This is a genomic window from Galbibacter mesophilus, from assembly GCF_023721415.1.
Classification (GTDB): domain Bacteria; phylum Bacteroidota; class Bacteroidia; order Flavobacteriales; family Flavobacteriaceae; genus Galbibacter; species Galbibacter mesophilus.
The window spans coordinates 519044-576714 of sequence record NZ_JAMQVC010000001.1 but is presented as its reverse complement, the minus strand read 5'-3'; the positions used below and the strand labels follow the sequence as shown (position 1 = coordinate 576714).

Here is a 57671-nt window from a genome sequence, read left to right as displayed (position 1 = left end):
TCTTGTAGTAATCGGCTTTGCTTCCTGTAAAGAGTCCACGAATTATGATAGCGCTGCTGAAGTTCCTAGCAAAACCGATTCATTACCATCCGTAAAGGAAATCAAAGCGAAACTTGACTTGGAAGGTTTCAAGACATTTGATTATGTTGATGAAAAATCGGGAGACACAATTTTAATGCAACAATATTTTATCGCTTTCCTTAAACGAGGGGAAAGTCGATCCCAAAACAAAGTAGAAGCCGATAGTCTTCAAAAATTGCATTTAGCGCACCTAACAAAAATGTATGAAATGGGCTATGCAGATATTTCAGGTCCTTTTGGGGATAATGGCGACATACGCGGAATTACCATTTACAACGTCCCAACAATGGAAATGGCGGATAGTTTGGCAAATGCCGATCCTATGGTAAAGGCTGGCCGACTTGCTATTGAGATACATCCTTGGTGGGCGGCAAAGGGATATCCGTTGCGGTAATCCCTTTACATCCCGATGTTTAATAGTTTGTGTAAGATAAGCGAAACAGGTTAAGCCCTCTGAATGAGGGTTTAGAAATCATCACACTGTTTATAGGCCTCAATAACCGCCCATTCACCTTCTTCTCCAGATTGGGAATTGCCGTGCTCCATGCCCAAGACGCCTTTAAATCCTTTTTCGTGAATATATTTAAAAATGTTTTTGTAATTGATTTCCCCGGTGGTCGGTTCTTTTCTTCCTGGATTGTCTCCCATTTGAAAATAACCAATCTCATCCCAACAGGCTTCGATATTCGGGATTAGGTTACCTTCCGTAATTTGTTGATGATAAACATCAAAAAGAATTTTGCAAGAAGGTGAGTTCACAGCTTTGCAAATTTCATAAGCTTGTGCAGAGCCTTTTAAGAATTGTCCTGGATGGTCCCTGAAGTTTAAGGGTTCCAAAACCATAGTAATTTCGTGCGGTTCCAAAATTGCGGCCGCTTGTCTTAAGGTTTCCACAACATTTGCAGTTTGGTATCCGGCATCCAAACCTAAATCAACATGACCAGGTACTACGGTAATCCATTTGGCGTTAACCCGTTTAGCTACAGTTACTGCCTCTTTAATAGAAGAAAGGAATTCTTCTCTCAGTGTTGCATCGCCATTGGTTAAGTTTGGTTTCCCCCAATAAATTTTATGAGCAACAAAAACACCCATGGTAATGCCTCGTTCTTTCATGACTTTTGCCATCGCTTCCTGTTCTTCTACAGGGCGCTTCATCATGTTGTTGTCTTCAAAAGCAGTGAAACCTTGATCAGCCATAAAATTGAGTTGATCCACGGGGTCTTTCCCTGCAAGGTTTTCAAACATTCCTAGGTGCGGCGCATATTTAAGATTGAAAGTATGTTTTTTACCTTTTTTGGAATTTTTAGGAAAAGCAAAAGCTCCAGCAGATACTACTGAAGCTCCTATGGTGGTTGCTATAGTGTTATGAAGAAATTTTCTTCTTTGCATATTGATTGGTTTTAAATATTTAATTGTTTAGAGTAACACCTTTAGAAAAGCCTAAAATCCCAAAAATAGAACTAGCTGTAGAAGTAAAGGCGTTAAATCAAAGACCCCGACGCTTATGGTCGGGGTTAGTTCAACTTAGAATTTCGAAAACCAATATTATTGGGTTCTCGAAATTGAGTTTCACTAATAAAGGTTAAATATACTAAAAAAACCAAAATGCAATAAAGAGGCTTAATCTCTTGTGATTTCTAGGATTTCAAACTTTAAAACTCCGTTTGGTACTTTTACTTCTGCAATCTCCCCAACTGATTTTCCAAGAAGTCCTTTTCCAATGGGTGAGTTCACCGAAATTTTACCTGATTTTAAATCGGCTTCGCTTTCGGCTACCAATTTATATTTCATTTCCATTCCGTTGTTTTGGTTTTTAATTTTCACGTTGGAAAGTGCCAGAACTTTAGAGGTATCCAACTGCGACTCGTCTATAACTCTTGCGTTTGCTAAGGTTTCTTCCATTTTAGAAATTCGCATTTCCAGTAAACCTTGTGCCTCTTTTGCGGCATCATATTCTGCGTTTTCAGATAAATCCCCTTTATCCCTAGCTTCTGCTATGGCTTGTGAAGCTTTTGGGCGCTCCACGCTTTTTAAATGTTCTAATTCTGCTCTTAATTTTTTTATGCCCTCTTCTGTGTAATAAGATACTTTACTCATAACTTCATCGTTTATAAATACAAAAAATCCCCTTTGTCCAAAGAGGATTCAAACAAATATACAAAATTTTAATTAACGTTTAACCAGTATATTGACGGCTAAAAAAGTAAATTTTTTAAAAACTATTGTACCTTGCGCCATATATCTTTTGAAAATGAAAAACTTATTTTTCCTCCCTTTATTGTTGATTATTGTTACAGCTTGTAGCAGTGACGACTCCTTTGATAATAATCCGTTTTTGCCGGAACCAAGTTTCAGTTTCAATATTAATTTAAACTTGCCAAAGTATGCGAGTTTGGCCAACCCTGGAACTGCTGTGTATGTGGATGAACCCAATGTTGGAATTAAAGGAGTTTTTGTTTATCACTACGGAACCGGAACTTATTTAGCTTGGGAAGCTAGTTGCCCTAACCAAGTGCCCAGCGATTGTTCTAGAATGGAGCTTAGCACTCCGTTGGTGATATGTAATTGCGATGATTACAAATATGAATTGCTTACGGGAAGTATTACTGATTATGAAGGAGAGGAGAAAGTGTATCCTTTACAGGCTTACAGAGTTTCTGTAAATGGTAAGAATATCCGGATTTATAATTAGCTGCTTTTTAGTTGAAAGAACTTTATGGGAGATATCGAAATGAATAAATTTTTACTTCGTAAAGGTTTTTTAAAAGTAGATCACCATCATGAACTTTACTATGAGGTTTGTGGTAACCCTTTAGGGATTCCGATATTATTTGTTCATGGTGGACCTGGTGCAGGTTTTACAGAAGCAGACAAGCGGTTTTTTGATTATGAAGTTTTTAAAGTTATTTTTTATGATCAAAGAGGTGCATCTAAAAGTAAACCATTTGGAAGTACTGAAACAAATACCACCCAGGAACTTGTAAATGATATCCTAAAAGTTTTAAACTTTCTGAATATAGAATCATGTTATGTATTTGGAGGTTCATGGGGAACTACCCTTTCTCTTTGTTTTGCCATTGAAAATCCTGATAAAGTTAAAGGGCTAATTCTACGGGGAGTGTTCCTGGCGGACAGAAACGCTATTAATCATTATTTGGGAGGAGGGGTAAAGACTTTTTATCCAGAAGCTTGGATGAGGTTTATAGATAAGGTTCCTGAAAATGAAATAGGAAATGTGCCTTCATTTTATCTTGAACAAATGAAAAATGGATCTTCAGAAACGCGTAGCTTTTTTGCTTACGAATGGGCTTATTATGAAATTTCAATTTTTCAAAAGTGTATTTCGTCAAAACAAATTGAAGGAATACTTGAAAGAATACCATATGAGTCTCTTGCAACTTTAGAAGCACATTATTTAAGCAATAATTGTTTTCTTCAAGAAGGGTTTATTATGAATAATGTTGAAAAAATAGAAAACATTCGTACATATATTATTCATGGGAGGTTTGATATGATTTGCCCTCCAATTCAGGCGTATAATCTTAACCAAAAATTGAAAAACTCTACAATGAAAGTTGTCGATGCAGGTCATTCCGACTTTGAGTCAGAGATAGAAAGCGCAATTAAAAACGCTTTAGAAGAAATAAAAAGGATAGAGTATAACTAAAAACAAACCCCGAAAGTTTTACGTTTCGGGGCTTCAAAATTATTTGTCTTTTACCTGATGCGCTGGTTTTAGTAAGTCTACCACAGTTTTAACAGGGTTAAAGGTGGTAAGCGGAACTTCAACAAAAATAGTATTCCAAAAAGCCATACCGCCATTCCAAAGTCCGGGTAACTCAAGAGCTTTTAATTCTTTTCCTTCTTTTGTTTTGGTAGTGATAAATGCCTGTTGTGGATCTACATAATCCAGTAGATTGTATTTTTCACCTTTGTAGTTTTTAATACTGCAAACAATGTCCACGGGATTAAAATGTGTAGCACCTTTCAAAATATCCAACTGGAATTTGTTGTTAGTGTCTATTTGAGGTGTTTCTACGATTTGTAAGGAGATATTCCCGTCTTCATCCTTTATCCAAAACGGACCTCCACCAGGTTCTCCTTCATTTTTCACCATACCACAGATACGGATAGGCGCATTTAATTTTTCTTTTAAAAACTCTATTTGATACACTTCCTTATATTTATCCACATCGGGTTTTACATGAACGTTTAGTTCATTTTTAAGGAACGTTTTAATTTCTTCTATCTTCTTTTCATCGGGTGTGGTTTCATCAAGAAGTTTCGCGTATTCGAAAGCTTTGTTCTGTACTTCCAGTAATTTTCCGGCAAGAATTTTCTTAAATTGTGCTACTTCGTGCTTGTATTTGTACACCACTACATTATCGATATTTTTAATGAAAATAATATCGGCATCTTGATCGTTTAGATTTTCTATCAAAGCCCCGTGTCCACCAGGACGGAACAAAATTTCCCCAGACTCGAGTCGGAAGGGTTCGTTTTTCATGGTTACAGCCAAAGTATCGGTAGATTCCTTTTGAAAGGAAAAAGTAGTGTCAAAAGTAACACCTGTTTTTTCTTTCACGCGATTGCTGATTTTTTCCATTTCATCATCAAAATCGGTGTTGTGCTCTTTGGAAATGGTAAAATGTAGTTTAGCAACCCCATTTGATTCGTCGTAGAGGGCAGCCTCGTACATGTGCTCTTCAAAAGCGGTTGCAGGGTGTGTTTTGTATTTGTGGAAAGGCAATAATCCTTTCGGACTGGAACCATAATCAAACTCATCTTTGTCCAGAAGAATTTTTATAAAGTAATACTTCTGAAAATGGTCTGGTAAGTTTAAAAAATCGGGGTGCTTTTCAACAAACCGTCTAATAACTGCTTCGTAGAACGGAAATTTCTCTACCCCAATAAAAAAGGTTCTAATAATATCTGCCTTTTCCCTATTAACATAGGCATTGATGGTTTCGTTGGCCGGATTATAATTATTTAGAAACTGAAAAAGCGCTTTAAACATTCTAGTAGCCGCCCCAGAGGCCGGCACAAATTTCAATAAGTTTAAGTTGTCTTTGTTCTCTTCAAAAAGGGAAACATATTTTTTCTTCTCTTCGTCGGAAAATTTATGGATACCATGCCCGATAGTTGCGGCAGCCAATAGATTAACAAACGGAATTCCTTTTTTAAAAATCTCTATTTGTTCATTTATCTGTTTTTCTCCTATTCCTTTTTGTTTAAGTTGTTTTTTATCGGCTTCGGTGAGTGTCATCATACTTATTAATAAGTTTTTCTATATGGTTACTAGCTGTCTGCAGGCGGGTTTTAAAATCTCCTTTCAGCAGAACATATTGTATGTTATTGGTTTCCAAAGTGTTTTTAAAACGAAGAAACATGTTTTCACGGTCGTTAGGTTTGTCCCGTAAATCATCTTCTTCCCAAGGCACATCAATATACGTTAAAAAATACAAATTATATTCGTTTTTAAGGGCATATTTTTCAATGGGCTCGGGGCAGTAGCCATTGTAATACGCTTCCGAATATACTTTAAGTTCTAGCAAGTTGGTATCGCAAAAAAGTATTTTATTAGCCTTATCAGAGAGATTGTTCTCCCAAAGCATTTGTCCTTCAGCAATAGGAAGCAAATCTTTTGGTTCGCAAATTTTCTTTTCTTTATCCCACTTTTCTTGTAGGTATTCACGCATGTATTCCGGCACCCATTTGGTGTTGTATTGGTTTGCCAGCGTTTCTGCGAGTGTAGTTTTTCCCGTAGATTCTGGTCCAAATAGCACTACTTTAATAAGGTCTGCGGATTTTTGTTTAAGTTTTTCTTCCATGCTTTATAACCGTAAATGGCTATTACTGTAAATAATAAATATTGTAAACTGGTAAATGCCAATCCTTTGTAAAGATACAAAGGAACTGAAATAAGGTCTCCAACAATCCAATACACCCAATTTTCAAGCTTCTTTTTTGCCATTAGCCACATGCCTACAAAGAATATAGCCGTGGTAAGAATATCTACATAAGATACCCAAGACTCCCATTTATTAAAAAACTCGTAAACAGCATATACAAAAACGGCAGTAGCTAAAAATAGGAATATAGAAACTATCTTTTCCTTTTTATTGGTTTTGGTGATGGCAATAAAGTGGGTTTCATCTACTTTTCTTGTCCAAACATACCACCCGTAAATACTCATTGAAAAGTAATACGCGTTAATCATCATGTCGCCTAGCAATCCGTATTGAAACAATATATACACAAAAATGGCTGTACTGATGATACCTGTAGGATACACCAGAATGTTCTCCCTTTTTGAATACCAAACGCTTAAAAAACCAAAGATTACCCCAATAATTTCAAGGACAATAAAATGTGTGGGAACACCTTGATACTGACTGAAAAGCCAATCAAAAATGAGGTTCATAGTCGCTGCGGTCGGATTTTACAATTTTCATGTACAACAAGCCTTTGTCCATCATTTCAAACACCTCTTTTATTTCGGTCGTTAGCACCTTCATGACTTGATCGTAATCACCATAAACTTGCGTGCTCAATGGATTTTCCAAAACAGTAAGTCCGCTCTCGCGCATTTGTTTTATAAAATGAATAATAGACGGTTCGTAATCGTCTTGTATGGGAGTTAAGGTTAATTCTACTGATATTTTCACAAATTTGAATTTTATTAAATTAATTACAAAGCTAAAAGGTTCGAGATTGATTTATATTGCGTTTTTTCATTTCTTTTGCTCGCCCAAAAGAAACGAAACAAAGAAAACGGCGCCTTATCAAATGAATTTTTTCGACCGTTAAGTCGAAAAACCGTAATCAAAACTCCGCGTCGCGAAATGCTTTCGCTCCTGTTCTCGGAGCTTTTGATTACTATTCAGCAGATAAGGTTTTTTAAATTTAGTTTCTTCTTCTATTTCTTTGTGCCAAGTTTATTTCAGTGTAAAGCACAGAAATATGTTACCATTCAAAACAAAGATACAAAGGCATAGGGCTTTAGAAGATTAAAGTACTAGGAATTTTCGCAAATGGCTTGGGCGGCAATAAATGCCCCGGTCCATGCATTTTGAAAATTAAATCCGCCAGTAACTGCATCGATGTTAAGAACTTCCCCTGCGAAAAATAGATTTTTAAAGAGCTTACTCTCGTAAGATTTAAAATTAATTTCCTTTAGGGCGACACCACCAGCAGTTACAAACTCTTCTTTAAAAGTGCTTTTACCATTAACTTCAAATATGGCGGCAGTAAGTTGCGTAGCTAGTTTTTGAAGTTGCTTTTTGGAAATATCCGCCCAATTGGACTGTTCTTGAATGCCACTTGCTTCAATAATTTTAAACCAAAGGCGTTTTGGAAGGTCGAACGGACGTGTATTTGTTATCGTTTTTTTTGCTTCTGAATTTTTTACATCCAGCAATTCAGTAAAAATTTCTTCCGTAGCATATTTAGGAAGCCAGTTTACTTGTATTTTAAAATGATACTTCAACTGAAAAAGCTCGCGTGCTCCCCAAGCGGATAACTTTAGGATGGCAGGGCCGCTCATTCCCCAATGGGTTATCAGTAAAGGTCCGGAAGCTTTGGCTTTTTGTCCGTTTTCCAGCTTTATAGGTAATTTGTTAGGATGAAGCAATTTTACTTCCGCAGGAGAAGAAACCCCCATAAGGTCATTTATTCGGTTGTCTTTAATATTAAAAGTAAACAAAGAGGAGACAGGAGGAACAATGGTATGCCCTAAAGTTTCTAATAGCTTCCATATTTTAGGATTGCTTCCTGTTGCAACAAGCAGTTTGTGGGCTTTCAATTCCCCTTGTGAGGTTTCCAGCTGCCAAGTTTGTATTTCTTCCGTAGGGGGTAGTATACTTTTAACGGAGCAATTGGTGTTTACTTTTATGCCTAGTTTATCCACTTCCGAAGTAAAACAATCTATAATAGTTTGAGAGGAGTCGGTTTCTGGAAACATGCGACCGTCTTCTTCAATTTTCAGGGGAACGCCACGTTCTTCAAAAAAAGCAACGGTATCGCCACTACAGAAGGTATGAAACGGACCTTTAAGTTCTCTTTGCCCTCTAGGGTAAGCTTTTACAAGTTCGTTGGGTACAAATTCGGCATGGGTGACATTGCAACGGCCACCTCCAGAAACTTTTACTTTAGTGAGCACTTCTTTTCCTCTTTCCAGGATTACTACGGAAAGATTGGGTTTTTGCTGTGCCACTTGTATGGCTGCAAAAAAACCGGCCGCGCCGCCACCTACTATTGCTACATCGAAAATCATTGGACAAAGGTAGTTTTTTATGGTACTATATGGAAACTATTTTGTTTGCGTGCAATGACCTCTGTAAGTCGTGCAAGGCCTTCTGCAAGTTCTGCAAAGCTTTCTGTAAGTCGTGCAAGGCCTTCTGCAAGTCGTGCAAAGACATCTGTAAGTCATGCAAGGCCTTCTGTAAGTTCTGCAAAGCCTTCTGCAAGTCGTGCAAAGGCATCTGTAAGTTCTGCAAAGGTATCTCCAAGTCATGCAAAGGCATCTTCAAGTCGTGCAATGACATCTCCAAGTCATGCAAAGGCATCTCCGAGTCGTGCAATGACATCTCCGAGTCGTGCAATGACATCTCCAAGTCATGCAAAGACATCTGTAAGTCATGCAAAGGCATCTGTAAGTTCTGCAAAGGCATCTGTAAGTTCTGCAGAGCCTTCTCCAAGTCGTGCAAAGGCATCTTCGAGCTCTGCAAAACTTTATGAACGTTGATAAAATACACTGCGGAAGTATTAACTTCTTATTGGCTTCCCAAAGGGAATATTATGGACTTAAAATGCAGTTTTCATTTTTGAGTATTGAAGTTTAAAAGCCAATTTCATTAGAAATAAAACATAAAACCAAAACTGATGCGCATGGCGTCACGGCTTTTAGCATTGGAAATAAATGTATTGCCCACAGAGCCTTCCGTAGCCAATCTTTTAACTCCGTAATCCAATTCCAGTCCGACAGTCATACGCTCATATGGGTCGTACATAACATTGATAATGCCGTAATAATGCGTATGGGACACATCTCCGTTGAGGTATATTTCTTCATTCGCTGCCACATTGCTTCCGTCGGGAATGAGTACGTAGCGCGAAATCCCATTGGTGTAGAAATTGGTGTATCCAAAAACCAGATTGCTATGTATTTTAGGGTGAAAGAAGTATTCATATGCCAGCCATCCGCCAAAAGCTGGCGTAGCACTTAATTGATTGTTTCCGGTGGGATAACCGTCGTAGCCTTGCCCAGTAATGGTGGTCATATATGCGGTAATCCCTTTCCCGCCCACAACCTGAAACTGAAAATTGTTTCTGCTTTCCAATTGCCTATATATTCCTGAAAAACCAAAGCCGTAACCCACAAAGCCATCGTCTTCATCATTTAAAGAATACCTAATATACCTAAGTAGAGAAGAAAGGCGAATGTGGCCCCAATGCGAATCGTATTTCATGGCGGCGGTAAAATCGGGAACAAATTGATTGGCTTCTTCAATGTACGGCTTTAGTTCGGTGTATTCCCTAGCCCGAATGTAATCTATGGTAGGTGCTTCTAGGCTTATTTCGTAAACATAATGCTGGTTGGCAAGTGTGTTTTTGTACTTAATATGTGGCGTTCTCAGCCAAACTCCCGAGGGCGGACCTTCCCATTCCATAATGTCTGGCCATAAAACTTCATCCCCAAAGTTATTCCAGTTTTGTCCGATTTGCCAATGCTCTGTTTCTACAAAAGCCCTTCGCAGTCGAACCCTTCCTTCGCCGCCCCAGAAGTCGGATTCTACAACGGCATCTACCCGTTTTCCGCTTTCAAGGATGAGGTAGGTTTCCATTTTAATCTGGGTTTGGTATAAATCTACGTTCAAGCTTTTGGAGTCGTCGGTGCCAAAAACATTAATGTTGCCCACGGCAAAAGTTTCGTTGCCTTGTAGTCCCCCGAATACATCAAAATAACCATTAAGCTTCATGTTTACGCCTAGACTGGCTTTGTAGCGCGGCAGTTCCCCAATAGAGTCTTTCGCCTGTACCGAAAGTAATCGGTCTTGGGCAAGCAAGAGAGAAAAACAGCAACTATTTATAATAAGAAATAAGTATAGCCTCTTCATTTTAAAATAAAAGAATATAATTTAATGAGGCTGGGGGTGTTATAAAATTAATGAATTAATGTGAGTGTTGATGTTTATCACGAAAGCTTGTTTTAAAAAAGACAATTTAAATGAGTTTATAGAGAGATTTATGCAGCGGGAGGAGGATAAATTTTTGAAGGGTCACTAATCTGATGATGGTTAGGTTGATATTCAAAAAATCAAAAAACCCTGTAAAAACTATGTTTTACAGGGTTTTTTTGTACTCGAGGTGGTAGTTCGAGTATATTTAAAAGTTCAATTTTAATGTGGCTTTCAAACCATGTTTTTTGGAGTGCGCCCGAATTGACTATTTTAACTATTTTTTAACTTTGTGCTTCTGTGAACTTTCTCAAAAATACTTTTAAATTCGTAAAAGGTCTTGCAGAAAACGTCTATTTCTAGTTTTAATTCTCTGGTCATTATTATTCTTTTGTAATACACCAAGTTCCTTCTTTATCAGATCCTTGTCGCTCTATTATTTGTGATTCTTTTAATTTAGCAATATACGTTTCTATGGTTCTTGAAGAGACCCCAAGTATATTACTTGCTCTTTCTGCTGTTATGGTGATATCAGCGTCCATAAGCATTAATAATATCACTGTGTTAAAGCTGCTACCCTTTAAAAGTTTCTCCGAAGTTTTTGGAAAATCTGAAGTTAATGCATTTATATATTTTTCAGCATCTGAATTTAAAATATTCAATATCAGATCCTTATCAACGGTGTCGCTTTTAAGTGTTTCCTGAAGTTTCTCCAAAGTTTCTCCGAAGTCTCCCCGAAGTTTTCCCGAAGTTTTAGTTTCGGCTTTGTCTTTTTGGGTATAAAGTTTTAAGATCGTTCCATCAAAACTAATATCATACTCGGGTGCTGTATTGTTGTATTGACCCCAGTTGGTTTCGATTTTGTCAAAGCCATACCCGGCATTTTCGGTCGAAATCATCCTATTGACTTAAATGTTTGTCTATCAAAAAGGATGGGATTTTATGGATTCATTTTATTTAATCTGCTTCCCCTTTTCCGTTAACCTGTATTTTTGTTTACTGCTTTTTGGTTTGTCGGGAATTGTCATTTCAATTAATTTTGTATCAAGTGCCGGCTGTAAATAATTATATAAAAATGTTGGGCGATGTCTCATTTCTAACTTTGCCATTAATTCTGCCGTTGTAGTATCATCACTATCCATCACAGAAATTAATTTTGAAACTTGTTCGGTGACTTGTTCGGTGACTTGTTCGGTGACTTGTTCGGTGACTTGTTCGGTGACTTGTTCAGAAGACGGAAAAGTCATTCTGGTAAAGTTATCCATAAATCGGAAACATTCTTTCCCGTAGCTCTTTAAAATCCGTGGAACGCCAGAACCCAGTTGCTCTACTAAATCCAAATCCCTGTATATACGCATTAGCTCCTTATTCCTTGGCATAGAAACGCCTTCAAAAAAATCTTCTTTACTAAGTCCGTCTGGTAAGGAACCTGCAGACGTTATTTCAATCCTGTCATCAAATATTTCAAACTTAGGTGGAACTTCACGTGTATAATCATTATGCACTATTGCATTGTATATAGCTTCCCTTAAGGCTACAGGATTCCATAATTTTCGCTCAATACGCTCTTTTGAGGTAATGGTTGCAAAAGTTGTGTTTTCTATAGTGATTTTATCCAGTACGCTTTTTGTGGCTTTAATGAGCGAAGAATATCCATATTCATTATTTTCAAGAAGGTCTACTCTATCTAGACCTTTATATTTAGCAACTTTAATAGATACGTTGTTTACGTCTGCCAAAAGGTAGGCTGCATAATTTAAAAATCCGTCTTCGGTAAGAAGCTCTAAATTTTTTTTAAACTGTTTGTTAAGAGGCTTGCCATTTTCTTGATAATAGATATGTAGCTGCTCAAAACTCAAGTCTTGACGATGCGATTTTATTTTTCCTATTGAATTACGGGTACGGCTGGCGAAAAGTTTATCAATCATAGCTTGTGGCATGGGTTCGGCCGCTGTACCAACCCTGATAAAACAACCTTTTTCAGTCATCCCATATTTCTTTTTAAAATAAGGCTTCTCACTGCCGCCAGCAACAATAATCTTGATAATTTCCTTACCATCACGTTCTTCAGCCACCACATCAAACAAACCCATTGCTGAAGGGGAAATATTGTTCTTAATACGGTCTTTAATTTTAAGCATATCACCGTCAACATCATTTATACCAAGTACTTTCCCATGTTTGTCAATGCCTAAGTAAATTAACCCACCTTCCAAATAATTGAGGAAAGCAATCACTTCTTTTTCCAAATCCAAGTCTTTGGTCAATTTTTCTTTATACTCTATTCGGTTTGTTTCAGACATTATTAGGTATTTGATGTAAAAATAATCTTTTCAAGACAAAAGCTTTAAGGTGTGGAGAAACAAGAATTTAATTTTACTCATCATCCTTCATTGAGTCCCAAAAATCAGCATCTAATTTTTTTATTTCTATAGTTTGCTCTACCTGCATTCCAAGTCCATAATCATAGATGTATTCAGCCAATTGTTTTCCGTCTATCAAAACCAAAGTTGTTGAACCATTCAAGTTATTGGCATATTCAATTGCTCCTTTGGAATAATAGGATGTTGTGATAAAAACACCCTTGTTCGACTGTGCTACTGCTAATGCTCCAACAAATTTTTGAATTTCTTCCCGCCCAATTGGATTATCTATTCTATATCTCTTAGCTTGGATATGAATTCTACCAAGTCCAAGAACATCTTCTTTTATGATGCCATCAATGCCTCCGTCATTTGATACTTTAGTAACAAGACCTGAATTTTCAATTTCTCCACCATAACCCATTTTTTGAAGTAGTAAAACCACTAATTTTTCAAATGAGACTGGGGTTTTGGTTAAAATGGTATTTAATATCTCAGTGTAAATAGATTTTCTAATGTTTGAAAAAGAAGAATATAATTTTTCTTGTGGGGTAAGCTCTGAAGATGAATCTTCGAGGGCCAATTGTTCTTGAGTTGTTTTTTTCTTTTGTCGTGCAGGCTCTCTTTTTTCTAATTGCTGCTCAATATACTTATCCACTTTTTCAGGAGTGTCAAGTAAGCTAATACCCTTTTCGTTAATTTTATAGATACCTCTTTTTGGTTTGTCTAAGAGGCCGGCCATATTTAAGTAACTCAATGCCCAAGAAATCCGATCATAAAAAACATGTCCATTACCTGAAGGATACATTTCATTAATTTCAATGTCTGAAAGATTGAAATACTCAGCCAAAGGTTCAATAAAATCACGTAATTTCATTGTCCCATTTATTTTTAATAGATTCATTGCCGGAACTCTTATCTCGTCGTGCTTTGGTATGGTCATTCGTTTAATTTCTTTAATTAGCCGTTTGCTTTTTAAGTATCCATCCCATTAATAAAGGTATCAACAAAATGGACTACTCTTTGTAAGATTCTATCACCAATAGATTTACGCTTTAATACCGATGGTTTTTCTCCATCAATTAAATCTAATAATTCATCCCGTAGTGGTGTACGTTCAGCATATAGATAATCTTCAATAAGTTTTTGTGTTTTATCGGATGAAAGATTTTCTTCTTTTACAAATTTATCGAATGCTCTTTTTTGTTCTTTCGTCCAAAACTTCTCAAACTCTTGCGGAATGTTATCCGAATCTTCTATAAGAGGTAAACTGTCTTGAATGAACTTTTCTATTAATTCTCGTTTGCTTCTTAAGTTGGCTTCACCAGAGAGTATATCTACAATTTCTTTTTTCTTAGCTTCCTGTTCTGACTGCTTTGCATCTTTTAAAGAAGCTAATAGTTTAAGAATATAGGTAACATTTATTTCGTCTCTATGAATCAATTCCAATTCAAAATCTACATCATCAAGAATAGACACCTTTTCTTTCGTTGTATCATGTTTTGTTTTTTGCCAGAGGTCCAAATACTTGCTTCTAAAATCATTGAACAACTGTTCGTCCATTGCTAAATCTTCCCAATCAAAATTGGCAAAGGTTGTTATGGTATTTTTTAGCCGCATCAGTTCCCTGAAGGCTTTGATGAACTCGAGTTCATCTTCTTCACTTACTAATTCATTAACATTATCAACCGTTGGTGTTATTCCGAGCAACTTGCTATAGGCTTGATCAAATTTTTCAACATAATCTTCGTAAGGTTGCATTATAATGACCTCTATGGCTTGCTTATTGCTAAAAAGTGTTATAGCATCATCTGTTGCTTTTTTGAGATTACGGAACACAACGATATTACCTTGTGACTTTTGTTCGTTGATTATTCTATTGGTGCGTGAATAAGCTTGTATTAATCCATGATACTTTAAATTTTTATCTACATATAAAGTGTTCAAAGTAGGACTATCAAACCCTGTTAAAAACATATTTACAACCAACAATACATCTATCTCTCGTTCCTTTACTTTTTTGGAGATATCGTTATAATAGTTGTAGAATGATTGACTATCTCTTGTAGAAAAGTTAGAACCAAACATTTGATTGTAATGACCTATATAACTCTCCAACTTATCCCTTTTATGACCATTCATACCATAAAGAACAGCAGCTTCTTCTACTATAGACACTTCTTCCGGAATATAGCCATTTGCATCGGCATCATCTTCATTTGCCACATAGCTAAATATGGTTGCTATTTTTAGGTTGTGTTTACCTTCGTTTTTTTTACGTTGAAATATATCATAATAATCTATTAACATATCAGTACTCCCTACGCAAAACATAGCTGTAAATTCTTTACTATGTGTTTTTCGACTATGATTAGCAATGATATAATCAGCAATTTTTTCCAATCGCTTGGGAGACTCCATCAACTCCTTGCGGTCAATGTCCTGTACTTCAATATCTATTTCAGTAGCAGATTCTTTTTGCTTATATCTGCCTACGTACTCTACAGAAAACTTTAGTACATTTTCGTCCTTTATAGCATCTGTAATCACATATTTGTGTAAACATTCGCCAAACAATTCTTTGGTAGTGCGTTTTCCTAATTCATTTTTAACGGCATTATCTGCAAAAATTGGCGTGCCTGTAAAACCAAACATTTGATGGTTGTTAAAAAACGATTTAATGCGGTTATGGGTTTCTCCAAATTGACTACGGTGACACTCATCAAAAATAAAAACAATACGTTCGTCTTTAAGTTGTTCCATTTTTGCCAAGTAACTCTTTCTGCTAATGGCTGTATTTAGTTTTTGAATGGTGGTTACAATTATTCTGGTATCATCGCTGAACTGCTTTACTAATGCCCTTGTGTTATCTGTACCATCAATACTGCCTTTAGAAAAACTATTAAATTCTTTGGTAGTTTGGAAATCTAAATCTTTTCTATCTACAACAAATACCACTTTTTTAACTTGTGGCATTTTCATAATTATTTGACTTGCTTTAAAAGATGTAAGCGTTTTACCAGAACCTGTAGTATGCCATATATAGCCGTTTTTAGTAGAGTTTTTTACTCTATCAATCAATGCTTCAACTGCATAAAACTGATACGGTCTAAGCACCATCAAAACTTTATGGGTTTCATTTAACACAATGTATTTACATATCATTTTAGAGATATGACATGGCTCTAAAAATTCACTTGTAAATCCATTAAGAATATTGGTTAAACGCTTGTTTTCTTTATTGGTCCAATAGAAAGTTTGTTTAAAGGACTGATGCCTATTGTTAGCGTAGTATTTGGTATTAACCCCGTTACTAATTATAAATATCTGTACGTATTGAAATAAAGCAGATTTAGCACCAAAAGAATGTCGCTGATAGCGGTTTATTTGGTTAAAGGCTTCTTTCATTTCTAAACCTCTGCGTTTCAATTCTATTTGGACCAATGGCAATCCATTTATTAATAAGGTTACGTCATAACGGTTTTTGTATGAACCATCGATGGTAACTTGACGGGTAACCTGATACTGGTTTTGGCACCAATGCTCGGTATTTAAGAACTCAAAATATAAATTGTCCCCATTATCCCTTACAATATGTTGTTTTTCCCGTAGTGTTTTGGCTTTTTCAAAAACCGAACCTTTGCTTAGTATATTGAGTACACGTTCAAACTCTTTTTCTGTAAAGGTTATATTGTTGTGCTTTTCTAACTGTGCCTTCAGATTGGTTAATAAAGCTGTCTCATCAGGAATGTTAACTTTGGTATATCCTATATTTGAAAGCTGCTCTATTAATTGGTTTTCTAAAACTAGTTCTGGTTGTGTACTCATAGTGTATTATTGTTGCCATAAAGGCTCTTGGTGCCAATTAGGTTTCATTCCCAATGCGTTTTGGTCTACATTGGGATATCGTTTGAACAATTCTTTAAGTCTATTGGTAAAGGTGTTTCTGGGATGTATTGTATTTAATAGATACTTCATTAAACACATGTGAACATACAAATGAATAAACTCATGTTGCTTGGGTACATTTTCAATCTCTTTAATCCAGGGGTTTGGCGGATTAGATAAAAGTTTTACTGTTCCGGGTAGATTTCTGTTCCATAATCTGGAATGATGGGCACAATAGTTACGGATTTGTGCAATAGACTGTAGCCAACTAGGTAAATAAGTATGGTTTACTGCTCCAAATTCTATAGCAATAATGTCTTTTGACTTTACCGTTGGTTTTAGATTGCCATACAATTTTGATAAAGCCCCAAAGCTAGTTTGTTCTAATGACTTCCAAGCTGGAGGAAACCGTTTATCATCCTTATGGTTTTTAAAATGATTTTTTATGGTAACATCTTTAGATCTGGAAAGTTCTTGTTCCAGATTGGCTAAAGTTTTAACCAAAGCCATGCCATCTGCAAATAGATCAAAATTTTGAAACCACCATGGATCTAATTCGTGTGATAAGTGATAGATTAATTTTGTCCTTAGGCTAATTTCAATCTTCTCTATGATATCAAATAACAAGAGTCTTAGCTCTGCATCGAAGTTATAAAGAGCTATTACATTTTCAAACCTGCTATTAGGCTTAAAGATATGGGTCACTTTATCCTTTTGCATTACATACCAGTATTCTCCTAGACGATAATAACTGATATTGGACAAATATTTAGAGGCAAATGATTTATTGGGAATATGCAACCCTCTTTTTTGAAGTTGGTTTATTTGCTCATCTATAGTAAGTGGTTTTTTACTAAACATAAGCCACTAATTTAGAAAAATAAAGCAAATTACAAAGGTCTTTAAAGCAAAAGACACACCCTGGGACGCTGTTCTTATGGGTAGCGTGGTGTGTACTGTTAGTGCAAATATAAAACAATTATTTTAATGTAATACATTGTATTACAAAAAAACATGCAATGCTCAAGAAATAAGAAACTGCATGTCAGGTGTTTAACTCAGTCCTCTAAACATTTGATCAATAGCTTTTTTCTTTTGTTCAATGTTGGGGTGAACATATAAATTTAATGTTGTACTGATGTTAGAATGACCTAATAAAACACTCACGGTTTTGTAATCGCATTTACTTTCAATACACCTGGTAGCGAAGCTATGTCTTAGACCATGAAATTTAAGTTCGGGCATTCCTAATTCCTGCATAAACTTTTTGTAATAGCTTCTGTATGTTCTTGGTTCAGTTGGTTTGACTTCATTAGTCAATACGAAAAAATTAGGGTTCATTACTTTTTTTATAGGTTTTAACATACGTAATAAATCCCGGTTCATAGGTACTTCCCTAATAGAATTTTTGGTTTTTGGAGTATCCAGTATCAATTCTGTTTTACGAATACCTGATTCAATAGTGTAAATGCGCTGTATGGTTTTATTGATGCTAATGATGCCATTTTCTGTATCCACATCTTCCCAGGTTAGGGCACATACTTCACCAATACGCATACCGGTACTTAAACATAAATAAACTCCTAAATTTCGAAAGGTGAAATGTTGTTGAACGTGCTGCATAATTTTTTTTTGATGGGTGCGGCTCAAAATTTCAACTGTGTGATGTTCTCTTACGGTTGGAAATTGAATATCAAACTCTTTGTATTTCAACCATTTATTCTTAGCTCCGAATTTAAGGATCATCTTTAGTACAATTAAAATATCTTTTATTGTTTTCTGGCTAAGACCTTGCTCTAATTTCTCAAAAACAAAAATCTGTACTTCTAAATCATTAACATTATAATGGTTGCCAAAAGAAGGAAGTATGTGGTTCTCAACCAGTAATACATAAGCCGAAAAACTTGATTTTTTTACATACTTCTTTTTGTCTGCTTGCCATAAGGATGTAATTTCTGAAATGGTCTTTTGTTTGGTCATTATATGAATTTTAAAATTTAAAACCCCCAAAGAAAATAAAAGAGGTTTTATAACATTAAGGATTAAGATTGGGAAATGTACCCAATTTGAGATTTCAAGGTTATGAGACGGCTTGGGAAAAAAATTCTGTTGGAGAAGTAATATCCATTAAGTCTGATAAATATAATCCTGATATTGATGAGTCTGAATACCCCTGTATTGAATTGGAAAGTTTATCTCAAGGGACAGGAGAATTACTATCAACATTCAGTTCTAAAAATCAAAAAAGTATCAAGAACGTATTCCATTCAGGAAATGTGTTATTTGGAAAATTACGTCCTTATTTAAGAAAGTTTTACCTCTCTGATTTCAATGGTGTTTGTTCTTCCGAAATATGGGTTATGAGCAGCTTAACCTTTAACCCTTCATATCTATATTCGTATATACAATCAAATCGTTTTTTATCATTAACAGAAATAACAAGTGGATCTAAAATGCCAAGGGCAGATTGGAATTTAATTTCAACATCAATAATTCGTTATCCCTTAGAACATGAGGAAAGAGAAAAAATAGGAGAATTATTTCGACTTCTTAATAATCGCATTCAAACCCAAAGCAAAATAATACAACATCTGGAATCTTCAATTAAAGGTTTCTCTCAAAAACTATTTTCTCAACAATTAAGATTTAAAGATGAAAATGGAAATGACTTTGGAGATTGGGAATACAATAATGGTAATTTACTATTTACAAGTATATCAGACAAAAAGCACAACTCAGATTTACCAATTTTAGCTATAACACAAGACAAAGGAGCTATTCCAAGAGATTTAATTGACTATAGCATTGGTGTAACAGCAAAGAGCATATCGTCCTATAAAGTTGTACAGAAAGGGGATTTTATCATCAGTTTAAGGTCGTTTCAAGGCGGAATAGAATACTCAAACTATAAAGGAATTTGTAGTCCAGCATATATTATTTTAAGGCCTATAAAAAATATGAACCGAGTGTTCTATAAATATTATCTAAAAACGACTACTTACATCATAGAATTAAATAGAAAGCTTGAAGGAATTAGAGATGGTAAAATGATAAGTTATAAATATTTCTCCGAAATAGAATTGCCATACCCTTCATTTGAAGAACAAACCAAAATCGCCAATTTTCTTTCGTCCCTAGATGCGAAATTGGAAAAAGAAAAACAACTTTTAGAGCAGTACCAACAACAGAAAAAGTTTTTACTGCAAAATTTATTTATATAAATAGATTCTGCAATAAGTATTTTTTTTGAGCACTTAATTTACTTAAATAGTTTTCTTCTAAAGCTATTTTTTTGTCAATAGCAGATATGGTTGCTGCTATTTTTTGTTGTTCTCCTCTACAAGGGTATGGTATTTTCTCATTTTGATATTCAGAAATCCAATATCGTTTGTGCTCTGCTAAAGGAAATTTAATTGTTTTCATTGCCTCAAAAATAAACTTTATATTGACTTCGTTGTCTTTAGAAATTAACATCTTCATTGCAGATGATTTTGCCTTAAATGGAAAATCTACATATTGGAAAGCAGTTGTAAAATCATCAAAAATAATTGTAGGTAATTTATCTTCAAAAATTCCATTTTGTTCATTAGTATATCCCAATAAAAATGTTTTACCAGCAGTTAAAACAGGTATTTTATAACTTTCATCATATTCGGTATTGGACACTAAATATTTTGTAGGCTGTTCATAGTTTAAAATTTCCTTTAATTTCATTTCCTTCCACTTAGGGAATTCCTTTCTTCCCTCATCCTTAAACCTAATTTCTTGTTTAAAGATTTTCTGCATCATGCCTTTTTTGAGTGTTTTATAATCCTCAATTATTTTGCTTTGGGTTTGGATAAGATTGTCTATTGCTGACAGAAAATTAGCGATTTTAATTTGCTCGGGTAATAGAGGAAATGAAAACGTTATTCTTTCTATACTCGAAACTGATAGACCTGGTTGAGCTTGCCCTGTAGCATACCTATTCAAATTTAAATTATTCAAAACATAGAATAAAAAATCAGTATTAAATTCTTCATTATGGTCAACAACAACAGCATGTTCTGTAGCCTGAAATTTTCCATTTACAAGATTAACATTACCACATAAAGCTCCTTGTCTTCCGATTAAACTATATTTTCCATAATGTGTAAATGAAGAAGTATAACCCCTTAATCCATTTCCTCCATAACAAGGATACAATCCATCATTAATTTCTTCAATAATATCGTTTGCCCTTACGAACTTTCCAGCTTTCATCCGAGATATTTTACCAAGAGGCTTTTTCTTCCACTCACCCTCAAACCCAGGAAATCTCAAATTGGGTACGTTACGACCTTCTTTACTTTTTTGTGTCATTATATGAAATAAATTTCTTAACTATAAACATTAAGGATTTTAAGCATTAAAAAATAATCCCAATTCTTCAAAATATCCGTCAATCTCTTTATCCAATTCTTCACGTTTGGTCTCTAGGCTTTTTATTTCAGCCATTACTGCATCAATATCAACAGGTTCCTCTTCTTCAAAAGTGTCTACATACCGAGGAATGTTAAGGTTATAGTTATTTTCTTCAATTTCAGCAAGTGTCGCGACGTAACTGTATTTATCTTCAGTTTTACGTTCCGTGTAAGTAGCGATAATTTTATCAATATCTTCTTCACGTAGGACATTTTGGGTTTTTACTTTTTCGTAATGTTCGCTGGCATCTATAAATAATATATCGTTAGGGTGTTCTTTACATTTTTTAAACACCAAAATACAAGTAGGAATACTTGTTCCATAAAAAATGTTGGCTGGTAATCCAATTACAGCATCCAGATAGTTTTTCTCCTTAATCAGATATTCTCTTATGTGTCCTTCGGCACTTCCTCGGAATAACACACCATGTGGTAAAACGATGGCCATAGTTCCATTTTCATCGAGCTGATAGATCATGTGTTGAACAAAGGCAAAATCTGCTTTACTTTTTGGAGCCAATTTACCATACTGACTAAACCTATCATCACTCATAAAAAGCTGATTGGCACTCCATTTGGCAGAAAACGGTGGATTGGCAACAATAGCTTCAAATCGGTGTTCTAAATGTTGTGGATGCTCTAAGGTGTCTTCTTGTTTGATATCAAACTTAAGAAAATGTACATCATGCAGGATCATATTCATACGGGCCAAGTTGTAAGTAGTACGGTTTAATTCCTGTCCATAAAAATTGTTAACCTCTTCTACTTCCTTTGCTACACGTAGCAATAAGGAACCACTACCACATGTTGGGTCGTATACCGATTTCAGTTTCTTCTTGCCTGCCGTTACCAATTTGGCTAATACCATACTTACTTCCTGAGGAGTATAGAATTCTCCAGCTTTTTTACCGGCCCCACTGGCAAACTTTCCTATCAGATATTCATACGCATCACCCAATACATCTAATTCAGTTTGCTCTAATTCAAAATCTATTTTATCAAGATGTGATAATACTTTGGCAATAATTGCATTGCGAGCCTCTGGAGTTTTGCCAAGTTTGGTAGAGTTAAGGTCCATATCCTCAAAGAGATTATCAAAATCTTCCTCACTCTCTGTGCCCATGGTACTATTTTGAACATTGTTCAATATTCTCTGTAAATCCTCTAATATGAAATTGTGCTTAGTGTTGTAGATTTCTGTAGGCTCAGCCGCCTTACTTAAAGGCACTTCTTCTACATTATGATTCCCTCTTTTAGCAATTGCAGAGAACAGTTCAGATGGTTTTAAGAAGTATCCCAATTTTTCTAAGGCTTCTTCTCTAATCGCTTCTATATAAGCTTGACCTTCCTCCGTGTTTTCGTCAATATCGGTAAATGTTATGCCGTCCGGTTTTAAAATTGAATCGGCATATATTTCCATTTTTTCTGCTAAGTACTTATAAAAAATAAAGCCTAATATATAATCCCGAAATTCGTCAGCATTCATTTTACCACGTAGGGTGTTCGCAATATTCCAGAGTTGTTGCTCGAGTTGTTTTTTATGTTCTTCGGACATTTGACAATATTGATTAATAAATTTGATTCATTATTTAATAATGAAGATTGAGTAATTTAATTTTTTCTATCGTATTGAGATAATTACTTTTTTGACAATTTCAAATCTTTACAAACTTCTTTTAATAAATCACCAGGATCAACATCAATAGCTAAGGCTATCAAATATAACTCATCTGCTCTTAGCTTTGTCGATTCATTTAAGCTTAGTTGTGATAGCCTCGCTTGACTTATTCCTGTTCTCTTAGATACCATAGCTCTATTAACAGACTTCTTTATAAGATATATACCTAAAGGGGTCATTTTATTTAGATTTTTAGTATATAAATGTATTAAAGATTAATATTTCTTTAGAATTTCTATATTTTTATTTTGATTTTTGATAGATTATTAATAGGTTTGTCTAGATTTTCTATAGAAATAATAAGTTAATCTAATGATGAGTTAAAATGAAGAATTTAAAAAATACTCAAGAGCGACATGTTATTGGTAGACTAACATCTCTATTAGATATCGGATATATCTATAAATCAAGAAGCGAAGAAAATGATTCCTTTAAGCCATTATTAATTGTGATATTGAATGGTAATTGTTCTTCATTGACCCATGAGTTGTATTCAATGGTTGCTAAAATATTCCAAGAGGAAACAGACTTTCTCTACAGGATATTTCCTTTTGAATATGCACGGCAACAATTAGCTAAAGAGAACCTATTCTTTATTTATGGGTGTAGCCCTGCAAATTTGATCTATAAAAGTCCCAATGTTGAAAATCCGCTTATCGATAGAGCTATAGATGTGAATACTTTTAATAGAATTGAGGGTGTTTTTGAAAGAGAACGAAAGAAAATAAACGCTTTTCTGGAAGCAGCTAATTTCTTTATTGACAAAGAGAATTTTTCCCAAGCGGCTTTTATGCTGCATCAGTATATAGAACTCTGGTTCCGCTACGCAGGCCTGTTTATCATGGGCAAGGAACGCAAAAGCCATAGCATTAAAGAACTGCAAAACTATTTAAAAGCTTTTTCGCCTCTACTGGGAAATCTTTTCGATAGCGAAATAGAAGAGGAACAGAATCTATTGAAACTGTTGGACGAAGCGTATATAGCCACCCGATACCATAACAACTATCACATCAATAAGGGGCAAATACAACGGGTACTTGAAAAAGCAAACGAAGCGTATACCCATGTAGGGACGGTGTTTAAACTTAAAATGCAGGCCTGCAGCGATGAATTTTCCGAAAATAAAAATTCAAAAAGTGAATCGGACAGTAAAAACTCTGTGGAGTGTTTGGCAAATTACCAAGAAATCAGGGAAAAGATACAGGACCTTACAAAAAGAAAACTATACGAGATAAAACCGCGTTCCAAAAAATTCTATTACAAAGCAAATTTTAAAGTAGGCGGCCTTGCTGACGTCCTTTATGATATAGCTGGAATTATGAAAGTGTGCATTATAGCTTTGGAACATGCCGATAACAGTTATGGAAGGTTAATCCGTCAGCCCCATTTCAATATCCAAACTGCCCTGGAGCATATTTTGCAATTGCTGCCATTTGAGGAGGTAGAGTGTTTGGAAGAAATTATCGAAGAATATATTATGCCTTATGAAAACAAAGAAAAAGAAACAATTGAAAACCCTGCAAGAGCTTAAAGAACTTGTAGCAAATACAAAAGGGAGGTTGGAAAAAACCGATCAGTTTTGGGATGGGGAACCCTTGCAAAAAGCCGAAATCCGCATGTGCAATTATTATGAACTGATGCTGAAAATTGAATCCCTGATAAAAGTATGTGCATTCACCCTGGATGGGGAAGGTACCTATTTTACATCCTCTCTTTTCAGCCAATATACAGAGGCCAATACAAAAGACAGGAATACTTCTGTCTGCATTGTTCTGGAGTTAATACTCACCATGTTACCGAAAAGGGAGATGGTTTGCTACGATGAAATTTTAGAAATGCTCTCAAAAGTCAAAAATAATGATGATAACCCTAAAACCTAACGGTATGAACCCAAATGAAGAAAAATTGATAAATAGTTTAAAACGTCATGCTTTAGATCATCACCCCACTTTAAAGCCACATTCCTTTTTTAAAGACAAATATGAAGTGAGCCTTTTTTATATAGAAGATCATGCAGAATTATTGTTAACGGTCCGTGCACTGGTGCACCTGGCTATGAAAACCATTGACCCTGAACTGTGTTTGGATACAATCTCCGAAAGAAATGAAAAATACTATATCCGTCATTTACTAGGTATCGCCAATCGCTTGATGCCGCAAGGGGAGGAATCCCTTATGGACCATCTTAATCTTTATTACAGGGAAGAAGGGTTAGGAATAAAACGGGGTAAAGATTAAAAAGGGAAAGGGCAAAAAGTAAAGGTTTTGTATAATTAAAAATTGAGTACCGTGAAAAAGAAACAAGTCAAGGAATTACGAGAGTTAGCCAATGATAAATTGAACACATTACAACCTTCCAATATTCGGAAAGGAAAATATAAACCCTCTTTTTTGGAGTTTGAAGGCTATACCGATTTGTTTATTACCATTGAGGCATTGATCAATGTAAGCATCCTAGCGGCACAGGGGGATACATTTTCACCGCCCAGGATTAAAGATCATGGTATTGATATCCGTCGAACTCTAGAACTTGCAAACCATCTTTTGCCTTTTGAAGAAGGAGAGTTTTTGGATGAATCTTACAGGATATTGAAAAATGAATCCTAAACCCTCTTCTTAAAAGAGAAATTGTGCACCCAAACTTTGTCATAAGCAATACTATTTTGCTTGGTTTATCTATTTGGAATTCAGTTTTTAGTAGGTTTTATTTGTTTCGGTTTAAATTAATAAAAAATCCATCCCTCGGCCGATCTTCCATTTTCCAAAATGGTACTTTTTGGTAGGCCCTTCTTGGGAGCCTACGCGTCAAAGTCCCGAAAACGGAAGTCCGTCCCCCAACACATTTTAAGGGTTCTTAATAAAAGAAGCCCCTATTTGGTTCCCGGTACTTCGGAAACCAAGGCAGGCGCCAAAGAATACTGGATCGCCGGCCTTTTGACAGCTCGCTTAACTTCCCGTACGCTCACTTCCAAAACCCCCGCGATAAGGATTCTTAAAGGCCCCTTATGGAACCCGTCAAGGCTGTACGGAGTTTTGTCCATAAATAGAGCTTCTACTTCCTGGTTTTTAGCCCTTAGGGTAAAAACCACGTTGCAGACACTCCCGATTTCCGTCCAAAAGCCTTGACCGAACCCACTTCTTTTATGGTACTGTGCACGCAAGAAGGCAAACAAACACCCCTTAAAATGTTGGCTTTTGTTTTGGAAACGTTTCAATGAAAGTTCTTAGAAGCAGTTGCCGATATGGAAAAGGGATATTCAGTAACCATGCCTGTCGCGTGCAGGCACTAAAAACAATGTATTATGGGAACATTAAAAAATCAAGTACAGCTTATCGGACATGTAGGGCAGGAGCCCCAGGTGACCGTATTGGAAAACGGAAAAAAGGTAGCCAAGATTTCATTGGCGACCAATGAGAACTACAGGGATTCCAAAGGGGAGAAACAGACCAATACCGATTGGCACCAATTGGTGGCATGGGGGAAAATCGCATCCCTTATCGAAGAGTACGTTTTTACGGGCAAGGAGATTGCCGTACAGGGAAAACTCACTTCACGTTCCTATGAGGACAAAGAAGGCGTTAAACGCTATGTGACCGAGGTAATCGTTTCGGAAATCCTTTTCCTTGGCGGGAACGGAAAATAGAAGTATGGGCGGGGTGAAACCTGCCCATTTCTTTAAGTGTTGGAAATCAATTTTAATAAAAATAGCATAGCCATGTTGATAAAAGTTAACGAGATACAGCTTTCCTACAGGGAGAGTTTTTTGACCAGTCTGGAAACCGTTGTTGTGAGCAGTTCCAATGCCGCTAAAGTCCTTTACCAATCCTTCGATATGGATACCATAGCCCTTAACGAAACCTTTAAGGTGCTTTTGCTGAACCGTTCCAATAGGATAAAGGGCATTTACACCCATTCGGTGGGTGGGATTACAGGCACGGTGGTCGATATAAGGTTACTTTTCGCGGTGGTGCTGAAAAGCCTGTCCACGGGTATCATCCTATGCCACAACCATCCATCGGGGAAGCTCGAGGCCAGTACGCCAGATAGGGAACTGACCCAAAAAATGGTAAAGGCGGCCGGTTACTTCGATGTAAAGGTACTTGACCATATTATTCTAAGCCCTAACGGAAGGTATTTCAGCTTTACGGATGAAGGAATACTTTAGATCGAATATTTATGCATCCAGCCATCTTATAGGTTATTGCCATATTGACGTAAGAAGTCAAAATAAACCTGCTTAAGTTTGGTTGGATGTAATAAATATTTTGTCCGGATGCTACGATCGTGACAAATTTTGGGTAAGCAAGAGGGTAACACGCTAAAGCGATGTTACGTGGCTTCGCGCTCCCGGTTTTACAGTAAAACCTCTCGGAGCCCCTATAAGCAGGAAGTTATTTACAGTAAAATTTTTAGACAGTCCAAGGGCCAAATCTACTATTTGCGGCAAAAACCTTCGGAAGCCCCGAAAAAAGGCAATTTTTTGCTGCAAAAAATATGATTTTAGACTAGTATTGGTAATATCCCAAGAATTAATTTTAGTCACGATAGATAAATTGCAATAGAATATTTATTAGAGTAAGTGGCATTATTTTTCCAAAGTAACAATACTGTTGATCATTTTTTGATAAGCTTTAACTTTCTCTGGAAATTTATCAGCCAAATTTTTTTGCTCTCCCTTATCTTCCGAAAGATTGAATAGTTGTGGTTCTGGTTTTAATCCAGGTTCAATTTCTTTGTTGGCCATCCAGTCAGGAATTTGTCCATTTTGGAAAGGTTGAATATATTTCCATTTTCCATCCCTAATAGCCTTAGTGAAGCCTTCTTCCAGTAGGAACTGCCTTCCAAAATCTGTTTTCCCAAACAATGCATCAAGATGACTTTCACTATCAATTACCGTTTCTCCCATTTCGATTCCCAACATTTCAGCAAAAGAAGCAAAGAAATCAAGTTGGGTTAGTAGGGCGTCACTGACTCTAGGTTCGATGTTATCTGGCCAATAGGCTATTGTAGGGACTCTAGTGCCAGCTTCGTAAATACTATATTTCCCACCGCGAAATGGCCCAGAAGGGTTATGCTTGCCAAGCAGTTCCTTGGCTTTATCCGCGTATCCGTCGTCTAGTACAGGACCATTGTCGCTGGTAAAGATAATCAGAGTGTTTTTGGCAATACCCTGTTCCTTAAGAATTCTATTAATCTCTCCGACCACGTAATCTACTTGAACTATGGCATCTCCCCTCGCACCCATTTCACTTTTTCCGGTAAAATTAGCATGTGGCACCCGTGGAACATGGATATCATGAAAACTATAGAAAAGAAAGAAAGGTTTTTTTTTATTGTTGCGTATAAATTTTTCTGCTTTGCTATTAAACACATAAGGAAATTCTTCGTCTATCCATTCCGCGCTTTTTCCTCCTCCCATATAACCTATTCGGCTAATTTCATTCACAATGGTCTGGCTATGTTGCAAGTCGGCTTTCATTTTTAAAAGGTCTGGGCGTTCAGTTCCAAGGGGCCTTTGTCCCACTTTTTTATCGTAGCTAACAGTAATTGGGTCGTCTTCGGAAAGATTAATAACCTTGTCATTCTCCAGAAAAACCGTTGGCACCCTATCTCCAGTAGCAGGAAGTAAGAAACTGTAATCAAATCCAACCTCTGCAGGTCCCGGTTTTACAGGCTTGTTCCAGTCTACTTGACCATATCCAAGTCCTAAATGCCATTTCCCGATGACTCCGGTGGTGTAACCGGCTTTTTGAAACATTTTAGGCATGGTGTTCATGTTGGTGTCAATCAATAATGGTGCGTCGCCTGGAAGGATTTCCGCATTATTCCTAAAGGCATAGTTTCCTGTAAGTAGGCTATATCTGGAAGGTGTGCAGGTGGCCGCAGAGCTATGAGCATCTGTGAATCTAATACCTCCTCTTGCCATGCTATCAATATTTGGAGTTTTTACACCTTTTGCACCGTAAACACCTACATCGGCATAACCAAGATCATCCACGTATAAAATAATAACATTTGGAGTTTTGTAAATAGTCTTAGGTAAATTGCTTGTTTTTTTGGTAGTTTCTGAGTTTTCTCCACAGGATACCAGAGAGAATAAACCAATAAGTAAAAGTATTTTTTTCATGATACTAAATTTATTAATATCCACTAAAGACCACGAGCAATTTTGTTTATTAGGTGCGCAAAAATGTTTAAACCAATAGTATTATTGATTTTAGAACACAATCTGGATTTTTTTATGCTCTTTTGATTAATTTTCGTTCCTATCAGCAAATTGGGTAGGAGTAACTTTAAATTCTTTTTTGAAAGCCCTGCTAAAGTAATTTGGATCATTATATCCTACTTTGTAAGCTACCTCGGAAATGGCGCAGCCTTCCTGAATGAGCTTTTTTGCCATTCTTAATCGAACACGTTTGATGTAAGCCAATGAACTAATGCCTGTAATTTTCTTGATTTTAATATGTAATAAAGATCTGCTAATTCCCATTAAACCAGCCAATTTTTCAACGCCAAAGTCTGGATTTTGAAAATTTTCACCAACAATCTTCGTGATTTTGCGCAGAAACTGAAGCTCTTGATTGTTTTTTGGAATGGCATCTTCTTGTTTGAAACTTATTTCCGAAAATCGTTTTTCAAGATTTTTTTCTGTTTCTAACAAGTTGTTTATAAGCAATTCCAATTCACTTAAATTAAATGGTTTGCCTAAATACATATTGGCACCCGCGTTTAAAGCCTCAACCCTTATTTTTTCTTCGCTTTTTCCTGTCAATAGGAAAAATGGAATATGCTTCAAATCAGGATTTGATTTGACTTTTTTGCATAATTCAATACCAGAAATATTCGGCATCTTTATATCCGAAAGTATAATATCTGGGATATTCTTTTCCATTTTTTCCAGAGCTTTTTGTCCGTCTGAAGCTACTATTACTTGGAATCTCTTTGAGAAGTGTTTTCTAAGAAATTTGATTAGTTCCAAATTGTCTTCAACAATAAGCATTTTCAGATTTGTTTGAAATTGACTAGATGAATATTCGTCAGCAATATCTTCTTCTAAAGCAAGGATATCATTTATTTGAATGCTCTTATTACCTTCAATACTTTCTACGGATTGGTCACTTTTTAATTTTAAAGGTAACGAAACGGTAACTTGTGTACCATAGCCCGGTTCAGACTTGATTTCAAGGTGACCATTTAGAAATGTAATTAAACTGTGAACTAGTGATAAACCTAAACCAGAATTTCCTGAAATAAATTCTGCACCTCCATGATAGAATGGATCTCTAACTCGTAATATTTCTTCATTTTCCATCCCTGTCCCTGTATCCGAGATTTTAATTTCTATTTTACTTTCACCCTTTTCATTAAGCGTATTTGAAATGTTTATACTGGCAGAAATATTCCCTGAACTTGTATTTTTCAAGGCATTGGATAGAAGATTTGTAACAATCATCTCTAACTTATCAGGATCGAAATAACATACATATTCAGAAAAGTTTTTTCTAAAATCGTAGTCTAAATCCTTTAAATCAAATAAAGGTTTAAAGGCGAAGAATGTATCTTTAAGAAATAGAATAATATCCCCTTTTTTAGGATCAAGCTTCGCATGGTCTGTTTCAATTTTTCTAAACTCGATTAATTGTGAGATGAGCCTGTTTAGTTTATCCGCATTCTTTCTAATTGTAAGGATCTCTTCTGGTGGGGCTATTTTGTTAACATTATTCTTAAAAAACTTTTCTGCAGAGGCCAGTATTAAGGTTAAGGGTGTTTTAAATTCGTGAGAGACAAAAGTAAAGAAGTTCAGTTTGTGGGAATTCAATTCTGCGATTTGTTCTTTCTGAATTCGCTCTACTTGAACTGCCATTTTTTGCCGATGAAGGAACCTTACTAAACACCAATAGGCATATATAGCACCAAGAAATAATATAAAATAAATGAAAAAGGCCAGATTTGTCTTCCAGAAGGGGGGCAGAATATTTAGCTTCATCTGCTTAACGTTGTTTTCAACCAGAGGTAGCGTACCCACTTTAAAAGTATAGTTTCCAGGAGAAATATTGGTGTAGGTAGCAATTGTTTGTGATCCTACAAAATTCCAATCCTCATCAAAACCTTCGAGCATATATGCATATTTTTTAGAATTCTTTGGATTGTAGTTTATCGCACCATATTCAATGCTAAAAACATTCTGATTATGATTTAGATTTAAAGAATCAACATAATTGATATTCGTCTGAAGAATTCCATCAGAGGTTACGGGTACTTCCTGATTAAATAGTCTCAGTTTTTTAAAATGTAACGAAAGCGGTTTTTTTGGAGCGTTGACTCTAGAAGGTTGAATTATATTCAGACCGTTTATTGACCCAAAATAAAGGTCGCCGTTGTTATCTTTAAAACTGGATTTAAAATTGAACTGATCGGTGGTAAGTCCATCTTCGGACCTCAAGTGTTCGATGTGTTTTTGATCAGGATGGAAAATGTTGATTCCCTTATTTGTGCTTATCCATAGGCTTCCAGAATCGTCTTCCAGAATTCCATAGATATTTTGATTGGAAAATTGGTTGTTGTATCTAAATGGTTCAATCGAATCAGATTTGGAATTAAATTGAAACAAGCCATCATTAAGGGTGCCAAACCAAAGTTTACCGCTACCATCTTTGTAGGCGCTTACTACTTGGCCATATTTTTTTGTCAACGCATAATGAGCAACAGTATCCGTTTCTGGAACGTATCGATAGATACCTGAATCTCTTGTGCAAAACCATAAATTACCGTCATCATCCTCTAAAATTTCATAAATAAACTTCGTTCCAAAAATTTCTTGATGAAATCTTTGAAAACTATTGCTCTCAGTATTATAGCTGTTGAGTCCCGATTGAGTACCTATCCATAAATTATTATTGCTGTCCCTATGTAAGCTGAAAACAGAATTATTGGAAAGGGAGGTCGAATCACCTGCTTTATATTTAAAATGAGAAATTTTTTTAGTCTGTAGGTCGTACTTGTTTAATCCATCGAGATAGGTCCCAATCCAAATGTTTCTGCTAGAATCTTCTTCCAAAGAGTGTATATTATTACTGCTAAGTCCATTTTTTTTGTTTAAAAAATCAAAAGTTTTTTCTTGATTTAAAATGGATATTCCTCCATCTTCTGTTCCAATCCAGATTTTGCCGTCTGAAGCTTTCAAAATATCGCTAACTGCTTTTCCGCTTATTGAATTCTTATGATCTCTTGGAAAAAAATTCTGTATGCCGGTTTCATTCTCAATAGTATAATTTACACCTCCAAAGTATGTCCCTATCCAAACTGAACCATCCTTATCGGTGTAAAGACTGTAAATAGATTTATCAGAAAGGCTTTCTGGGTCATTGGAATAGCTTTGACCATGATTGGTTATAGTATTATTTGTTCTGTCGTAAATGAATATTCCATTTTCTGTTGCAAACCATAAATTATTTTTGGTGTCTTCCACTATTGACCGGATTAATTCGGTACTAAGAGTGTTTCCTAAGGTGAAAGGAACAAAATCATCTTTACTTTCTTCCAAGTAGTATGCCCCTCTTAAAGTACCAAGCCAAATATTCTTTTTACTATCCTTGAATATAGATATCAAAGGAGTTGTAACCAGTTCTGAGTTAAAATTGGAATGATATATTGGACCATAATCCTTCAATGTCTCACCCACATTATTTATCATTAGAACTCTTTGATGCAAAACCACTAAAAAAACGTCGGTTTTAAAAGATTCTACGTCACGCACAGATAATCCATTTAAGAGTTGCTCAACATTGTTTTCGTTTGTGATTCTATATAACCCTTTTGTGGTTCCAAAAAATGTATTATTGTCAACTGATTTAATAAAACTAATTTCCCCATCAAATTTTTCTGTCTTTATAAGGTTTTGAAAACTATTTAAAATAGGGTTGTATAGATCAATTCCAGAATTCGTAGCTACCAGTAGGCCCTTTTTAGTTAAAGCGATAGAAAGAATTGTATTGCCAGATAAACCACCTGCATCAGCATTTTTATAGAAGGAGTTAATGCTAACTCCGTCATAATTATTCAGTCCTTCTCTAGTTGCGAACCACATTAGACCATTTTCATCTTGTGTTATGTCATAGACCGTATTATGAGATAATCCATTTTCGGCATTGAGTTTAGCAAAACTGAAGTCCTGAGCGCTAGTGCAAGTACTCCATATAGCGAAGAATATTGACAAGCACAACCATTTGGTAAAACATTTATTGACAATCATAAATTTTTAAAAATTTACTTTTCTATTATTTAATAATATTTTCTTCAACAAAAGTGCTGTTGGTGTGCACAAATATATAGCAATTAAATATAATTTTAATCTATCATTGCTGTCATATTCGTAAATATTAACTTAAAATATTATCGTATTAAAAAATTTAAAAAAATATTTGGTTTTTGGAATTGGTGCTTTTGGACTATGGATTTAATGTAATAGCATTTTTATGTAGCTTGTAAATTCAATTTTGTTGAAGGTGTTTAGTGGCAATTACTTCATTTTGCACAGGAGAAGGCTTTAGTCTTCTTTTTAGTGTATTTCCAAAAAAAAATGAATGCCGAAGAATTATGAAATAGCAAATAAGATGAAAAAATAGTATTAAAATCATAGAGGTAAATTAATAAAATGAAGTATAGATTTAATAAAATAATTACGGCCACTATTGCAATTTTGAGTTTAACCGCAAGTGCCCAGATTAATGATTCCATACCTGTCAAAGGCAAATGGGAGGTTGAGCGAGTAAACGAATGGTATGAGGCCCAACCTTGGTTGGTGGGCTGTAATTACTACCCCGCCACTGCAATAAATCAAATAGAAATGTGGCAGGAATCTACATGGGATCCGAAAAGGATTGATTTGGAATTGGGCTGGGCGGAAGACATAGGTATGAATACATTAAGGGTCTATTTGCACGATTTGGTTTGGGCAGATGATGAAGAAGGTTTGTATGATAGAATGGAAGAGTTCCTCAATATTTGTCAATCACATGGTATAAGGCCATTTTTTGTTTTTTTTGACGATTGTCATATGCCCAATCCTGAGCTTGGAATACAGCCATTGCCTGTAAAGGGTTATCATAATTCAGGATGGGTAAATAGCCCTTCGAGAGATCTGGCAGTACGCTACTCATTGGGGAAAGCTACCCCTGAGGAAATAGCGCGACTTAAAGGGTATGTCCAAAAAACTATGCAAAGATTTTCTGAAGATGAAAGGATATTAATGTGGGAGCTTTACAACGAACCTGGACGAGGGCAAGGATTAACAGGAAATATGGAATCAACTTCCGTAGCGGATGCTTTTGGAGATCAGTCTAAACAGTTAGTTTATGACTCTTGGTGTTGGGCAAGAGAGGTTAATCCTTCGCAACCTATTACTTCTACAACCTTGGGTGCCGTTGGAGATACGAACATTAGAATAAACAAAATTAATTCTGACGTAAATTCAGTTCATAGCTATGCCGAATGGGAAAGAACGAAGAAAAGGCTGAAACCTTATGAAGAAACTGGAAGACCAATATTTTTAACGGAATGGCTAGGCAGAAATAACGGTAGCACTGTGAACAATATTTTGCCAAAACTGAAGAAGCATAACATTGCTGCTATAAACTGGGGCTTTGTTTCGGGGAAGACCGGAACCATTTGGCATTGGGACTCCCGCAAAGACCGTGATGTATTTAAAGAAAGGGAGGATGGAAATGTGATAAAACCAGGAGAAACTTATCCAGAACCAGATTTATGGTTTCATGATCTCTTCAGAACAGATGGGACACCTTACGATGAAGGAGAGATTCAAATATTCAAAAAGCTTACAGGAAAAAATTAATTCAGCTCGGGCAATATAGGAATCTGTATTACTCGATAATAATTCCATTGTAGCTTAATCACTTTTTTAATTCTTATTCATATTTCAATTTTTTACCAATAAAATGTTTTTAATGAAATTTAATAATACCAATCACATATTATCAATTAGCTTTTTACTTCTAGTGATTTGGACTAATGATGCTATTTCCCAATCAGTAAATCATTATCAAAGAGTATATCTAAGTGGCCAAGATGCTGAAAGTGCAGTTTCATGGGATTTCAAAGTTACGGATGGTCATAAAAAAGGAAAGTGGTCTTCCATACCTGTGCCATCTAATTGGGAACTGCACGGATATGGAAACTACAATTATGGCCATGATTACAAAAATCCAGAACGTAAACTAGCTAAAGAGCACGGTATGTATCGGCATCGTTTTCAAGTGCCAAAGTCCTGGGAGGGTAAAGTTATAAACATTGTTTTTGACGGTTCAATGACCGATACAGAGGTACTGATAAATGGCAAGTCTGCCGGGGACATCCACCAAGGAGGATTTTATAGATTCAAATATGACATCAGTGAATTACTTCAATATGGCAAGGAGAATTTGTTGGAAGTAAATGTGGCAAAACATTCTGCTAATGCCTCTGTAAATCGTGCAGAGAGACAGGCAGATTTCTGGATTTTTGGAGGTATTTTCCGTCCTGTTTTCTTAGAGATCCTTCCACCTACTCATATTTCCCGTATTGCTATTGGTGCTACCCATGATGGGGTATTTAAGTCTTTAGTAGAATTGAACAAACCACTTTCAAAAGGTCAACTTAAAGTATCCATTGTTTCTAAAGAAGGTATTGAAATAGGTGTGCCAATTACAAAAAACCTTACGGGGACAGATACGTTGACGGTATCAAGGATTTTTGAAAATATAAAAGCATGGAATCCCGAAATGCCAGTACTCTATACCGCTAAATTCCAGTTGTCCGATAACAATCAAGTCTTATATGAACAAAAAGTAGATTTCGGATTTAGAACTGTAGAATTAAGGGAAAGGGATGGAATTTACCTGAATGATAAAAAACTGGTATTTAAAGGGGTCAACCGGCATTCTTTCTGGCCAGAAACTGGAAGAGCTTTAAGCGAAAAAAATCATTTGCAAGATATTCAACTTATAAAAGAGATGAATATGAACGCTGTGCGCATGTCCCATTATCCACCTGACGAACGTTTTTTGGAACTATGTGATTCGATAGGTTTGTTGGTTATAGATGAATTAACAGGATGGCATGATGCCTATGACACTGTGGTAGGCCCGAAATTAATAAAGGAGCTTATATTAAAAGATGAAAACCACCCCAGCGTGGTTTTATGGTCTCATGGTAATGAAGGCGGTTGGGATTTCTCCAGCGAGAAATGGTTTAATCATTACGATTTACAAAACCGTCCTGTTATCTATCCATGGGGACTTCGGAATGGAGTAGACAACCGGCACTATCCTGATTACAAATACGGTATTAATCGCTTGGCAAATGGTAATAATATTTTTATGCCTACCGAATTTTTGCATGGGTTATATGATGGAGGACATGGGGCTGGATTGGATGACTATTGGAAAAAATTCAGTGATAATCCTGCTTCTGCTGGTGGGTTTCTCTGGTCCTTTTCGGATGAGGCTGTGTTGAGAACAGATCATAACAATCAATTGGACAGTGATGGGAGTCATGGGCCTGATGGTATTTTGGGTCCTTATCGTGAAAAAGAAGGAAGTTTTAATACAATTAAGGAGGTCTGGTCACCAATTGGCATAAAGCCGATGGTTGTACAGGCAAATTTTGACGGAAGAATAATCTTAGAAAATAAATACTTATTTACCAACCTGAACACCTGTAATTTTCAATGGAAAATTATAAAGGTAACTGACGAGCTGAACTCCGAACTCATCAATTCTGGCTCTCTAAATGGTCCAGATGTTTCACCAGATTATAACGGAACTTTACAGATTGATATTCCAGATAATTTTCCTGAAGCAGATGTGTTTTCATTAACCGCAACCGATCAGGATGGAATGGAAATATATACTTGGACATGGCCTATTAAACAGCCAAGTGAAATAACGGATAGACTTCTCTCTGAAGCCAGAAAGTCCGTCAATTCCAAAGAAATTTCAGTTGAAAAAGACAATGGAAATTTCAGTATATCAACTAGCGATATGGTTTTTCAATTTAATGCCGAAAACGGGATTCTTGAGAAGGTTCTCAATTCGAGTAGGGAAATTCAATTTAATGGAGGCCCAAAATTAGTAGGCGTCGAAGACCATCCTGCTCGTGTTAGTTACAAAAAAGATTCCGAAGGAAACCTAAGAATTGAGATTAAAAGAAAGGAAGTTCCTCAGGAGATAAATTGGACAGTGCATAAATCTGGATTACTTCGCTTGGAGGTCAGTCCTTTCTTCTTAAGAGAAGATAACATTGATTATTTGGGCATCAGTTTTGATTATCCAGAAGATGGTATTGAAAGTGTTAAATGGATGGGGCAAGGGCCATACCGCGTGTGGAAGAATAGAAGGAAGGGTGCTGAAATTGGTATCTGGCAGAAAGACTACAATAATACCGTAACTGGAGAAAGTTTTGAATCACTTATTTATCCTGAATTCAAAGGCTATCACGGTAATTTTTACTGGGCTGTTTTTCAAAATTCAAAACAATCATTTAAGATTTTTACGGAAACACCGGGACTTTTTATTCGATTATTCACACCTGCAGAACCAAAGTATAATCCGGGGGGGGTGGTTCCTCCATTTCCAGAAGGTGATATTTCCTTTTTGTTTGAAATACCTGCCATTGGAACCAAATTTAGGACAGTGGACAAATTAGGGCCTTCTTCACAAAAAGGTCAGACCAATTATCGTCTGGGAGATCAAATCTCACCAATTACACTTTGGTTTGATTTTAAAGATTAAGAAGGCTGATAGTGATTTAAGATGTTTAAAAAAAAAAGAAAAACTATACCACATGAAAAATAATCTTCTTTTGTTTGTTTTCGTTTTTTATGTTTTTGCTTGCGGAAAAAACAGCAAAGATTCAGAAAAGGCTCAAAATGTTAAAGATAGTATTGAAGAAAGTCAGGAGCCAACCGAAATTGTCGGCCCTTTGGAAGCTGAAACTTCTTTAAAATTTGATTATGAAATGGTGGTGGAAGGACTTAAGATCCCGTGGGGATTTGATTTTTTCCCAGATGGAAGTATAATCATAACCGAAAGAAACGGGGACATAATTCACTTTAAGAATGGTCGTAAGATTAAAATTGAAGGGGGACCAGATGTATACAAGCGTGCTCAAGGCGGCCTTTTGGATGTGGTTCTTCATCCCAAATATGAAGACAATGGATGGATTTACTTTACTTATGCGTCTAAAGAAGGTGATGGTGATGGCGGAAATACAGCTTTAATGAGAGCTAAACTAAACGGCAAAAATTTAACAAATAAAGAAATACTTTATAAAGCTACGCCAAATACTACCAAAGGGATTCATTTTGGTTCTAGGATAAGTTTTGATAAGAAAGGGTATTTATACTTCAGTGCAGGTGAGCGTGGAGAAAGAGATAAAAATCCACAGGATATCACCCGCGACAACGGTAAGGTTTACCGATTAAATGATGATGGAACCATTCCAACTAACAATCCCTTCGTGGGAAAAGAAAATGCTGTGGAAGCTATTTACAGCTACGGACATAGAAATCCGCAGGGCATGATTCTCAATACAGAAACTGGAGAAATTTGGGTGCACGAACATGGCCCTAAAGGAGGAGATGAAATTAATGTGGTAAAAAAAGGAGCAAATTATGGCTGGCCAATTGTTACCTATGGCGAGAATTATGATGGTACGACCATTTCAGATGAAAGATCAAGACCAAGTATGGAAGATCCCATTTTTTATTGGTTGCCGTCTATTGCGCCAAGTGGGTTTGTATTTGTAGACTCGGATGTATTTCATGAGCTAAAAGGAAATTTGCTGGTTGGTTCTCTAAAATTCCAACATTTGGAACTTTTGGTTTTAAACGGCAAAAAAATTATAAAAAGGGTAATACTACTAAAAGATATTGGGCGCGTAAGAGACGTAAGACAATCTCCTGATGGGAATATTTATGTTGCTGTGGAAGGAAAAGGGATCGCAAAACTTACCAAAAACGATTAAATCTCATTTCAATGAAGAAACTATTCATCACTGTAGTATGCCTTAGTATGCTAGCATGTAAAACAGATAAGAAAGAAAACGCTGCAGAAATTGAAGATGACCACTTTGCCCCTCCCGTTTCAGAAAAGACAGTGGAGCGAACACCGCTATCAACAAGTATAGAAAGAGGCGGAGCACTTTACAACGAAATATGTATGACCTGTCATTTGCCAAATGGTAAGGGAGTCCCCAACACTTATCCCCCTTTGGATGCTTCTGATTGGCTAAATGAAAAGCGCAAAGCTAGCATTCGAGGTGTTAAATATGGAATACAGGGCCCAATAACAGTTAATGGAATTAGTTATGATCAAGTTATGGCCCCAATGGGATTAAGCGATCAAGAAGTCGCTGATGTAATGAACTATGTCATGAATTCTTGGTCGAACAAAATAGATGAAATGGTCACTGTGGAAGAAGTTGCCGAGATTCAAGAAAACTAATTTGTTTAATTTATGTAGCCGTCATCAAAGGTTAGACGGAACTCTAAGCTGTATCGCAACCAATTTTTCAGTTGTTTCTTGGCTAAACAAGTACATGGAGGTAAACTGTAAATTTGCTTTTATTGACTGGTGATCAAAAATCAAATAAACTAAAATAATATTTGTTCGGTGGTAATCGCTTGGAAAACCCGAAAATGATTCGGAGTGCTATTTAAGCGAAGTTTGAAAACACTTTTTACTTATTAACAAGGTCTTCATTATTCATTTTGTTTATCAAAACGGTAAAGTTGTTTAATTCTTTGTTTATTCAACATATTGAATGTTAGTTTTTTACATTTTTACAGGACACTTCCTTAGCTGGTGTTTAAATTAGAGGAATACCAAAACAATTCAAAATAAATCAACCTTTAAACTTAACATTATGAATTTTTTTTCAAAAACCGCATTTTGCCTCTTCGCATTCGGATTGTTATTTAATACAATTAAAGCTCAAGAAATAGGAGCTAACTTTAATCATGATTTTAACGCCCTTAATTTTGACTATTTACAGCGATCGCAAGTTGATTGGATTCGCACCACGCCCTATATTACAGATTATATTTTTAAAGGAAGAAGTGTTCAAAACAGTGACCAATTTACTACCGTTAACGATTTAAAAAACAGTGGTTATAAAATAGCTTTTGGTTTTCGTTGGGATTTCAAAGCACTCAATATGCGAATACCTGAGCCCAATTCAGAAGCTGAACAAAAATGCTTTGCAGTTGCAGACTCTATTTTGGATATCGTAGGGCCTTCTGTCGATCTTTTTAAACTTGGTAACGAACCTCAGTTGGAAACATTTGATGAGGACATGGTGCCAAACAATGATGGAGTAATACCGTTGGTACGGTTTTTTAAAAGATTAAACAATCTAGTTATTAAACCTTATTTTGAAACAAATCGACCGAACAATGAACCCCCAGTGTATGTTGGATCGCTTGTAAACCTACAATTTCAAAATGCCCAAAATCTTCCTGCGGTAGTAGAGTTGATGAATTACGTTCAAACCAGTGACGATATAGATGGAGCTGCCATACACTTGCATGCCAGAAGTTTAGACGATGTTGAAACTGCTATAAAGTATGCCAGGTCTGTTATTACGGAAAAACCCTTTATGGTGCCAGAATTCTCACTTCAAGGACTGTTTAGGAGTACATTGGAAGAAACATTGGGGAACTCACCAGAGGGGATTGCTTTTGCCCAAAAATATGGTCGTGACCCAAGCTTGAAATTATATGAGTATTATACGATTATGAACACAAATAAATGGACTCCTGTAGAGCTTCAAGAATATTTTGATACGCGTGATTGGTTTCCACATAATTTTTTGATGACTTATTACTATCTGTTTAAACAATACGGGGTGACATTAGCCACCTATCCTTTGTCACAGCAATCGGCGCCTCAAACTGTTACACCTGAAAATACAATTTGGTTTTTTAACCCAATCTATGGTCAGAAGTTAATTGAGTTAAAACCCAATGGAGATTGGAACGAAAATCCAATAGCCTTTGACGACTTTATGAGTATTTTGAATGGTGGATATATGAACGACCCCGTTAAACTTTTATTTCATTTTGATTTTGATGATAGATTAAAAGACAGTTCCAGCGAAGGGTATTCGTTGGTAGGGAATAAAGCTCCCGTTTATACAAATGGTAGATATGGTAAAAGTATAAGCTTTGATGATACTCCAACCTATTTTGATTTGAATGTAAAGAAAATTTTAAATACTGGTACCGAACCCTTTACTCTGGCAACATGGGTTCGAAACACTAGCGATGCTAACGATATAAGTCACTTGCTACATCAATTTGGTGGACGTGTTTTACTTACCAATAAAAAACAAGGCGCAAATTATGAAGTTGGTACTTGGATAGGTGGAGCTGAACATACTTTGTCAGGAAATACTTTAGCTGCTGGAAGTTGGCAACATGTCGCTATCACTTTCAATCCAGAAACCAAGACACATCAATATTATTTGAATGGAGAACTAAAAGGAGAAACTGTAAGCGAAAATATTTTTGAAAATGAAATTGGAGGATTTAGAATTGGAGCAAGCGTTTGGGGCAATGTCGATAATCCTTTTACTGGTGAAATAGACGAAATGTACTTATATCGGGGGATTCTCTCCAGCAATCAGATTGCGAACTTGATGGATGACGAGGCCTATCTAGTGGGGCAAGCTGGGGCAATTAATTTGATAAATGAGCAACTCAATAAGAAGTTGCAAGCAACGGCTAGTGTAGACGGCACACCCGGACCTGGAGCAGGAAACAATGTGAGGGGTGTAAACAATACTATAAATAATGCATCTACAAGATGGAGATTAGTTCCTAACGATCAGGAATACTTTAGAATCGAGAGTGTCAGCCAAGACCTATGGTTACAATGTACAGATCAGGTTGATTTTACCGATGGGCAACCAAATGCAATTTCAGATACACCAACATGGGCAATTCGAGCCGCTAGTAAAGAAAACACTGGAGATTGGACTTTGTGGAGAAAAGTAGATGCTGGGAACGGGTATTTTAGATTAGAAAATAAAGGAAGTGGTAAATGGCTTCAGATTACATCATTGGATGATGTCGATGACGGAAATAGCGATGGTGGTGTACAAGTTCGAGCGGTAAATAATGATAAAACTGGCGCATGGACGCTTTGGCGTGAAGAAGATATAGCTAATCAAACATTTTTTGCCAGCATGGAGAGCGAAGTTCAAGATGAACAGCTGTTTACAATTTACCCAAACCCAACTACTTCAGTAATTCATATTGATGAAGTTGAAGCAAATACCAATATAGCTGTGTATTCGTTCTCCGGAACAAAGCTAGAAGAACATATTGGTAAAGAAACAATCAATATTGGTCATTTACAGAAAGGTATTTATTTCCTAAAAGTGAATGACCAAACCATAAAAATTCTAAAACAATAAGCGCTTATTTTAGTATGATTAGAGACGGTCTTATAATCTACATAAGTAAAAAGAATGTATCTCAATACTCAAACAACCTTCTTGAGAATTGAGTATTGGAAAACCGTTCACGGATAGGGATGCGAAAAAAAGACATAAAAGCCGTTTCAATTAGTTTTGAGACGGTTTCTTTTTAACCTTACCTGGAAATATAGTAACTGCTTAGATATTCTTCTGTATGTATATAAAACCGTATTTTTTTGCTATACAGATAATTGAAGTATAAACTCACAAATACCACTATTAAACCAAAAAATAAACAATTTTTGGGATTAAGTTGTTTTCAGTTTTCAGGCTGCCATAGCGGAATTTTAGTGTTTTCGTAAAAATGAATAGAATCCGCATATCTAGATATCTGATCCTTTTGTTTTAAAGAATAATAATTCTCTAGCCGTTGCTTGAGATGATTGTGGATTTCAGGGTAGTCCTTTTTTATATCTTTGGTTTCATCAATATCATCTTTAAGGTTATACAGAAAAGAAGATGAAAATTGTTCATCGTTGTCTGGTGCATTCCGTATTTCGATATATTTCCAATCATTATGTATTAATGCCAAACGTTCCTCTTTCTGTTTGGTTTGATCGAAATAGGTAAAAACTTCGTTATCCATGATTGAATCTCGTAGTATGGCAGGTGCCAGATTACGACCATCTTTTTCATACTTTTTAGTACTGCCTATCAAACCGAGCAAAGTAGGAAAAACATCCACATAAGATATCGGTTGGTCTAGAGCAACAGATTTCTTTTGTATCCCATCTATCCATTGAATGGCGGCCACTGTCCTTATACCTCCCTCGTAAACATCAAATTTTCCTCCACGGAGTTCACCATTATCGGCAAGATTCTTAAGACCACCGTTGTCACTGAAAAAAAGTATGATCGTATTTTTGTATCTATTAGTTTGTTTCAATTTTTTTACTATTTCACCGATACTTTTGTCCATGCCATGGGTCATTGCGGCATAAGCCTTTCGGTCGGGTGTTTCATTGTGGAATGAAGTCACCGAATCTTGGATCTTGGCCTGGAAAGGGGAATGTGGTGCGGTAAATGGAACGTAGAGAAGAAAAGGTTCATTATGGGGTACCTGATCAAGGAAATCCAAGCTTGCCTTTTCGATGAGGTCAGTTGTATAACCTTGGTCTGGATTTGGCTTCTCATTTTTATGCCAGTCACGTTCTCCCTCCCTTTGTTGTGTAAAATAATCCACGGCACCATTGTAGCAAACTACGCTGTGAGTATATCCGTGATTAAGAGGTAGCCATTTCTTTCTACGGCTACCCAAATGCCATTTTCCTATAATTGCTCGATGGGCATACCCTTCCACCTTAAGAGCTTCCGGAAGTGTTATCTGCTCTTTGGGAAGTCCATAAAGCCTATTGGGAGGCACTACTGCCCGCATCATGCCAAAACGTATAGGATAGTTTCCCGTCATAAAGCCAGCACGCGTTGGGGAGCACACCGGGGCAGCATAAAATCGGTTAAGTATGTATCCGTTTTTGGCGATTTCATCTATGTTGGGGGTAGGGATTGCACTTCCTTGAAAACCCACATCACCGTAACCCAAATCATCAGCAACAATAACAATGATGTTGGGTTTTTGATCTTTCTTAATTTGTGCTTTTACAAAATTGGAAGATAGAATAGAGCAAAATGCAAGCCCTAACGAGAATGGAAGTTGTACCAATTGAAAAGTCCAGTTGTTCATTAAAGTGAATTTTAAACAGATTACGATACTTTAAAGTCTTAAATACGGTTTAGCAATTTTTAAAATAAACTCTCGATGTTTTAAATCCAAAACCAATTTTGAAATTTAAACCGTACACCCATTAAAATTTTGATAAAAGCTTATTGTATTGATTTTCGTTTAGAACAATTACACAACCATGCCGAACACCGTCCATTTTTATATCGATGGGTTTTTGCCATTTTCCTTTTAAAGAGTCTGATTTAAAAAGATTATATCTATTGGGATATTGTTCTGCGAAAAGATACCATTTAGCGTCATTTGTCCCTGGAACAATCGCTGGCGCTTCAAACCAAGAAGGAGTAATTGGTGAAGTTGGATTACTATATGGACCGGTTAAATTTTTAGAATAAGAAAGCCGAATGGTTTTTCCGGTCTCACATTCATCAGGCCAACGTTCATCTTTAATAACGGCAAAATAACCATCATCATTTTTACGAATAATCACATCAATCGTTGCCATTTCCCGGTCAGCTTCAGTGTCAAAATCAAATAACCTTGCTGGTTTAGAAAAAGTTTCTAAGTCTTTGCTTAAAGCGTAGAATGTGCGCATGCTGGTCCATCTTTCCCTTCCACTAGTTCCCTCTTTTTGAGCGTGCCAGCATATAATATATTGATCGGAAGCTTTATCGAAAAACATCTTAGGGGCACCAAGCCAACCAGGATTTGCTAAATATCCAGGTGTATCAAGAAATACTTCTTCCGGGATGTTTTTTGAAATATTCCATGATAAAAGTCCATTTGATTGCCATAATACAGGTTTTTCAGACTCCCCCTTAAAACCAATCATGTAATAGTTACCGTTTCGTCCTTGAGCAATATCAGGGTGGCCCCTATAAAGACTATCTATTCTATTACCTTCATTTAAAGCTTTCCACTTTACCCCGTCTTTGCTAATAGAATAGTAGAGGCCTCCGTAATCTTGTTTGGTCATATGGGCAAAGAGGTATCCACCTATTTCTTCTTCTTGTGCATTGCAACTTGAGATTAAAAAAACTAGTAGGGTAACTACCAAGCTAATATTTACCGATTTAATGTACGCGTTAATATTCTTCATAAGTTAAAGTTTATAATTGCCCAAAAGATTTATTTGGTTGTTTTTTGATTGGGCTAGTTCAATAATTTGCATATTAACTTTTTAAATCTAATGTTTACTGAAACAATTATTTACGTAGGAAGAAAAATGTCCAAAATTTTATGCTTGTTTACTTTTTAGATGAAAGTGCGTATTTTCTATACGAATTTCCTGTAAATAAAATTTCTTGTCTAATTTGTTCATTAGCTGTTTTTGCCTCTTTGCTTTTCAATCAATAAATTTTCAAAAGGACTATACAATCGGCAACTATCCATTTTTATATATCACTTATACCTCGTTGAAATTTTGTGTTTCTGTGAGATTAGGAATCAATATTGATTAGTAGCATAAGTTTTTAGGGGGTATGCCGAATTAAAATTCTTTTTAATATCTATAACCTTTAAGGCGGAATGCTGTATTTTCTACAATTGTTGTTGTAGGGTTTTTATTTTTTTTGTTTTTGTAATCTTTCTTTAGTTTTCTTCTGAAATGAGAATTATAGTATCGAGACTTGGATGATTATTGATGAAAGATTAGGGATTGAATAATATTGCTATTATTTTGAATATTATTGCTTATTAATTGCTGTCGTTTTACGAAAATTGAAAGGATAATATAATATAATCATACTATGAAGATAAGAAATGTGATAATTGTGCTTTTTGCGATAGCTATAATCGTCAATCTTGGTTGTAAGGAAAAAAAACAAGCAAGAATAAGCAGTGTAAACGATAAAGTTAAAACAGTGGCCCATGTAGATAGTGCTTCCTTCGTGGGTAATGTAGACGGAAAGTCGGTAAATTTCTACAGGCTTAGGAATAAGAATAAAGTTGAAGCTACTTTTACCAATTATGGTCAACGACTAATATCACTTTATGTTCCCGACAATGAGGGAAGGATGGAAGACGTGGTTTTAGGTTTTAACTCATTAAAAATGTACCAAAATGCCAATGAGAAATATTTTGGAGCTACAATTGGAAGGTATGGAAACAGGATAGCCAAAGGTAAATTTACTATCCAAGGGCAAGCGTATCAATTGGCAACAAATAACAATAGCAATCATTTGCATGGGGGTGTTAAGGGTTTTAATGAAGTGGTTTGGGAAGCCGACCAAATTTCAGAAAATGAAATTGAGTTCCATCGTATTTCCCCCCATATGGAAGAAGGTTACCCCGGTAATCTCAATGTTAAAGTAAACTACATTCTTACTGATGAAAATGAATTGAGAATAACTTATGAAGCTACAACGGATAGAAGCACACCTGTAAATTTAACGCATCACTCATTTTTCAATTTAAGAGGAGAGGGCAACGGTACAATTAATGAACATATTTTAATGATTAACGCAAATCAGTTTACTCCTGTGGACAAAGGCTTGATTCCTACAGGTGAAATGCGAAGTGTAGAGGGGACTCCTTTTGATTTTAGCCAACCAAAACCAATCGGTCAAGATTTGGAAACAGAAAACCAACAATTAATCTTTGGAATGGGATACGACCATAATTTTGTGCTCAACGACACGCCAAAGAGTGATAGCGGATTGACACTGGCTGCAAGAGTTATTGAACCTGAAAGCGGCAGGGTAATGGAAGTTTTTACCAATGAGCCAGGGTTGCAATTTTACGGAGGAAACTTTTTGAATGGCGAGGCAGTGGGCAAAAGTGGAAAACCGTATACTTTCAGAGGTGCATTCTGTTTAGAAACACAACATTTTCCCGATTCACCTAATCATTCCAACTTTCCAAATACTTTATTAGAGCCAGGCGAAACCTATAACTCTATTTGTGTGTATAAGTTCACAAATACTACTATTCATTAATGAGGCCCAATATTGATCTTTAGAATATGTGGTAGCATTCATTATAGATTTGGTATAGCCTTGAGAAATTAGATGAGTCAGGTTTTTTAGGATTTTAAAATTCTGTAGCCTTCTTTCAATAAAGCCTAGTTTTTAAAGCGCTAGTAATCTTCATAAATATATATGTTTAAATCCTAACCGGTTTCTTCAAATAGTGTTTTGCAGGGTATATACAAAAACTTAAATTGTTTCTAAAATTATGTCGACGTCGCGTAAAAATTTTGAATTCATCTTCTATTATAATTTGCAGAGTTACACACTTATTATTTACTGAAGGGCAAAATTCTCAAATAAAAGACAATTGTGTCTCAAAGTACTAATTCTCAATTCCCACAATGAATTCAAGATAAATCCCCGTAAAAGTTACTTACATCTATATGAATTTTAGCGAGATTCTGCGCGATATAGAAGGGTGAAAAAGGAATTAAAACATGTTAAAATAAGATTTAAAAAAGAACACTTATTTAAAGCTTAATTTTTCCACTCGCTTTTTAGATTTTCATGCTATTACAATTGCACTATGTAGCTAATTTATGTTGGAACTACATTTGAAATTCTAAACTTTTGGACAAATCCAGAAAGATTAAATGAGTTCGTAGAAAAATTGCATTTATCAACAATAATGCTGGCAAATAATACATATTTACAGTTTCTCATGTTAATAAAACATTAAGATTGTAATATTATTTATGCAATATTAATGGTTTAAAATTGTGAATATGGTATAAAATAGAATTTTATTGTGTCAATTTACTTATTTGAACAAGATTCTTAACAATTTTTTTAAATCTATTTGTAATAACATTTGTTCAAGAGTTTTATGCATGTTTATCACTATAAGTGAAATAAAAGGACATCAATTAAAAGTAAGAAATCACAAGGCTTGACCATGGAAAATGGGAAGTAGGCATTACAACAAATAAACTATACTAACAATCAAACATCAAAATTATGAATGAAACCAAGCGAAACATACAGATTCCCAAACGGATGGCTGTATTGATATTTCTGTTATTGTTTTATGCCAGTGTTGTGGCACAATCTGTCTCTGGAACAGTTACCACAGCTGACGGCAATACTCCATTGCCCGGCGCGAGCGTTGTTGTCCAGGGGTCAACAAATGGTACCCAAACAGATTTCGATGGCAATTACAATTTGAGCAATGTCCCAGAGGATGCCGTACTTACATTTAGCTACGTCGGTTACGAAATTCAGAATGTAAGAATAGACGGTCGAACCACTATTAACGTGGCATTGGTAGAAGATGCTCAAGCCCTAGATGAGGTAGTCGTAATCGGCTATGGTACGGTAAGGAAAAGTGATTTGACCGGTGCGGTGGCTTCAGTGGATGCTGATGATATGAATCCAGGTAACAACGCCTCTGTTGAACAGGCCTTGCAGGGGAGGGTCGCAGGTGTTCAAATTACACAAAAGAGTAATGAACCAGGAGGAGGACTTAGTGTCAGTATTCGTGGTGCTGGATCCATTCAGGCAGGTACAGAACCCCTGTATGTAATTGATGGTGTAATAGTCAACAACGCAAGTGTAGCTGGAACTGGTGGTATCGGTTTTACAGGAAACCAAAACCCCCGAAATCCTTTGAACTCTTTAAATCCAGCAGACGTCAAATCGATAGAAGTGCTAAAGGATGCTTCTGCGACGGCAATTTATGGATCAAGGGGATCAAATGGAGTGGTTCTTATAACCACTAAGAAAGGAAAACAAGGGAAACTTAAGGTTGCATACGATTATTACTATGGTTTCCAAGAAGTATCTGAACCAGCAGATGTTCTTACCCCAATAGAATATCGCGATGCACTCAATGCAATCATTGATCTGGGAGGGGGAGACCCATCTCAGGTTATAAATGAAATAGAAGATGGTGGTACCGACTGGCAAGACTTAATATATAGAACAGCACCCGTGCAAAACCATAACATGTCTTTCTCCGGTGGAGGAAATAACCTAACTTATTTTACTTCTTTAAACTATTTCGATCAAGAGGGGCTCATAGAGGGGTCTGGTACAAAGCGTTTCAATACACGTGTCAATCTAAATTATAACGATCAAGAAAAGGTAAATTTTGGGGTAAACTTTAATGCTTCTTTTATCAACGACGATTTTGCTTCAACAGGTACGGGTATTAATGAAAATGGTGGTGTTATTTATACGGCCATTAACTATGATCCTACGATTTCTCCTTACGATGAGAACGGTGATTATCAACGTTCTCAATTTTTTACCGGAGATAACCCACTGTCTCTTATGGATGGTGAAAGTGCATTTGCTGAAACATTTCGTTTCTTTGGTAATACCTTTTTGGAATATTATTTTATACCAGAATTGTCGGCAAAAGTACAGATTGGAGGAGATACCCAGTCGGTTCGTAGAGACGTTTTTATACAGCCGTTTACCTTGGCAGGCGCTGGAAGTGGAGGAATTGGTAGTATCCAGACTGGCCGTACGGATTATGTTTCCGTAGAGGGAACTCTAAATTTTAATAAGAGTTTTGGAAAAAGCAATTTAAATGCTGTATTGGGTGCTACCTACGAGTATTTTCAATCAAAGACTTTTAGTGGTAATGCACGGGGCTTTGCCTTACCCGATTTAGAAACCGACGCTTTGGGATCAGGAGATCCTTTGTTAAACAACCTGGCTAGTGGGCGTACGCAAGCCAAGTTCTTATCCTATTTGGCAAGAGCCAATTATTCTTTGTTAGATAAGTACCTTTTTACGGCATCCATACGAGCAGATGGCTCTTCAAGGTTTGGTGAAAACAATAAATTTGCCTACTTCCCATCGGGAGCAATAGCTTGGAAGATGCAAAACGAAGAATTCATGCGAGGAGCGGATTGGATTACCGAGCTGAAACCGCGTATCAGTATTGGATCAACTGGAAATGCAAATATTGGTAATGCCTTGGCCTTTCAAACTTTTTCAACAGGCAATCAGGTACTGTTTGGAAATGCATTCTATAGTAGTATTTTTCCATCTCGGTTGGCAAACCCTGACTTAACTTGGGAAAAAGCCGTACAATATGATATAGGATTTGATTTCGCATTTTTCCAAAATAGATTGTCGGGTTCTTTTGACTATTTCAATAAGGAAACAACCGATCTTTTGGTTAACATCCCCCAGCCTTTAAACACAGGCTTTGCCGGGCAGGTACAAAATTTAGGTGGCGTTCGAAACAAAGGCTTTGAATTATCACTAGTTGGGGATATTGTACGTTCAGATAAGGTCACTTGGACCCTGTCTGGGAACTTCTCCACCCTCGATAACGAAGTATTAGATATTGGTGAGCGTGGTGATATTATCAGAGGATCCTTAGATCCACAAGTCCCCAATTTTTCAATAATTAAACCTGGACATCCTTTGGATTCCTATTATGGCTATATCGTGGATGGTATTTGGCAAGAGGGTGACGATTTTAGCGTATCCAATGACAATTTAGTTCCAGGGGATATAAAATATCGAGACATAAATGGAGACGGTACTATAAACGATCAGGACCGCATTATTATTGGGGATCCCATTCCAGATTTTACATGGGGTTTAACCAGTAGCCTTAGGATAAGCAACTTTACCCTAGATGTGTTTATGCAAGGGGTTGAAGGGGTTGACCGGTTTAACTACAACTTGGCTAACTCCTATTTCCCCAATAACTTTAGACAAAATAGATTTGCAGAACCCGTGTTGAACCGATGGACGCCCGAAAACCCTTCAAATAAATATCCTTCTTTTGTCAATCCGCTGGCTCAAGGCGGTCAAAATTCGCTAGTAAGCACGATTACGGTTGAGGACGCCTCTTATTTTAGGTTACAATCGGTAAGGTTGGGCTATGATGTTCCAGTTTCTGATATTGGAGTTTTTAATAGATTGTCCATTTATGTCACAGGCCAGAACCTATTTACCATTACAGATTATAGTGGTACAGATCCCGCAGCCAATGCCAGCGGTAGTAATACGGCATCGATAGATTTTAATGCCTATCCCGTGCCGCGAACCTATTTGTTGGGGATGAGCATTGAATTTTAAACTATTGAGATGAGTGTCTGAACTATAACAAAATCGCAATATCAATCAGGTTTATTTTTTTTGAAGCGAGATGTTATGAAATCCATAGAAACTCAATTTATCAACGTGAATTAATATATTATATTAAAATAGTATAAACAATAAAGATAGACACATGAAATTTAAAATAATAAAACCGTTAAAACTTATAATGCTGACCTTACTGGCATTGGTTTCTTGCGAGCAAGAACTTGATTTGCCACCTGTGGATGAATTTGCACCTGAAAATGCGCTACAAAATAAAGAGGGCTTGGAAGCACTGTTGTTTTCTGCTTATAATGCTAATAGGCTGGGTCCTGCGGGCTTCGCCAACGAGATTTTAATTAATGAAGTAACTACGGATATAGGACTGGTACGGATTGGCGGAGTGGAAAGAGCAATGAAACCATATATAGATTTTAATTGGGGGCCCTTTTCTCCAGAGATACAAGGTATGATGTGGCAGGGTCGGTATGTAGCTATTCGAAATGCAAATACCCTTTTGGACAACATTGGACAGTCCGATGTCGAAGAAGATTTCAAGAGAATGGCAATAGCTGAGGCTAGGTATATTAGGGCTTTCGAGTACGCTTATATGTACAAGTATTTTGGACCGGTACCGTTGAGAACTACTTCGGATTTAACAGTCCAGCCCAAGGATTTGGGGTTGCCCACGGAAGAAGAATTTAGAACTTTTGTGGAAACCGAATTGAAGGAGGCTGCGATAGACTTGGTTCACCCCGCAGCACAGCCCCAAGTGGGTAGGGCTACTAAAGGCCATGCCTACGCCACTTTGACTAAATTTTTTATGAACACCAAACAATGGGCCAAGGTAGTTGAAGCGACCGAATTGCTTATGGATTTGGGATACTACGAACTCTTTCCCAATTATCGTGCTACTTTTTTTGTGGAAAATGAGCCGCAAAACAATCCCGCTAATAAGGAAATTATTGTAACCTGGTCGATGGTCAACGAATTTCCTTATCAGAACACTTACCAAAACGGAGTCTTTCCTCCAGGATTCAGAAGGTCTGACAATATTCCCGAATTTGAATGGGTTGCGGGCATGGCCAACTGGGCTACCCAATTTAGTGTGCGCGATGATTTTTTGGATTCTTTTGAACCCAACGATTCCCGTAAAACCACTATAATCGAAGACTACGTCAACGCAGCGGGTGATTTGGTTAATCTGGGCACCATTCCTGATAATAGCCGAAGCTTCAAATATTTTGACAATAACCAAATGGGCAATAATTCAGGAGCAGATCAGCCCTATATCCGCTATGCAGATATATTACTGTGTAGAGCCGAAGCATTGAATGAACTTAACGGACCTACACAAGAGGCTGTCAATCTTGTCAATGAAGTAAGAAACAGAGCTGGAGTAGATCCCTACACCCTGGCCGATGTAGGTAGTATGGACTCTTTTAGGGATTTGATCCTTGACGAACGTGGTTGGGAGTTTTTCTCAGAAGGAAAAAGGCGTGAAGATCTAATTCGCCATGGTAAATTTTTGGAGTTTGCCCAGCAAAGAGGTATTAACACTCAGCAGTATCAAGTATATTTTCCTTATCCGCAAGTCGAAGTAGATGCTAATTCCAATCTAGAACAACGTGAGGGCTATTAATAATATTGCTTACTTATTTTAGAAGAGTAAGGGTAGAAGGATTAATCAAAAAAGGAGCTAAATTTTTTGTAAAGAGTTTATAGTGCTTAAAAAAAAGCTTTCATCAACTTCTGAAATTATTAACTCCTACCTCGTTAAATATATAGTTTGGCACAGGATCTGAAATTCAATCACAAACTGAGAATAATGGATTTGAAATATCTTAAAAAAACCATGGTGTATTGAAATAGAATTAACTCTTCCCCATTCAATGAACTTGTGGAGTTAGTATACCAAAGAGGATAAAAACAGATGTGTGTAACTGGTAAACGCATTAAAAACGTAAATATAATAGAGTAGTATATCCTTAGAGGAGGATAAATAATTTTTAACTAAAAGCTATCACTAAAGCTATTTGACCATTTATGAATAAACGAAATAACTATTGGCTTTTATCGCTTGTCATAGTCATATTAATATCGAGCTGTAAGGAAAGGGAATCTGAAAAAATCGTAGTAGAAAAAGCTGAACATAACAGCAAAGAGGTTAATTTTGAAAAAGCCTTTGAGGCACATGATAGGGCTATCTATATCAAAAAAGGCTGGATACGTGACCCGTACATAAATTTGATGGAGGATGGGTACTATTATCTTACTGGCACAACTCCCAAAAAGGGTGACTCTCGAGAGTTGACCGAGCTATATAACACTGGTCTTGATGAGCAGAACCAAAAGCTCTATGGTAAGCCTAGTATAGTTGGTCCTGATATAAATCTCTGGCGAAGCAAGGATTTGAAGAAATGGGAGGATCTAGGTGCTGTTTTTTCAATTGATAAGGGATATTGGGCTGAAAAAATGCCCCAGAATTTTGAAAATAGTAAAGAAGAAGATTGGCGTGTGTGGGCTCCAGAAATCTATAAAATAGGTGGCAGATGGGTAATGGTGCATACTTCCCCAGAACCAGTGCCAAATGGTGCTAATATGGTCATCTCCAAAGGTGAAAAGCTAAGTGGACCATTTAATTTTCCTATGGGTGACGATATGCGTAATAAACACGATCCTTCTTTATTCAATGATAATGGTAAGTGGTATTTACTTTGGGGCAATACCTCCATAGCGCCCATAAAACCTAATTTTTCGGGATTGGCCTCGGAGCCCGTAAGAATCGACCCTTCGAATCGGGTTATCGGACACGAGGGAGCTACCTTACGGAAAATTGGTGACAAATATGTCCATTTTGGTACGGCTTGGTCTACAGATAATATGAGGCACGGCTCCTATAATCTTTACTATTGTTTATCAGATAATATTACTGGGCCTTACGGACCAAGACGCTTTGTTGGGCGATTCCTAGGACATGGAACTCCCTTTCAGGACAAGCAAGGTCGTTGGTGGTGTACAGCCTTTTACAACGGTGACGTGCCCCCCATAAGTAGAGAAGGTATTCAAGAAAAGGACTTAGGTGAAACAGCTCAAACCATTAATGAACAAGGAACGACAATTGTTCCGTTGGAGGTCCAAGTTAAGACAGATGGAGATGTCTTTATTCGTGCTAAAGATCCAGATTATGCCAATCCTGGTCCAGATGAAGCACAGGATTTCGAAAAAATTGCTGTTGATTAAAACATTTAATAAATTTAAAATCTAATAATGAAGAGGTTGATCAAAATTTGTAATCCGACAAAGACTCTTTTTAGTTTCGCCTGTATTTTAATGCTGACTTTCCAGCTATTAGGTCAAGGGGTAGAAAAGAAAAAAAAACCTAACATATTACTCATTTTAGTAGATGATTTAAAACCTGCGTTGGGCACATACGGTGATAATGTTGCTATAAGCCCAAATATTGATAAACTGGCAAATCAGGGCATTCAATTCAATCGGGCATATGCCAATCAAGCGGTTTGCGCACCCTCTCGTTATAATCTGATGTTAGGTTCACGCTCGACTTCTACGGGTTTGTATAATTTTGGTAAGGAGTTTAGGGATGTATATCCTGATGCGATTACACTACCGCAATATTTCAAAACAAACGGCTACCATGTCGAATCTATGGGTAAAGTATTTCATATTGGCCATGGAAACAAAGGTGATGATGCGTCATGGAGCATTCCGCATCGCGGGGATAAGGTTATTGAATATGTTGAACCCACCAGCACAAATAGAAAATTGACCCGGGAAGAAGCGCTTTTTGAAAACTACTTGATGAATTATGAGAACCCCACTCCGATTAAGGAATTACCGAGAGGTGCAGCATGGGAGTCTCCTAATGTTCTTGACGAAGCCTATGCTGATGGACGTGTGGCACGACTTGCCGTCGAACGTCTTCGTGAACTAAAAGCAAAAGAGGATAAACCCTTTTTTATGGCAGTAGGCTTTGTTAGGCCCCATCTTCCCTTTTCAGCACCTAGGAAATATTGGGACTTATATGATAAACAAAAATTGCCCTTACCTCAGTTTGAAAAATTTCCCGAAAATGCTCCGGAATTTGCAGTTAAGCGCGGCGGTGAAATCAGTGCCTTCAAGCCGGTGCCCGAGGATTATCCTGGTATATATAATGAAGAGTTAAAGCGAAACTTGATTCATGGCTACTATGCAAGCATGAGTTATATGGATGCCCAAGTAGGGACAGTTATCGATGAATTAAAGCGCCTGCAATTGGATGAGAATACGATTGTGGTTCTTTGGGGTGATCACGGTTGGCATTTGGGAGATCATGGGATTTGGACTAAGCATACCAACTATGAACAGGCCACTAAAATACCAGTAATAATGGTGGTGCCGGGAGTAACCAAGCCAGGGTCAAAGACCGAACAAGCCTTTGAAACTGTAGATATATATCCTACGTTGGTTGAATTGGCAGGCTTACAAAGTCCAGTAGTAGACCAGCCTATTGACGGACTGAGTATGGCATCGGTCCTTGAAAACCCAAAACAAACTATTCGCGATCATGTTTACCATTGTTATATCCGCCAAAACTATTTGGGTGAAGCTATCCGAAACCACAGGTATCGCATGGTACGGTGGACTCACCAGAAGAACCCTAAAGATGTCGTGTATGAACTATACGATTTTGAGAATGACCCCCTCGAAACAAATAATATAGCTGAATCTAACCAAAAGCAAGTTAAAAAAATGCTCAAGATTTTGGAAAAGTATCCAAAGGCCAAAAGATAGTTCACTACATCCATTGGTACAATTACTAAAGATTATATTCCAGCCTGATCTATTTGACACTAGCGGAAACAATATAAGAATACCAAGAAAGATGATTGAGTTTTTTTATAAAACACATAATGATTAAATTGTAATGTATTAATATTCAATACAATAATGTGGTGTTTTGAGGTTTTTTTAATGAGGATTCTAGCCGTTTTAACGGCCTTAGCCTTTTTGGGGTGCAATACCGGCGATAAAGTAGATTTTAGTGCAGAAGTAAAGCCCATACTTAACAAGCATTGTATTTCCTGCCACGGAGGGGTTAAAAAAAGTGGTGGTTTTAGTGTGCTGTTTGAAGAGGAAGCAATGGCTGCTACCAAGTCTGGACATCCGGCTATTGTTCGGGGAGAAGCTTCCAAAAGTGAATTTATTAAGCGTTTGCATGAGAAAGACCCCGAGCTGCGTATGCCATACAAAAAACCGCCTTTGTCAAAAGAGGAAATAGCAACACTAACAAAATGGGTAGATCAAGGGGCTAAATGGGGAAAACATTGGGCATATTCGCCCCCAAAGCAATCTCTGGTGCCATCTTTTAATCAGGAAGCTTCCTTTGTAGCTTCAAGTGAAGGGGCACTTCAATATAACGAAATAGATTACTTTATTCAGGAGGAATTAAAAAAACATCAATTAGAACCTGCTCCAATTGCCGACTCTTTGACTTTATTGAGAAGGCTTTCATTTAATATTACAGGCCTGCCACCTTCCGAAGAAATAAAAGAGGATTGGATAAATGGAAGCAAGGATTATGATGAAGTTGTAACATATTTATTAAACTCTAAAAATTACGGGGAACATTGGGCGAGCTGGTGGCTGGACCAGGCAAGATATGCCAATACCAAAGGGTACGAGCAAGACCGGCATAGAAATATATGGCGGTACCGCGATTGGGTGATTACGTCTTTCAACCAAGACAAACCTTTTGATGAGTTTACCATTGAACAATTGGCCGGGGATTTACTTCCAGAGCCAACCGAAGAACAAATTGTTGCCACGGCATTTCACCGAAATACCATGAACAATGATGAAGGGGGGACCGATAACGAAGAGTTTAGGTTGGCTGCGGTAATGGACCGATTGCACACCACGTTCGATACTTGGCAAAGCACTACCATATCCTGTGTGCAATGCCATAGCCACCCCTACGATCCTTTTAAGCATGAAGAGTATTATGGGTTAATGGCTTTCTTTAACAATACATTAGACCAAGATACCGAAGATGAAAAGCCCAACATATTGCTCTACGACAGTGTGCAACAACAAGAGGTAGACAAATTGTTGGCATGGGTTGAAAGGGAAGCAAGTAAAAACACTTTGAAAAAATATGAAGAATTTTTAAAATATGAGTCCCCTTTTTACCTGTCCTTTGGTGCTACGGATATAAAAAATGGCGTGCATGATATGAGGTTTGCAGTACAGTTGAGGGATGGCGGGTCTTGTGTTTTCCCTAATGTCAATGCAAATCAAGGAGGGCAGATAATTATTGACTTTAGACAGTTTGAAGACAATACGCATTTGGTATTGAAGAAAGGAAATAAAGACGGTCCTGTTTTACTTAATACCGTATTAAAAAAAGAACATGGTTTAACCCAGGCTTTTTCGTTAAATACCGTAGTTGAAAACGAGTTTGATTTGTATGTGGAGGTAGGGAACAAAAACATCGCCCGTACAAAAACGCTTGTGTTGATTAGATGGCTTTCTTTTTTAGAAGACCTAGAGGATTTGGCTCCTGAAGGAGGGGTGTATGCTGAAAAGTTTGCGGAAATCATCAACATGAAGACCGAGCAAGTACCTATTCTGTATGAAAACCCAATGTACAATCAACGCACAACCCATGTTTTTGAACGGGGCAATTGGATGGAGAAAGGGGATGAGGTCGCTCCAGAAACCCCTGATATTTTAAATGAATGGAATCCAAAATGGCCAAAAAATAGGTTAGGGTTCTCTTACTGGTTGATGAGCAAGGACAACCCTTTA

Annotated in this window: 44 protein-coding genes (2 of these 44 running past the window's edge); 21 read left to right on the top strand and 23 right to left on the bottom strand. The window is 36.6% G+C overall.

All coding sequences use genetic code 11. The features are described from left to right. Positions 1-475 carry the 3' portion of a YciI family protein gene (locus NDQ75_RS02555; protein ID WP_202027812.1) on the top strand. Its footprint begins 35 nt before the window's first position, so only the last 475 of its 510 coding nucleotides appear in the window; the start codon falls outside the window, past its left edge; it ends in the stop codon at positions 473-475. 71 nt (positions 476-546) lie between these two features. On the opposite strand, the gene NDQ75_RS02550 is transcribed toward NDQ75_RS02555, so the two are convergent. Together NDQ75_RS02550 and greA are read right to left on the bottom strand one after the other, a co-directional pair. After that, on the bottom strand, positions 547-1470 hold the full coding sequence (locus tag NDQ75_RS02550) for a hydroxypyruvate isomerase family protein (protein ID WP_202027811.1): 924 nt from the start codon (positions 1468-1470) through the stop codon (positions 547-549). A 231-nt stretch (positions 1471-1701) separates the two neighbouring features. Continuing rightward, a complete protein-coding gene (greA, locus tag NDQ75_RS02545; RefSeq protein ID WP_202027810.1) occupies positions 1702-2178 on the bottom strand; it encodes a transcription elongation factor GreA in 477 nt (158 codons plus the stop codon). A 154-nt stretch (positions 2179-2332) separates the two neighbouring features. Here greA and NDQ75_RS02540 point away from each other — a divergent pair, with 154 nt between their 5' ends. Both NDQ75_RS02540 and pip read left to right on the top strand, forming a co-directional pair. After that, a complete protein-coding gene (locus NDQ75_RS02540; RefSeq protein WP_202027809.1) occupies positions 2333-2773 on the top strand; it encodes a Rieske (2Fe-2S) protein in 441 nt (146 codons plus the stop codon). Between the two features lie 24 nt (positions 2774-2797). After that, positions 2798-3748 carry a prolyl aminopeptidase gene (pip, locus tag NDQ75_RS02535; RefSeq protein ID WP_202027808.1) on the top strand — a complete coding sequence of 317 codons (951 nt, stop codon included), beginning with the start codon at positions 2798-2800 and terminating at the stop codon, positions 3746-3748. 39 nt (positions 3749-3787) lie between these two features. Here the strand turns inward: pip and NDQ75_RS02530 are convergent, their stop codons facing one another. The 13 genes from NDQ75_RS02530 to NDQ75_RS02470 all read right to left on the bottom strand — a co-directional run bounded on the left by NDQ75_RS02530 (position 3788) and on the right by NDQ75_RS02470 (position 18490). Further along, positions 3788-5350, bottom strand: coding sequence for a DUF4301 family protein (locus NDQ75_RS02530; protein ID WP_202027807.1), 1563 nt, complete (start codon positions 5348-5350; stop codon positions 3788-3790). Beyond that, a complete protein-coding gene (locus NDQ75_RS02525; RefSeq protein WP_202027806.1) occupies positions 5325-5912 on the bottom strand; it encodes an AAA family ATPase in 588 nt (195 codons plus the stop codon). Before NDQ75_RS02525 ends, NDQ75_RS02530 begins: the two co-directional genes overlap by 26 nt. Then, the gene (pnuC, locus tag NDQ75_RS02520; protein WP_202027805.1) at positions 5867-6505 is read right to left on the bottom strand and encodes a nicotinamide riboside transporter PnuC; all 639 of its coding nucleotides are present in this window, start codon (positions 6503-6505) and stop codon (positions 5867-5869) included. The genes NDQ75_RS02525 and pnuC overlap by 46 nt, the downstream gene beginning before the upstream one ends. Further along, positions 6489-6749 carry a thiamine-binding protein gene (locus NDQ75_RS02515; protein ID WP_202027804.1) on the bottom strand — a complete coding sequence of 87 codons (261 nt, stop codon included), beginning with the start codon at positions 6747-6749 and terminating at the stop codon, positions 6489-6491. The genes pnuC and NDQ75_RS02515 overlap by 17 nt, the downstream gene beginning before the upstream one ends. 350 nt (positions 6750-7099) lie before the next feature. Beyond that, positions 7100-8356, bottom strand: coding sequence for a BaiN/RdsA family NAD(P)/FAD-dependent oxidoreductase (locus NDQ75_RS02510; protein ID WP_202027803.1), 1257 nt, complete (start codon positions 8354-8356; stop codon positions 7100-7102). Between the two features lie 25 nt (positions 8357-8381). Then, entirely contained in the window at positions 8382-8663 is a 282-nt protein-coding gene (locus tag NDQ75_RS02505; RefSeq protein WP_251762010.1) for a hypothetical protein, read from the bottom strand. 273 nt (positions 8664-8936) lie between these two features. Further along, the gene (locus NDQ75_RS02500) at positions 8937-10199 is read right to left on the bottom strand and encodes a hypothetical protein (RefSeq protein ID WP_202027801.1); all 1263 of its coding nucleotides are present in this window, start codon (positions 10197-10199) and stop codon (positions 8937-8939) included. A 443-nt stretch (positions 10200-10642) separates the two neighbouring features. Continuing rightward, positions 10643-11158, bottom strand: a complete 516-nt coding sequence (locus tag NDQ75_RS02495; protein WP_202027800.1) for an HTH domain-containing protein — start codon at positions 11156-11158, stop codon at positions 10643-10645. Positions 11159-11212: 54 nt separating this feature from the next. Then, positions 11213-12562, bottom strand: coding sequence for a Fic family protein (locus tag NDQ75_RS02490; RefSeq protein ID WP_202027799.1), 1350 nt, complete (start codon positions 12560-12562; stop codon positions 11213-11215). Positions 12563-12635: 73 nt separating this feature from the next. Beyond that, positions 12636-13526 carry a restriction endonuclease gene (locus NDQ75_RS02485; RefSeq protein WP_242513647.1) on the bottom strand — a complete coding sequence of 297 codons (891 nt, stop codon included), beginning with the start codon at positions 13524-13526 and terminating at the stop codon, positions 12636-12638. A 71-nt stretch (positions 13527-13597) separates the two neighbouring features. Next, entirely contained in the window at positions 13598-16450 is a 2853-nt protein-coding gene (locus tag NDQ75_RS02480; protein ID WP_202027797.1) for a type I restriction endonuclease subunit R, read from the bottom strand. A gap of 6 nt (positions 16451-16456) precedes the next feature. Continuing rightward, on the bottom strand, positions 16457-17371 hold the full coding sequence (locus tag NDQ75_RS02475; RefSeq protein WP_202027796.1) for an Abi family protein: 915 nt from the start codon (positions 17369-17371) through the stop codon (positions 16457-16459). 192 nt (positions 17372-17563) lie between these two features. After that, positions 17564-18490, bottom strand: coding sequence for a tyrosine-type recombinase/integrase (locus tag NDQ75_RS02470; protein WP_202027795.1), 927 nt, complete (start codon positions 18488-18490; stop codon positions 17564-17566). 86 nt (positions 18491-18576) lie between these two features. Between NDQ75_RS02470 and NDQ75_RS02465 the strand changes: the two genes are divergently transcribed. Continuing rightward, the gene (locus tag NDQ75_RS02465) at positions 18577-19731 is read left to right on the top strand and encodes a restriction endonuclease subunit S (RefSeq protein ID WP_202027794.1); all 1155 of its coding nucleotides are present in this window, start codon (positions 18577-18579) and stop codon (positions 19729-19731) included. On the opposite strand, the gene NDQ75_RS02460 is transcribed toward NDQ75_RS02465, so the two are convergent. The 3 genes from NDQ75_RS02460 to NDQ75_RS02450 form a co-directional block, all read right to left on the bottom strand. Continuing rightward, positions 19724-20851 carry a restriction endonuclease subunit S gene (locus NDQ75_RS02460; protein ID WP_202027793.1) on the bottom strand — a complete coding sequence of 376 codons (1128 nt, stop codon included), beginning with the start codon at positions 20849-20851 and terminating at the stop codon, positions 19724-19726. The two genes, NDQ75_RS02465 and NDQ75_RS02460, sit on opposite strands and share 8 nt — an antisense overlap. 39 nt (positions 20852-20890) lie before the next feature. Continuing rightward, on the bottom strand, positions 20891-22507 hold the full coding sequence (locus NDQ75_RS02455) for a type I restriction-modification system subunit M (protein ID WP_202027792.1): 1617 nt from the start codon (positions 22505-22507) through the stop codon (positions 20891-20893). An 83-nt stretch (positions 22508-22590) separates the two neighbouring features. Next, the gene (locus tag NDQ75_RS02450) at positions 22591-22809 is read right to left on the bottom strand and encodes a helix-turn-helix domain-containing protein (RefSeq protein WP_202027791.1); all 219 of its coding nucleotides are present in this window, start codon (positions 22807-22809) and stop codon (positions 22591-22593) included. 146 nt (positions 22810-22955) lie between these two features. On the opposite strand from NDQ75_RS02450, the gene NDQ75_RS02445 reads away from it, so the two are divergent. From NDQ75_RS02445 to NDQ75_RS02430, 4 genes are read left to right on the top strand one after another with little or no spacing between them, the layout of a single operon-like run. Further along, a complete protein-coding gene (locus NDQ75_RS02445; RefSeq protein WP_202027790.1) occupies positions 22956-24161 on the top strand; it encodes a HEPN domain-containing protein in 1206 nt (401 codons plus the stop codon). Continuing rightward, positions 24115-24510, top strand: coding sequence for a hypothetical protein (locus NDQ75_RS02440; RefSeq protein ID WP_202027789.1), 396 nt, complete (start codon positions 24115-24117; stop codon positions 24508-24510). The genes NDQ75_RS02445 and NDQ75_RS02440 overlap by 47 nt, the downstream gene beginning before the upstream one ends. Next, on the top strand, positions 24488-24868 hold the full coding sequence (locus tag NDQ75_RS02435) for a hypothetical protein (protein WP_202027788.1): 381 nt from the start codon (positions 24488-24490) through the stop codon (positions 24866-24868). Before NDQ75_RS02440 ends, NDQ75_RS02435 begins: the two co-directional genes overlap by 23 nt. Positions 24869-24919: 51 nt before the next feature. Further along, positions 24920-25237: a hypothetical protein gene (locus NDQ75_RS02430; RefSeq protein ID WP_202027787.1), complete on the top strand. Its 318-nt coding sequence runs from the start codon at positions 24920-24922 to the stop codon at positions 25235-25237. A gap of 263 nt (positions 25238-25500) precedes the next feature. Here NDQ75_RS02430 and NDQ75_RS02425 read toward each other — a convergent pair whose 3' ends face one another. After that, positions 25501-25845: a hypothetical protein gene (locus NDQ75_RS02425; RefSeq protein WP_202027786.1), complete on the bottom strand. Its 345-nt coding sequence runs from the start codon at positions 25843-25845 to the stop codon at positions 25501-25503. 87 nt (positions 25846-25932) lie between these two features. Here NDQ75_RS02425 and NDQ75_RS02420 point away from each other — a divergent pair, with 87 nt between their 5' ends. After that, positions 25933-26274 carry a single-stranded DNA-binding protein gene (locus tag NDQ75_RS02420; protein WP_202027785.1) on the top strand — a complete coding sequence of 114 codons (342 nt, stop codon included), beginning with the start codon at positions 25933-25935 and terminating at the stop codon, positions 26272-26274. A gap of 72 nt (positions 26275-26346) precedes the next feature. Next, positions 26347-26796, top strand: coding sequence for a JAB domain-containing protein (locus NDQ75_RS02415; protein ID WP_202027784.1), 450 nt, complete (start codon positions 26347-26349; stop codon positions 26794-26796). 420 nt (positions 26797-27216) lie between these two features. Here NDQ75_RS02415 and NDQ75_RS02410 read toward each other — a convergent pair whose 3' ends face one another. Beyond that, positions 27217-28758, bottom strand: coding sequence for a sulfatase family protein (locus NDQ75_RS02410; protein ID WP_202027783.1), 1542 nt, complete (start codon positions 28756-28758; stop codon positions 27217-27219). Between the two features lie 126 nt (positions 28759-28884). Next, positions 28885-32883: a hybrid sensor histidine kinase/response regulator transcription factor gene (locus tag NDQ75_RS02405; protein WP_202027782.1), complete on the bottom strand. Its 3999-nt coding sequence runs from the start codon at positions 32881-32883 to the stop codon at positions 28885-28887. Between the two features lie 402 nt (positions 32884-33285). Here NDQ75_RS02405 and NDQ75_RS02400 point away from each other — a divergent pair, with 402 nt between their 5' ends. The 5 genes from NDQ75_RS02400 to NDQ75_RS02380 all read left to right on the top strand — a co-directional run bounded on the left by NDQ75_RS02400 (position 33286) and on the right by NDQ75_RS02380 (position 42104). Then, positions 33286-34482 (top strand): glycoside hydrolase 5 family protein, encoded by a 1197-nt coding sequence (locus tag NDQ75_RS02400; RefSeq protein WP_202027781.1) that lies wholly within the window; start codon positions 33286-33288, stop codon positions 34480-34482. A 112-nt stretch (positions 34483-34594) separates the two neighbouring features. Beyond that, complete coding sequence (locus NDQ75_RS02395) at positions 34595-37417, top strand: glycoside hydrolase family 2 protein (RefSeq protein WP_202027780.1); 2823 nt, start codon at positions 34595-34597, stop codon at positions 37415-37417. A gap of 52 nt (positions 37418-37469) precedes the next feature. Beyond that, a complete protein-coding gene (locus NDQ75_RS02390) occupies positions 37470-38651 on the top strand; it encodes a PQQ-dependent sugar dehydrogenase (RefSeq protein ID WP_202027779.1) in 1182 nt (393 codons plus the stop codon). A gap of 47 nt (positions 38652-38698) precedes the next feature. Further along, a complete protein-coding gene (locus NDQ75_RS02385) occupies positions 38699-39130 on the top strand; it encodes a c-type cytochrome (RefSeq protein ID WP_242513646.1) in 432 nt (143 codons plus the stop codon). Between the two features lie 421 nt (positions 39131-39551). Beyond that, a complete protein-coding gene (locus NDQ75_RS02380; RefSeq protein WP_202027777.1) occupies positions 39552-42104 on the top strand; it encodes a LamG-like jellyroll fold domain-containing protein in 2553 nt (850 codons plus the stop codon). 322 nt (positions 42105-42426) lie between these two features. On the opposite strand, the gene NDQ75_RS02375 is transcribed toward NDQ75_RS02380, so the two are convergent. Both NDQ75_RS02375 and NDQ75_RS02370 read right to left on the bottom strand, forming a co-directional pair. Beyond that, complete coding sequence (locus tag NDQ75_RS02375; RefSeq protein WP_202027776.1) at positions 42427-43848, bottom strand: sulfatase-like hydrolase/transferase; 1422 nt, start codon at positions 43846-43848, stop codon at positions 42427-42429. 121 nt (positions 43849-43969) lie between these two features. Continuing rightward, a complete protein-coding gene (locus NDQ75_RS02370; RefSeq protein WP_202027775.1) occupies positions 43970-44944 on the bottom strand; it encodes a glycoside hydrolase family protein in 975 nt (324 codons plus the stop codon). A gap of 649 nt (positions 44945-45593) precedes the next feature. Here NDQ75_RS02370 and NDQ75_RS02365 point away from each other — a divergent pair. The 6 genes from NDQ75_RS02365 to NDQ75_RS02340 all read left to right on the top strand — a co-directional run. After that, positions 45594-46781, top strand: coding sequence for an aldose epimerase family protein (locus tag NDQ75_RS02365; RefSeq protein ID WP_202027774.1), 1188 nt, complete (start codon positions 45594-45596; stop codon positions 46779-46781). Positions 46782-47771: 990 nt separating this feature from the next. After that, positions 47772-50858 carry a SusC/RagA family TonB-linked outer membrane protein gene (locus NDQ75_RS02360; RefSeq protein WP_202027773.1) on the top strand — a complete coding sequence of 1029 codons (3087 nt, stop codon included), beginning with the start codon at positions 47772-47774 and terminating at the stop codon, positions 50856-50858. Between the two features lie 154 nt (positions 50859-51012). Next, positions 51013-52503 (top strand): RagB/SusD family nutrient uptake outer membrane protein, encoded by a 1491-nt coding sequence (locus NDQ75_RS02355; RefSeq protein ID WP_202027772.1) that lies wholly within the window; start codon positions 51013-51015, stop codon positions 52501-52503. 404 nt (positions 52504-52907) lie between these two features. Further along, a complete protein-coding gene (locus tag NDQ75_RS02350; RefSeq protein ID WP_202027771.1) occupies positions 52908-54104 on the top strand; it encodes a family 43 glycosylhydrolase in 1197 nt (398 codons plus the stop codon). Positions 54105-54131: 27 nt separating this feature from the next. Beyond that, a complete protein-coding gene (locus tag NDQ75_RS02345) occupies positions 54132-55655 on the top strand; it encodes a sulfatase (RefSeq protein ID WP_202027770.1) in 1524 nt (507 codons plus the stop codon). Between the two features lie 180 nt (positions 55656-55835). After that, positions 55836-57671: the 5' portion of a PSD1 and planctomycete cytochrome C domain-containing protein gene (locus NDQ75_RS02340; RefSeq protein ID WP_242513645.1), read on the top strand. The gene runs 870 nt beyond the window's last position; 1836 of the gene's 2706 nt are visible here — the first part of the coding sequence; its start codon is at positions 55836-55838; its stop codon lies beyond the right edge, outside the window.

What these genes read in the sequence shown, in the direction of transcription:
- NDQ75_RS02550 (WP_202027811.1), bottom strand. Translation starts at nt 1,470, where the DNA reads ATGCAAAGAAGAAAATTTCTTCATAACACTATAGCAACCACCATAGGA.
- greA (WP_202027810.1), bottom strand. Translation starts at nt 2,178, where the DNA reads ATGAGTAAAGTATCTTATTACACAGAAGAGGGCATAAAAAAATTAAGA.
- NDQ75_RS02540 (WP_202027809.1), top strand. Translation starts at nt 2,333, where the DNA reads ATGAAAAACTTATTTTTCCTCCCTTTATTGTTGATTATTGTTACAGCT.
- pip (WP_202027808.1), top strand. Translation starts at nt 2,798, where the DNA reads ATGGGAGATATCGAAATGAATAAATTTTTACTTCGTAAAGGTTTTTTA.
- NDQ75_RS02530 (WP_202027807.1), bottom strand. Translation starts at nt 5,350, where the DNA reads ATGATGACACTCACCGAAGCCGATAAAAAACAACTTAAACAAAAAGGA.
- NDQ75_RS02525 (WP_202027806.1), bottom strand. Translation starts at nt 5,912, where the DNA reads ATGGAAGAAAAACTTAAACAAAAATCCGCAGACCTTATTAAAGTAGTG.
- pnuC (WP_202027805.1), bottom strand. Translation starts at nt 6,505, where the DNA reads ATGAACCTCATTTTTGATTGGCTTTTCAGTCAGTATCAAGGTGTTCCC.
- NDQ75_RS02510 (WP_202027803.1), bottom strand. Translation starts at nt 8,356, where the DNA reads ATGATTTTCGATGTAGCAATAGTAGGTGGCGGCGCGGCCGGTTTTTTT.
- NDQ75_RS02500 (WP_202027801.1), bottom strand. Translation starts at nt 10,199, where the DNA reads ATGAAGAGGCTATACTTATTTCTTATTATAAATAGTTGCTGTTTTTCT.
- NDQ75_RS02495 (WP_202027800.1), bottom strand. Translation starts at nt 11,158, where the DNA reads ATGATTTCGACCGAAAATGCCGGGTATGGCTTTGACAAAATCGAAACC.
- NDQ75_RS02490 (WP_202027799.1), bottom strand. Translation starts at nt 12,562, where the DNA reads ATGTCTGAAACAAACCGAATAGAGTATAAAGAAAAATTGACCAAAGAC.
- NDQ75_RS02485 (WP_242513647.1), bottom strand. Translation starts at nt 13,526, where the DNA reads ATGAATCTATTAAAAATAAATGGGACAATGAAATTACGTGATTTTATT.
- NDQ75_RS02480 (WP_202027797.1), bottom strand. Translation starts at nt 16,450, where the DNA reads ATGAGTACACAACCAGAACTAGTTTTAGAAAACCAATTAATAGAGCAG.
- NDQ75_RS02475 (WP_202027796.1), bottom strand. Translation starts at nt 17,371, where the DNA reads ATGTTTAGTAAAAAACCACTTACTATAGATGAGCAAATAAACCAACTT.
- NDQ75_RS02470 (WP_202027795.1), bottom strand. Translation starts at nt 18,490, where the DNA reads ATGACCAAACAAAAGACCATTTCAGAAATTACATCCTTATGGCAAGCA.
- NDQ75_RS02460 (WP_202027793.1), bottom strand. Translation starts at nt 20,851, where the DNA reads ATGACACAAAAAAGTAAAGAAGGTCGTAACGTACCCAATTTGAGATTT.
- NDQ75_RS02455 (WP_202027792.1), bottom strand. Translation starts at nt 22,507, where the DNA reads ATGTCCGAAGAACATAAAAAACAACTCGAGCAACAACTCTGGAATATT.
- NDQ75_RS02450 (WP_202027791.1), bottom strand. Translation starts at nt 22,809, where the DNA reads ATGACCCCTTTAGGTATATATCTTATAAAGAAGTCTGTTAATAGAGCT.
- NDQ75_RS02445 (WP_202027790.1), top strand. Translation starts at nt 22,956, where the DNA reads ATGAAGAATTTAAAAAATACTCAAGAGCGACATGTTATTGGTAGACTA.
- NDQ75_RS02440 (WP_202027789.1), top strand. Translation starts at nt 24,115, where the DNA reads ATGAAAACAAAGAAAAAGAAACAATTGAAAACCCTGCAAGAGCTTAAA.
- NDQ75_RS02435 (WP_202027788.1), top strand. Translation starts at nt 24,488, where the DNA reads ATGATGATAACCCTAAAACCTAACGGTATGAACCCAAATGAAGAAAAA.
- NDQ75_RS02420 (WP_202027785.1), top strand. Translation starts at nt 25,933, where the DNA reads ATGGGAACATTAAAAAATCAAGTACAGCTTATCGGACATGTAGGGCAG.
- NDQ75_RS02415 (WP_202027784.1), top strand. Translation starts at nt 26,347, where the DNA reads ATGTTGATAAAAGTTAACGAGATACAGCTTTCCTACAGGGAGAGTTTT.
- NDQ75_RS02410 (WP_202027783.1), bottom strand. Translation starts at nt 28,758, where the DNA reads ATGAAAAAAATACTTTTACTTATTGGTTTATTCTCTCTGGTATCCTGT.
- NDQ75_RS02405 (WP_202027782.1), bottom strand. Translation starts at nt 32,883, where the DNA reads ATGATTGTCAATAAATGTTTTACCAAATGGTTGTGCTTGTCAATATTC.
- NDQ75_RS02400 (WP_202027781.1), top strand. Translation starts at nt 33,286, where the DNA reads ATGAAGTATAGATTTAATAAAATAATTACGGCCACTATTGCAATTTTG.
- NDQ75_RS02395 (WP_202027780.1), top strand. Translation starts at nt 34,595, where the DNA reads ATGAAATTTAATAATACCAATCACATATTATCAATTAGCTTTTTACTT.
- NDQ75_RS02390 (WP_202027779.1), top strand. Translation starts at nt 37,470, where the DNA reads ATGAAAAATAATCTTCTTTTGTTTGTTTTCGTTTTTTATGTTTTTGCT.
- NDQ75_RS02385 (WP_242513646.1), top strand. Translation starts at nt 38,699, where the DNA reads ATGCTAGCATGTAAAACAGATAAGAAAGAAAACGCTGCAGAAATTGAA.
- NDQ75_RS02380 (WP_202027777.1), top strand. Translation starts at nt 39,552, where the DNA reads ATGAATTTTTTTTCAAAAACCGCATTTTGCCTCTTCGCATTCGGATTG.
- NDQ75_RS02375 (WP_202027776.1), bottom strand. Translation starts at nt 43,848, where the DNA reads ATGAACAACTGGACTTTTCAATTGGTACAACTTCCATTCTCGTTAGGG.
- NDQ75_RS02370 (WP_202027775.1), bottom strand. Translation starts at nt 44,944, where the DNA reads ATGAAGAATATTAACGCGTACATTAAATCGGTAAATATTAGCTTGGTA.
- NDQ75_RS02365 (WP_202027774.1), top strand. Translation starts at nt 45,594, where the DNA reads ATGAAGATAAGAAATGTGATAATTGTGCTTTTTGCGATAGCTATAATC.
- NDQ75_RS02360 (WP_202027773.1), top strand. Translation starts at nt 47,772, where the DNA reads ATGAATGAAACCAAGCGAAACATACAGATTCCCAAACGGATGGCTGTA.
- NDQ75_RS02355 (WP_202027772.1), top strand. Translation starts at nt 51,013, where the DNA reads ATGAAATTTAAAATAATAAAACCGTTAAAACTTATAATGCTGACCTTA.
- NDQ75_RS02350 (WP_202027771.1), top strand. Translation starts at nt 52,908, where the DNA reads ATGAATAAACGAAATAACTATTGGCTTTTATCGCTTGTCATAGTCATA.
- NDQ75_RS02345 (WP_202027770.1), top strand. Translation starts at nt 54,132, where the DNA reads ATGAAGAGGTTGATCAAAATTTGTAATCCGACAAAGACTCTTTTTAGT.